General features: G+C 71.1%; 49 protein-coding genes and 2 pseudogenes (2 of these 51 running past the window's edge). 26 read left to right on the top strand and 25 right to left on the bottom strand.

The genetic code is table 11. The features are described from left to right. Positions 1-836: the 3' portion of an NAD(P)-binding protein gene (locus tag ABKA17_RS18200; RefSeq protein ID WP_353693126.1), read on the top strand. 805 nt of this gene lie to the left of the window's left edge; the window shows 836 of its 1,641 coding nt (coding positions 806-1,641); its start codon lies beyond the left edge, outside the window; the stop codon is at positions 834-836. An 83-nt stretch (positions 837-919) separates the two neighbouring features. Here the strand turns inward: ABKA17_RS18200 and ABKA17_RS18205 are convergent, their stop codons facing one another. Further along, complete coding sequence (locus ABKA17_RS18205) at positions 920-1,543, bottom strand: hypothetical protein (RefSeq protein ID WP_353693127.1); 624 nt, start codon at positions 1,541-1,543, stop codon at positions 920-922. Between the two features lie 139 nt (positions 1,544-1,682). Further along, a pseudogene (locus tag ABKA17_RS18210) lies at positions 1,683-1,973 on the bottom strand (phosphoketolase family protein); the annotation flags it as partial. Positions 1,974-2,375: 402 nt separating this feature from the next. Between ABKA17_RS18210 and ABKA17_RS18215 the strand changes: the two are divergent. From ABKA17_RS18215 to ABKA17_RS18230, 4 genes are all read left to right on the top strand, one after another. Beyond that, entirely contained in the window at positions 2,376-3,590 is a 1,215-nt protein-coding gene (locus ABKA17_RS18215; RefSeq protein WP_353693128.1) for a globin domain-containing protein, read from the top strand. 112 nt (positions 3,591-3,702) lie between these two features. Next, the gene (ppk2, locus tag ABKA17_RS18220) at positions 3,703-4,506 is read left to right on the top strand and encodes a polyphosphate kinase 2 (protein WP_353693129.1); all 804 of its coding nucleotides are present in this window, start codon (positions 3,703-3,705) and stop codon (positions 4,504-4,506) included. Between the two features lie 126 nt (positions 4,507-4,632). Then, a complete protein-coding gene (locus ABKA17_RS18225; RefSeq protein ID WP_353693130.1) occupies positions 4,633-5,097 on the top strand; it encodes a Crp/Fnr family transcriptional regulator in 465 nt (154 codons plus the stop codon). 167 nt (positions 5,098-5,264) lie between these two features. Continuing rightward, on the top strand, positions 5,265-7,151 hold the full coding sequence (locus ABKA17_RS18230) for a PAS domain S-box protein (protein ID WP_353693131.1): 1,887 nt from the start codon (positions 5,265-5,267) through the stop codon (positions 7,149-7,151). 33 nt (positions 7,152-7,184) lie between these two features. Here the strand turns inward: ABKA17_RS18230 and ABKA17_RS18235 are convergent, their stop codons facing one another. Further along, positions 7,185-8,915, bottom strand: a complete 1,731-nt coding sequence (locus ABKA17_RS18235) for a GAF domain-containing sensor histidine kinase (protein WP_353693132.1) — start codon at positions 8,913-8,915, stop codon at positions 7,185-7,187. A gap of 118 nt (positions 8,916-9,033) precedes the next feature. Further along, entirely contained in the window at positions 9,034-9,726 is a 693-nt protein-coding gene (locus tag ABKA17_RS18240) for a response regulator (protein WP_353693133.1), read from the bottom strand. 185 nt (positions 9,727-9,911) lie between these two features. Here ABKA17_RS18240 and ABKA17_RS18245 point away from each other — a divergent pair, with 185 nt between their 5' ends. Further along, the gene (locus ABKA17_RS18245; RefSeq protein ID WP_353693134.1) at positions 9,912-10,361 is read left to right on the top strand and encodes a pyridoxamine 5'-phosphate oxidase family protein; all 450 of its coding nucleotides are present in this window, start codon (positions 9,912-9,914) and stop codon (positions 10,359-10,361) included. Here ABKA17_RS18245 and ABKA17_RS18250 read toward each other — a convergent pair. The 9 genes from ABKA17_RS18250 to ABKA17_RS18290 form a co-directional block, all read right to left on the bottom strand. Continuing rightward, a complete protein-coding gene (locus ABKA17_RS18250; protein ID WP_353693135.1) occupies positions 10,339-10,839 on the bottom strand; it encodes a P-loop nucleotide/nucleoside kinase family protein in 501 nt (166 codons plus the stop codon). The two genes, ABKA17_RS18245 and ABKA17_RS18250, sit on opposite strands and share 23 nt — an antisense overlap. A 90-nt stretch (positions 10,840-10,929) precedes the next feature. After that, positions 10,930-12,138: a lactonase family protein gene (locus ABKA17_RS18255; protein ID WP_353693136.1), complete on the bottom strand. Its 1,209-nt coding sequence runs from the start codon at positions 12,136-12,138 to the stop codon at positions 10,930-10,932. Positions 12,139-12,336: 198 nt separating this feature from the next. Further along, entirely contained in the window at positions 12,337-13,125 is a 789-nt protein-coding gene (locus tag ABKA17_RS18260) for an enoyl-CoA hydratase/isomerase family protein (RefSeq protein WP_353693137.1), read from the bottom strand. Further along, positions 13,122-14,369: a cytochrome P450 gene (locus ABKA17_RS18265; protein WP_353693138.1), complete on the bottom strand. Its 1,248-nt coding sequence runs from the start codon at positions 14,367-14,369 to the stop codon at positions 13,122-13,124. Before ABKA17_RS18265 ends, ABKA17_RS18260 begins: the two co-directional genes overlap by 4 nt. A gap of 92 nt (positions 14,370-14,461) precedes the next feature. Beyond that, a complete protein-coding gene (locus ABKA17_RS18270) occupies positions 14,462-15,841 on the bottom strand; it encodes a cytochrome P450 family protein (protein WP_353693139.1) in 1,380 nt (459 codons plus the stop codon). A gap of 10 nt (positions 15,842-15,851) precedes the next feature. Then, complete coding sequence (locus tag ABKA17_RS18275) at positions 15,852-16,412, bottom strand: GTP-binding protein (protein ID WP_353693140.1); 561 nt, start codon at positions 16,410-16,412, stop codon at positions 15,852-15,854. A gap of 3 nt (positions 16,413-16,415) precedes the next feature. Further along, positions 16,416-16,799 carry a DUF742 domain-containing protein gene (locus tag ABKA17_RS18280; RefSeq protein ID WP_353693141.1) on the bottom strand — a complete coding sequence of 128 codons (384 nt, stop codon included), beginning with the start codon at positions 16,797-16,799 and terminating at the stop codon, positions 16,416-16,418. Then, the gene (locus tag ABKA17_RS18285) at positions 16,792-17,619 is read right to left on the bottom strand and encodes a roadblock/LC7 domain-containing protein (protein ID WP_353693613.1); all 828 of its coding nucleotides are present in this window, start codon (positions 17,617-17,619) and stop codon (positions 16,792-16,794) included. Before ABKA17_RS18285 ends, ABKA17_RS18280 begins: the two co-directional genes overlap by 8 nt. Positions 17,620-17,639: 20 nt before the next feature. After that, positions 17,640-18,746: an ATP-binding protein gene (locus tag ABKA17_RS18290; RefSeq protein WP_353693142.1), complete on the bottom strand. Its 1,107-nt coding sequence runs from the start codon at positions 18,744-18,746 to the stop codon at positions 17,640-17,642. A gap of 518 nt (positions 18,747-19,264) precedes the next feature. Between ABKA17_RS18290 and ABKA17_RS18295 the strand changes: the two genes are divergently transcribed. The 7 genes from ABKA17_RS18295 (at position 19,265) to ABKA17_RS18325 (ending at position 25,959) form a co-directional block, all read left to right on the top strand. Further along, on the top strand, positions 19,265-19,771 hold the full coding sequence (locus ABKA17_RS18295; protein ID WP_353693143.1) for a SigE family RNA polymerase sigma factor: 507 nt from the start codon (positions 19,265-19,267) through the stop codon (positions 19,769-19,771). A gap of 10 nt (positions 19,772-19,781) precedes the next feature. After that, positions 19,782-20,102, top strand: coding sequence for a hypothetical protein (locus ABKA17_RS18300; protein WP_353693144.1), 321 nt, complete (start codon positions 19,782-19,784; stop codon positions 20,100-20,102). 186 nt (positions 20,103-20,288) lie between these two features. Beyond that, complete coding sequence (locus ABKA17_RS18305; RefSeq protein ID WP_353693614.1) at positions 20,289-21,875, top strand: dolichyl-phosphate-mannose--protein mannosyltransferase; 1,587 nt, start codon at positions 20,289-20,291, stop codon at positions 21,873-21,875. Between the two features lie 42 nt (positions 21,876-21,917). Continuing rightward, on the top strand, positions 21,918-22,727 hold the full coding sequence (locus ABKA17_RS18310) for a leucine-rich repeat domain-containing protein (protein WP_353693145.1): 810 nt from the start codon (positions 21,918-21,920) through the stop codon (positions 22,725-22,727). Between the two features lie 106 nt (positions 22,728-22,833). After that, positions 22,834-23,103, top strand: a complete 270-nt coding sequence (locus ABKA17_RS18315; RefSeq protein WP_353693146.1) for a hypothetical protein — start codon at positions 22,834-22,836, stop codon at positions 23,101-23,103. A gap of 140 nt (positions 23,104-23,243) precedes the next feature. After that, positions 23,244-23,756: a MarR family winged helix-turn-helix transcriptional regulator gene (locus ABKA17_RS18320; RefSeq protein ID WP_353693147.1), complete on the top strand. Its 513-nt coding sequence runs from the start codon at positions 23,244-23,246 to the stop codon at positions 23,754-23,756. Positions 23,757-23,868: 112 nt separating this feature from the next. Beyond that, on the top strand, positions 23,869-25,959 hold the full coding sequence (locus tag ABKA17_RS18325; RefSeq protein WP_353693148.1) for an MMPL family transporter: 2,091 nt from the start codon (positions 23,869-23,871) through the stop codon (positions 25,957-25,959). Between the two features lie 18 nt (positions 25,960-25,977). On the opposite strand, the gene ABKA17_RS18330 is transcribed toward ABKA17_RS18325, so the two are convergent. Then, on the bottom strand, positions 25,978-26,934 hold the full coding sequence (locus ABKA17_RS18330; protein ID WP_353693149.1) for an NHL repeat-containing protein: 957 nt from the start codon (positions 26,932-26,934) through the stop codon (positions 25,978-25,980). A 359-nt stretch (positions 26,935-27,293) separates the two neighbouring features. Continuing rightward, positions 27,294-29,891: a rifamycin-inactivating phosphotransferase gene (gene rph, locus ABKA17_RS18335; RefSeq protein WP_353693150.1), complete on the bottom strand. Its 2,598-nt coding sequence runs from the start codon at positions 29,889-29,891 to the stop codon at positions 27,294-27,296. 454 nt (positions 29,892-30,345) lie between these two features. Here rph and ABKA17_RS18340 point away from each other — a divergent pair, with 454 nt between their 5' ends. Continuing rightward, the gene (locus tag ABKA17_RS18340; protein ID WP_353693615.1) at positions 30,346-32,130 is read left to right on the top strand and encodes an RNA-binding domain-containing protein; all 1,785 of its coding nucleotides are present in this window, start codon (positions 30,346-30,348) and stop codon (positions 32,128-32,130) included. Positions 32,131-32,235: 105 nt separating this feature from the next. Here the strand turns inward: ABKA17_RS18340 and ABKA17_RS18345 are convergent. Continuing rightward, a pseudogene (locus tag ABKA17_RS18345) lies at positions 32,236-32,740 on the bottom strand (response regulator); the annotation flags it as partial. Positions 32,741-32,928: 188 nt separating this feature from the next. Beyond that, positions 32,929-34,155, bottom strand: a complete 1,227-nt coding sequence (locus ABKA17_RS18350) for a sensor histidine kinase (RefSeq protein ID WP_353693151.1) — start codon at positions 34,153-34,155, stop codon at positions 32,929-32,931. A 284-nt stretch (positions 34,156-34,439) separates the two neighbouring features. Between ABKA17_RS18350 and ABKA17_RS18355 the strand changes: the two genes are divergently transcribed. The 5 genes from ABKA17_RS18355 to ABKA17_RS18375 all read left to right on the top strand — a co-directional run bounded on the left by ABKA17_RS18355 (position 34,440) and on the right by ABKA17_RS18375 (position 44,181). Beyond that, positions 34,440-37,634: a family 78 glycoside hydrolase catalytic domain gene (locus tag ABKA17_RS18355; protein ID WP_353693152.1), complete on the top strand. Its 3,195-nt coding sequence runs from the start codon at positions 34,440-34,442 to the stop codon at positions 37,632-37,634. A gap of 145 nt (positions 37,635-37,779) precedes the next feature. Then, the gene (locus tag ABKA17_RS18360; RefSeq protein ID WP_353693153.1) at positions 37,780-39,114 is read left to right on the top strand and encodes an immunoglobulin-like domain-containing protein; all 1,335 of its coding nucleotides are present in this window, start codon (positions 37,780-37,782) and stop codon (positions 39,112-39,114) included. Between the two features lie 172 nt (positions 39,115-39,286). After that, entirely contained in the window at positions 39,287-40,627 is a 1,341-nt protein-coding gene (locus ABKA17_RS18365; RefSeq protein WP_353693154.1) for a jacalin-like lectin, read from the top strand. A 159-nt stretch (positions 40,628-40,786) separates the two neighbouring features. Then, positions 40,787-42,163, top strand: coding sequence for a glycoside hydrolase family 43 protein (locus tag ABKA17_RS18370; protein ID WP_353693155.1), 1,377 nt, complete (start codon positions 40,787-40,789; stop codon positions 42,161-42,163). 17 nt (positions 42,164-42,180) lie between these two features. Continuing rightward, on the top strand, positions 42,181-44,181 hold the full coding sequence (locus tag ABKA17_RS18375) for a ricin-type beta-trefoil lectin domain protein (RefSeq protein ID WP_353693156.1): 2,001 nt from the start codon (positions 42,181-42,183) through the stop codon (positions 44,179-44,181). A gap of 3 nt (positions 44,182-44,184) precedes the next feature. On the opposite strand, the gene ABKA17_RS18380 is transcribed toward ABKA17_RS18375, so the two are convergent. From ABKA17_RS18380 to ABKA17_RS18395, 4 genes are all read right to left on the bottom strand, one after another. Beyond that, positions 44,185-44,907, bottom strand: coding sequence for a hypothetical protein (locus ABKA17_RS18380; protein ID WP_353693157.1), 723 nt, complete (start codon positions 44,905-44,907; stop codon positions 44,185-44,187). A gap of 15 nt (positions 44,908-44,922) precedes the next feature. Beyond that, a complete protein-coding gene (locus ABKA17_RS18385) occupies positions 44,923-45,564 on the bottom strand; it encodes a SigE family RNA polymerase sigma factor (RefSeq protein ID WP_353693158.1) in 642 nt (213 codons plus the stop codon). Between the two features lie 198 nt (positions 45,565-45,762). Further along, the gene (locus tag ABKA17_RS18390; RefSeq protein ID WP_353693159.1) at positions 45,763-46,818 is read right to left on the bottom strand and encodes a DUF6745 domain-containing protein; all 1,056 of its coding nucleotides are present in this window, start codon (positions 46,816-46,818) and stop codon (positions 45,763-45,765) included. A 22-nt stretch (positions 46,819-46,840) separates the two neighbouring features. After that, positions 46,841-47,167 (bottom strand): DUF8820 family protein, encoded by a 327-nt coding sequence (locus ABKA17_RS18395; protein ID WP_353693160.1) that lies wholly within the window; start codon positions 47,165-47,167, stop codon positions 46,841-46,843. Positions 47,168-47,332: 165 nt separating this feature from the next. On the opposite strand from ABKA17_RS18395, the gene ABKA17_RS18400 reads away from it, so the two are divergent. Genes ABKA17_RS18400 through ABKA17_RS18420 form a run of 5 tightly spaced genes read left to right on the top strand, consistent with a single transcriptional unit; the run spans position 47,333 to position 52,534 of the window. Further along, positions 47,333-48,292 carry an STM4015 family protein gene (locus tag ABKA17_RS18400; protein ID WP_353693161.1) on the top strand — a complete coding sequence of 320 codons (960 nt, stop codon included), beginning with the start codon at positions 47,333-47,335 and terminating at the stop codon, positions 48,290-48,292. An 11-nt stretch (positions 48,293-48,303) separates the two neighbouring features. Continuing rightward, positions 48,304-49,449: an STM4014 family protein gene (locus ABKA17_RS18405; RefSeq protein ID WP_353693162.1), complete on the top strand. Its 1,146-nt coding sequence runs from the start codon at positions 48,304-48,306 to the stop codon at positions 49,447-49,449. A 7-nt stretch (positions 49,450-49,456) separates the two neighbouring features. Next, a complete protein-coding gene (locus ABKA17_RS18410) occupies positions 49,457-50,272 on the top strand; it encodes an STM4013/SEN3800 family hydrolase (RefSeq protein ID WP_353693616.1) in 816 nt (271 codons plus the stop codon). Further along, positions 50,269-51,606: an STM4012 family radical SAM protein gene (locus ABKA17_RS18415; protein WP_353693163.1), complete on the top strand. Its 1,338-nt coding sequence runs from the start codon at positions 50,269-50,271 to the stop codon at positions 51,604-51,606. The genes ABKA17_RS18410 and ABKA17_RS18415 overlap by 4 nt, the downstream gene beginning before the upstream one ends. Before the next feature lie 10 nt (positions 51,607-51,616). After that, complete coding sequence (locus tag ABKA17_RS18420; protein WP_353693164.1) at positions 51,617-52,534, top strand: STM4011 family radical SAM protein; 918 nt, start codon at positions 51,617-51,619, stop codon at positions 52,532-52,534. Here the strand turns inward: ABKA17_RS18420 and ABKA17_RS18425 are convergent. Next, positions 52,497-53,054: a hypothetical protein gene (locus ABKA17_RS18425; RefSeq protein ID WP_353693165.1), complete on the bottom strand. Its 558-nt coding sequence runs from the start codon at positions 53,052-53,054 to the stop codon at positions 52,497-52,499. The genes ABKA17_RS18420 and ABKA17_RS18425 overlap by 38 nt on opposite strands. A 62-nt stretch (positions 53,055-53,116) precedes the next feature. Further along, positions 53,117-53,986: a GNAT family N-acetyltransferase gene (locus ABKA17_RS18430; protein ID WP_353693617.1), complete on the bottom strand. Its 870-nt coding sequence runs from the start codon at positions 53,984-53,986 to the stop codon at positions 53,117-53,119. A 204-nt stretch (positions 53,987-54,190) separates the two neighbouring features. On the opposite strand from ABKA17_RS18430, the gene ABKA17_RS18435 reads away from it, so the two are divergent. Continuing rightward, complete coding sequence (locus tag ABKA17_RS18435) at positions 54,191-54,973, top strand: DUF899 family protein (protein WP_353693166.1); 783 nt, start codon at positions 54,191-54,193, stop codon at positions 54,971-54,973. Between the two features lie 24 nt (positions 54,974-54,997). Here the strand turns inward: ABKA17_RS18435 and ABKA17_RS18440 are convergent, their stop codons facing one another. Further along, positions 54,998-55,837, bottom strand: coding sequence for an endonuclease/exonuclease/phosphatase family protein (locus ABKA17_RS18440; protein ID WP_353693167.1), 840 nt, complete (start codon positions 55,835-55,837; stop codon positions 54,998-55,000). Between the two features lie 313 nt (positions 55,838-56,150). Here ABKA17_RS18440 and ABKA17_RS18445 point away from each other — a divergent pair, with 313 nt between their 5' ends. Continuing rightward, on the top strand, positions 56,151-56,729 hold the full coding sequence (locus ABKA17_RS18445) for a hypothetical protein (RefSeq protein ID WP_353693168.1): 579 nt from the start codon (positions 56,151-56,153) through the stop codon (positions 56,727-56,729). A gap of 37 nt (positions 56,730-56,766) precedes the next feature. On the opposite strand, the gene ABKA17_RS18450 is transcribed toward ABKA17_RS18445, so the two are convergent. After that, positions 56,767-57,671, bottom strand: the 3' portion of a protein-coding gene (locus ABKA17_RS18450; protein WP_502994310.1) for a P1 family peptidase. The gene runs 154 nt beyond the window's last position; the window shows 905 of its 1,059 coding nt (coding positions 155-1,059); its start codon lies beyond the right edge, outside the window; its stop codon occupies positions 56,767-56,769.

A 57,671-nucleotide genomic window follows, 5' to 3' on the forward strand; every position in this document is an offset into this window, starting at 1 on the left:
ACACGGCGATGGACGCCGCCCGCACCGCCCGCAGGCTGGGCGCGACCGACGCCGTGGTCGTCTACCGGCGCACCCGGGACCGGATGCCCGCGCATGACGAGGAGGTCGAGGAGGCCCTGGAGGAGGGCGTCCGGATGAAGTGGCTCTCCACCGTCAAAGACGCCGACGGCGCCCGTCTCACCATCGAGCGGATGGAGCTCGACGACACCGGCTTCCCGCAGCCCACGGGCGAGTTCGAGGAGCTGGACACCGACGCGCTGGTGCTCGCGCTGGGCCAGGACTCCGATCTGTCGCTGCTCCGGGATGTGCCCGAACTGGCCGTGGAGCACGGCATGGTGCGGGTCGCGGAGGGCCTCATGACCGGTCACCGGGGCATCTTCGCCGGCGGCGACATGGTGCCCTCCGAGCGCACGGCCACCGTGGCCGTCGGGCACGGCAAGAAAGCGGCCCGGCACATCGACGCCTACCTGCGCGGGACGTCGTACACCCCGGATCCCAAACACGCGCCCGCGGACTTCGAACGGCTCAACCCCTGGTACTACGCCGACGCGCCCGCCTCGGTACGGCCCCGGCTCGAACTGGCCCGCCGCGTCTCCACGTTCGACGAGGTGGTGCTGGGGCTCGACGAGTCGACGGCCCTGTTCGAGGCCAGGCGCTGCATGTCCTGCGGCAACTGCTTCGAGTGCGACAACTGCTACGGCGTCTGCCCCGACAACGCCATCACCAAGCTCGGCCCCGGCAGGGGCTTCGCGATCGACCTGGACTACTGCAAGGGGTGCGGGCTGTGCGCGGCCGAGTGTCCGGCCGGGGCGATCCTGATGGTGCCGGAGGAGTGACCCGTCTTGCCGACAGCCCGGCACACCGACGGGGCGCCACCCCGGTCGTCGCGGTGGCGCCCCGGTCCGGGACGGTGTGGTGCTCACAGCATCCAGCGGTTCTTGCTGACGAACGGCAGCCTGGCCCAGGCCTTGCCCAGCCCCCAGACCGCGCCGGCACCCGCGACCGCCAGGGCGATCAGCACGACGGCGTAGACGACGTGGTACTCGGCGAACGGGTTGGTCGACATGCTCGGCGACCCGTCGGACAGGTGCTTGGCCGGCGGCCACTCCGCGACCCACATCAGCGCCATCATCAGCGTGCCGGCGACCGCGGCGAGCCGCAGCCCGATGCCGAGGATCAGCGCGACGCCGATGCCGAGCAGGCCCAGCATGAACAGCCAGTCCGCCCAGGCGTCCCCGGCCCAGTCGTGGAAAGTCGACTCCATCGGGCCGGCCGCCACACCGCTGAGGAAGCCCTTGGTGGGCGAACCGCCGTCGATCCAGCCGTTGCCGGACTGGGTCGCGTAGCCGAACCCGAACGTCTTGTCCAGGAACGCCCACAGGAACACGAAGCCGGTCAGCAGGCGCAGCCCGGCGAACACGTACGCGCGGGTCGCCACGCTCGCGGCGGCCGTCTCGACGGCCGTCGTGTCGACCGCTGCGGTCTTGCGCCGGGACGGGAGGTGGAATCCCAGGTGCCGGTGCGAGTGGTCTTGAACAGCCATGGTGCTCATCCCTTCCAGAGGATCACACGGGGGTCTTGCCGGATCTCGTTGCGTTCTCAATGTCCCGCGGCAGGCCCGGGGATCGCAGGGGCTGCGAGCCCCGGGCCGTGGGGCCGAACGGCCCTGCTTGCGGGCCCGTTCAGCCGTCCCAGGTCCAGTCGGCGACCTCGGGCAGGTCCGTGCCGTGGTCGCGGATCCAGGCATGGTGGCGCAGCCGGGCGTCCTGCATCTCCTGCCGTACGGCCGCCGCGTGCACCGCGAGGCCGGGGACGCGGTCGATGACGTCCATGACGAGGCGGTAGCGGTCGAGGTCGTTGCGGACGACCATGTCGAACGGCGTGGTCGTGGTGCCGAACTCCTTGTAGCCGCGGACGTGCAGGTGCTGGTGGCCCGTGCGGCGGTAGGCCAGGCGGTGGATCAGCCAGGGGTAGGGGGTCGAAGACGCTGGGCGTGGTGCGCCTTACCACCCTGCTCTCTCCTCCCGGGTGCCCGACAGGGCCGACCGGGCCACCTCCTGAGGCCGCTGTCGGTCAGCGGGTCGGTTCGATCGCCACGACGGCAGCCGACCGGTCGGTCCCGCCCCGCCACGCCGCGCCGCACCCCGCCCTCCATCGCCCCCCCGACAGGGTCGACAGCACCTCTCCCCCGTCCCGTTCGGCCCTGTTGCGAGTGGACCTCATGGGGCCGATGGTCCCCACTGGTCGGGCCGATGGTCCCTGATCCGCCCCGCACGGCGCCATGCGACCGGAACACGACCGGATGCCTGATACACAGAAACCCGCCGCCCTTCGCGACGCGGCCCCTTCCCTCTGACCCCTGCCCGGGAGGCCTCATGCTGTCCGCTGATTCCGCCGCCGTGGTGCGAGCCACGCTGCCCGCCGTGGCCGGTGCTCTCGACGAGATCACCACCCGCTTCTACGGCGCCATGTTCCGGGACCGCCCGGAGCTGCTGGACGGCATGTTCAACCGCGGCAACCAGGCCAGCGGCGCCCAACGGCAGGCCCTGGCCGGCTCGATCGCCGCCTTCGCGACCACGCTGCTGGAGCACCCGGACACCAGGCCCGACGCGCTGCTGAGCCGTATCGCGCACAAGCACACCGCGGTGGGCGTCACCGAGGACCAGTACACGATCGTGCACAAGTACCTGTTCGCCGCGATAGCCGAGGTCCTGGGCGACGCGGTCACCCCGGACGTGGCAGCCGCGTGGGACGAGGTGTACTGGCTGATGGCGGGCGCCCTCATCGCCCGCGAGGCCCGCCTCTACCAGGACGCGGACGTCCGGCCCGGCGAGGTCTGGCGGCCGTGGACCGTCGTCGAGCGCCGCGCCGAGACCCCGGACGTGGTGTCCTTCCTGCTCCGCCCGGCCGACGGCGAGCCGGCACCCCGCGCCCGGGCGGGCCAGTACGTCAGCGTGCGCGTCCGGATGTCCGACGGGGTGCACCAGCTGCGCCAGTACACCCTGTCCTCGGACCCGGGCGGCGAGCTGCGGCGCATCACCGTCAAACGCGTCGCCGCCACGGCCGACACGCCCGAGGGCGAGGTCTCCGGCCTGCTCCACGACCAGGTCCGCGAGGGCGACGAGCTGACCCTGTCCGCGCCGTTCGGCGACGTCGTCCTCGACGACCCGGCCGACGCCACGGCACCCGTCGTCCTGGTCTCGGCGGGCATCGGCTGCACCCCCATGACGGGCATGCTCGCCCACCTGGCCGCCCTGGACACGGCCCGCCCGGTACTGCTCCTGCACGCCGACCGCTCCCCCGCCGACCACGCCCTGCGCGCCGAGACCCGCTCCCTCGTCGAGCGGCTGCCGCACGCCCGCGCCCTGTTCTGGTACGAGCGGCCCGGCGCGGAGGAACCCGACGCCGGCGAAGGTCTGATGGACCTCGACGGGGTCGAACTCCCCCACGACGCCACGGTGTTCCTGTGCGGCCCGCTGCCCTTCATGCGGCACGCGCGCGGACAGCTGCTGCGCGCGGGCATCCCGGCACGCGCCATCCGCTACGAGGTCTTCGGCCCCGACCTGTGGCTGCCGGCCACTGACTCCTGATCGCCAGGGACCTACAGCCGGTGGAGTCCCTGGCGCGCCGAGCTCTCCCCGTGAGTGCGGCACGTACCGTTGGCCTCGGATTCCCCCGGTCCCGGCGAAGAAGCGAGGCGGCATGGCCGACACGGCGAAGGCGAAACTGTCCCGCAAGGTCTACGAGCGTGAACTGCTGCGCTTGCAGACGGAGTTGGTCAAGCTCCAGGAGTGGGTGCGAACGGAGGGCGCCCGGCTCGTCGTGGTCTTCGAGGGCCGGGACGCGGCCGGCAAGGGCGGCACCATCAAGCGGGTCGCCGAGCATCTCAACCCGCGCGTCGCCCGGATCGCCGCGCTGCCCAAGCCGACCGAACGCGAGCGCACCCAGTGGTACTTCCAGCGCTATGTCGAGCATCTGCCGGCCGCCGGGGAGATCGTGCTGTTCGACCGCTCCTGGTACAACCGGGCGGGCGTCGAGCACGTGATGGGCTTCTGCACCAAGGAGGAGTACCAGCTGTTCCTGCGCCAGTGCCCGGTCTTCGAGCGGATGCTGGTCGAGGACGGGATCCTGTTGCGCAAGTACTGGTTCTCGGTGAGCGACACCGAGCAGCAGGAGCGGTTCCGGCGCCGCCTGGAGGATCCGCTGCGGCGCTGGAAGCTGTCCCCGATGGACCTGGAGTCCATCAGCCGCTGGGAGGCGTACTCGCGCGCCAAGGACGAGATGCTGGTGCACACCGATGTCGTCGAGGCGCCCTGGTACGTCGTGGAGAGCGACGACAAGAAGCGCGCCCGGCTGAACACGATCGCCCATCTGCTGGACTCGGTGCCCTACCACGAGGTACCGCCGCCGGTCCTGGAGCTGCCGAAGCGGCCGGCGCCCACCGGCTACGAGCGCCTGCCACGGGACCTCCAGACCTACGTCCCGGATCACGCGGCGAGCCTCTGACCCATACCCGATCGGCCCCGGTGCCAGGGCCGGGTGGCCCATGGCCGGGCCGGGTGCCGGGCGCACACGCTGGAGGTGACAGTCGGCACGCCTTCTCGACGGCACGTGATGCACCGGAGGTACGTCATGAACGCTCCCGCAACGACCAGCATGCCGCGGGCGCTGCCCGCCGAGCACCGCAACCGCCTGCTGCGGGTCGCCCGAGAGGTGTCGTTCCCCGAGGGCGTCCGGCTCTTCGAGGAGGGCGGGCGCGCCGACCGGTTCTGGATCATCCGGACCGGCACGGTCGACCTCGACATGCGCGTCCCCGGCCGCCGGGCCGCCGTCATCGAGTCCCTCGGGCACAACGACCTCATCGGCTGGTCCTGGCTGTACGCCCCGTACGCCTGGCACCTGGGCGCCGGGACCGCCTCGCCGGTGCGAGCCTACGAGTTCGACGCGACCGCCGTACGCGCGCTGTGCCAGGCCGACCCCGAGTTCGGCCGCACCGTGGCCCGCTGGGTCGGCGAGGTCGTCGCCCACCGACTCCAGGCCGCCCGCACCCGGCTGCTCGACCTGTACGCCCCCTACGGCAGCGGAATCCGGGGCTGACCGACCTCACCCACCCGCACGCGCACAGGCCGACCACGACCCGGGCATCCGCGTCCTGGGCACGCACAGGTTCGGGCAGTGCGCGCTCAGTACGCGACATCCCGGTGTGGTCGTGACGCACGGGCGCTGGGATGGCCGCAAGCGTGTCGAGGGGTGGGGGTGGGCGCATGGCCGACTCGGTCAATCCGGGGCCGACAGCGGCCGAGGAACGGTTTCGGGGACTGCTGGAGGCGGCGCCGGACGCGATGGTCATCGTCGACGACTCCGGGACCATCAGGCTCGTCAACGCCCAGACGGAGGCCCTCTTCGGCTACGGCCGTGCCGAACTCCTCGGCCGTCCGGTCGAGTTGCTGATCCCGCACCGCTTCCACGCCCAGCACACCCGCAACCGCGGCGGCTACACCGCCAACCGCCAGGTCCGCCCCATGGGCGCCGGTCTCGACCTGCACGGGTTGCGCAAGGACGGCACGGAGTTCCCGGTGGAGATCAGCCTGAGCCCGCTGGAGACCTCGGACGGGCTGCTCGTGTCCGCCGCCGTCCGGGACGTCAGCGACCGCAAGGCCGCCGAGGCCCGTATCAACGAACTGGCGGCGCTCGTCGAGTCCTCCCAGGACGCGATCCTCGCCAAGACCCTCGACGGCTACATCACCTACTGGAACGCGGCGGCCCAGCGGCTCTACGGCTACGCCGCGGAGGAGGCCATCGGCCGGCACGTGTCGCTGCTCGCGCCGCCCGACCTCCAGGACGACATCAACGCCCTGATGAAGCGGCTGCGGCACGGCGAGAAGGTCGAGCACTTCGAGACGCTACGGGTCACCAGATCCGGCGCCCTGCTGGACGTCGACGTCACGCTGTGGCCGACCAGGGACACCCGCGGCACGGTCGTCGGCGCCTGCGCCATCGTGCGCGACATCAGCGACCGCAAGCGCGCGGAGGCCGAACTGACCGCGCTGTACGAACAGCAGCGGCACATCGCCCTCACCCTCCAGCGCAGTCTGATGGGCACCCCGCCCGCCATACCGGGCCTCGCCACCGCCAGCCGCTACCGTCCCGCGACCCAGGGCGCCGGGGTGGGCGGCGACTGGTTCGACCTCATTCCGCTGGGCGCCGACCGGGTCGGCGTGCTGATCGGTGACGTGATGGGCCGCGGGCTGGAGGCCGCCGCCGTCATGGGCCAGCTGCGTTCGGCGGCGCACGCGCTCGCCAAGACCGGTATGCAGCCGCGCCAGCTCATGCAGGCCCTGGACTCCTGCGTCGCCGACCTCGACGTCCCCGACCAGCTCGTGACCTGCTGCTATCTCGTGATCGCCCCGGACGCCGGCACCGTCACCGCCTGCTCGGCGGGTCATCTGCCGATCCTCGTCGCCCTGGCCGGCGAAGGAATCGACAGTCTCCCCTGCCCCGTCAACGCGCCTCTGGGTGTCGGCGACGTCTACTACGAACAGTCCTGTACGGCCATGCAGCCCGGCGCCACCCTGGTCCTCTACACCGACGGTCTGATCGAGACACCCGGCAGCGACATCGAGGAACGCATCGACGAACTGTCCGTCGTCCTGGAGGAGTTGTTCACCAGCACGCCGCAGCTGGAGAGCGCCGCCGACCGTGTCCTGAGCTGGCTCCTGCCGGACGCCGAGAGCCACAACGACGACGTCACCCTGCTGCTGGCCCGGCTGCCCGACGGACCGCTGGCGTCCCTGAGGATCGAGCTTCCGGCCCTGCCGTCCTCCGTGCCCGAGGGCCGCGCGTTCCTGCACAAGTCGCTGGCCTCCTGGGACTGCGACACCTGCGCGGACGAGGCGCTCCTGCTTCTGTCGGAGATCCTCACCAACGCCGTACTGCACGCCGACGGCCCCATCGGCCTGCATGTGCACCGCACCGCCACGGACCTCACCGTCGAGGTCGGCGACCGCAGTCCGCAACTCCCCCAGCCCCGTACAGCGGCCGAGGACGCCGAGTCCGGCCGCGGCCTGCTCCTGGTCCGCACCCTCGCCGGCGACTGGGGCGTTCGGCCCGCCGACGAGGGAAAGACCACCTGGTTCACCCTGCGCCTGTGAGGCTGCGAGAGGGTGCGTCGGCTGTCGTGGCGACTACCGTTCCCTCTCCGGCAGCGGCACCCGCCACACCAGGCTGCTGCCTCCGCCCTCGGGGGTGCGGATCTCGAAGGTCCCGCCCAGCTGCCGGGCCCGCTCGGCCATGTTGGCCAGTCCGCTGCGCCGCCCGTGGGACGGGATGCCCACGCCGTTGTCGGCCACCGTCAGCCGCACTTCGCGGCCGTCCGTCGCCAGCGCCACCTCGGCGCGCTCGGCGTGCGCGTGGCGGGCGATGTTGGTCAGGCCCTCGGAGAGCACCGCCACCACGTGGTCGGCGATCTCCCGCGGCACGTCGGTGTCGATCAGGCCCTCCATGCGGACGCTGGGCGCGAATCCCAGCACGGGTGCCGCCTCGCCCGCCAGGCGTACGACACGGGCGCGCAGCCCGGATCCGCTCGCGCCGTCGCGGGCCCGCAGGCCGAAGATGGTCGAGCGAATGATCTTGATGGTCTCGTCCAGGTCGTCCACCGCCCGGGCGACCCGCTCGGAGGCCTCCTGGTGGTCGATGAAACGGCCCGCGCTCTGGAGCGTCATGCCGGTCGCGAACAGCCGCTGGATGGCCAGATCGTGCAGGTCACGGGCGATCCGGTCGCGATCCTGGAGCACCGCGATCTCCTCGGCGTCCTGACGCCGCTCGGCCAGTTCCAAGGCGATCGCGGCCTGCGCGGCGAAGCCCTGGAGCGGCTCGGTCTCCTTCTCGGAGAACACCGGCCGCCCCGCCTCCCGCACCAGCAGCAGCACGCCTCGTACCCCCTCACCCGTCCCGAAGGGGACGGCCGCGGCGGCGCCCAGTCCGGTGAAGCGCGGTGCCGCGGACGACACCCGCTCGTCCCGCGAGATATCCGCGCTGGTGACCAGGGCGGCCCCGGCGAAGGCCCGGCCGATCAGGCTCTCCCGCACGGGCAGCACGAGCCCGCGGTGCGCCTCGGCGTCCACCCCGATGGCCAGTTCCACGCCCAGCGAGTCGGTGTCCTCCAGGGGCATCGCGATCACCGCGAGGGCGGCGCCGGTGATCTCGCGGGCCCGCTCGGCGATCAGTGCGAGAGCCGCGCCGCGCTCGCTGCCGGACATCAGTCCGTGGGTGATCTCCGCGGTGGCCCGCAGCCAGCGCTCCCGCAGCCGGGACTCCTCGTACAGCCGGGCGTTGTCGATGGCCACACCGGCCGCGACGGCGAGGGTCGACAGTACGGACTCGTCCTCCTCGTCGAACTGCGCCCCACCCCGCTTCTCGGTCAGGTACAGGTTGCCGAAGACCTGGTCGCGCACCCGGATCGGGACGCCGAGGAACGTGTTCATCGGCGGATGGTGGCGCGGGAAGCCGTACGAGGCCGGGTGGTCGGAGATCTTCGCCAGCCGCAGCGGCTCCGGGTTGCCGATGAGTTCGCCGAGGATGCCGTGGCCCTCGGGGAAGTGACCGATCCGCGCGATCTGCTCCTCGTCCACTCCGACGGTGTGGAAGGCCGACAGGCGCCTGCCGTCCGAGCCGATCACGCCCAGGGCCGCGTACTCCGCGTCGACCAGCACCGCGGCGGCCTCGACGATGCTGTGCAGCGCCTGTTCCAGTTCGAGTTCCCGGCCCACCGAGAGCACCGCCTCCAGGAGACTGTGCACCCGGTCGCGAGTGCCACGGGCCGCGTCCAGCCGGGCCTGAAGCTCCTCCAGCAGTTCGTCCAGCTTCAGCTGCGGCAGCCGTACACGGGCCTGACCGGCCTGCTCATGGCTTCCCACCCGGTACTCCTCCACGTCTCCTCGACACCGCCTTGACCTGTCCGGTCAGTGTCAAGGTAACGTCCGGCGCGCCGGGCCGACGTGTACGGCGAGAGCGGGCGGCAGCCGGCCGTCCGCGTCAGCGTCCCTGCCGCCGCAGCTTGTCCTGGGCCTGGGTGGCGATGACCGCGGCCTGGATCCGCCGCTCCACCCCGAGCTTGGCGAGCAGGCGGGAGATGTGGTTCTTGACCGTCTTCTCCGCGAGGAACAACCGCTGCCCGATCTGCCGGTTCGTCAGTCCCTCGCCGATCAGCGCCAGGATCTCCCGCTCCCGGTCCGTCAGCCCGGGCAGGGTCTGCGGCTCCTCCTCCTTGACCTGATCGTCGCGCAGCCGCGCCATCAGCCGGGTGGCGGCGCTGGGGTCGAGCAGGGACTGACCCGCCGCCACCGTCCGCACCGCCGTCACGAGATCCGATCCCCGGATCTGCTTCAGCACATACCCGGACGCCCCCGCCATGATCGAGTCCAGCAGGGCCTCCTCGTCGTCGAACGAGGTCAGCATCAGACAGGCCAGCTCCGGCATCCGGGAGCGCAGCTCACGGCAGACCGTCACGCCGTCGCCGTCCGGGAGGCGCACGTCCAGCACCGCCACGTCGGGACGCAGCGCGGGGACCCGTGCCAGGGCCTGCTCCGCGTTCGCCGCCTCGCCGACCACCGTGATGCCGGGCTCGTCGTTCAGCAGATCGTGCACACCCCGTCGTACGACCTCGTGGTCGTCCAGCAGGAAGACCCGGATCGGGCCACCGCCACCAGGCTGCTCACCAGCCGTCATGAAACGCTCCTCGTCATCCCCGCGAACGCGCTGTCCTTTTGATCCTTCACGCTTCAGGGCCTTTGGCCCAGGGCCGAACGGCCCTAGCGGCACCGGTTCACGCGGGCGTCCAATGATCCGATCGGACACGGCCGCGTGAGGGGCACCTCACCGTTCGTCCGCCACCAGCACACAGGAAGCCCGCCATGGCTCTCGACAACATACGACCGGCGGCCCCCGGGGCCCGCCGACGCGTCGACCTCGACACCGCCGAGGCACTGCGGCTGCTGGCCAGTGTGCCGTTCGGGCGGATCGTCTTCACCCGGCGGGCTCTGCCGACGATCCGCCCGGTCAACCACGTGCTGGACGCCGGTTCGGTCGTCATCCGCACCCACGACGGCGCGTCCCTGACCGCGCGGACCCGGCAGGCGGGCGATCCGGGCGTGGTCGTGGCGTACGAGGCGGACGCGATCGACCCGGACACCCGTCTCGGTTGGAGCGTGGTCGTCACCGGCTACGCGCATCTCGTGACCGACCCCCACGAACTGGCCCGCTACCGGGCACTCCTCGAGCCCTGGGTGGGACAGGCCATGGACTACACGGTCCGTATCCGCCCCGATCTGGTCACCGGGGTCAGGCTGGCACCTGCCGAGTAGCGGGCGGTTCGTCGAAGAGCCCGAGTTCGTCCTCGGTAGGTGCCTCGAAGATCTTCGCGTACTCATCGAGCATCTCGCGGGTGACCGGGGCTGTTCCCCTTCCACCCGCCGCGTGGCGGAACTCGAGACGACGGGCGAGTTCGTCGAGCGGCGCCGAGAGATGGTGCAGCTCCACGGGAACGCCGAGGGCACGCGCGCCCACGCGTTTCTCGTCCCGCTCGGCACGTGCCCAGAAGCCGAACTCCAGGACGACCGTCTGTCCGAGCCGCAACAGTTCCTGGGCGTGCTCCCAGAACCGTCTCTCGAGGCGGTCACGCATCACTTCGTCGAACAGGTCGACGCCGAGATCCGCCAGCCACTCGTCCGGACACAGACGCACCGCAGGCACGGCGCTCGCCAGACGTCTGGCCAGCGTCGTCTTCCCGGATCCGGGAAGACCGCACAGGAGGATCAGCCTCGGTTCGGTCCTCGCGTCCACCAACTGCCTCCACAGCGCCTCGCGATCATCACCAGCGTAGACGCCCCGGACGTCACGTCCGGGGCGTCGGGCCGCGGTGGCCGCTTTCCTTTACACCGCGGCGATGCCCTCCATCCCGGACTCGGCGAAGGAGGGCAGACCTGTGGCGGTGGTGACCTTGGTGAGGGCACCGTCGTGGCCGACGCGGAAGCCGTCGACCGTTCCGGAGAGGGCGTTCTGGACGTACAGGAACTTCGCGTCCGGTGTCACCGCGAGATCGATGACCCCCTGGGACATGGCCGACGGAGGCGTGGCGATGCCGAGGGAGTTCGTGAGGGCAAGGCTGCCGTGGGCGTCGGTGCGGTAGCCGGTGACGGTGGAGTTCGCGGTGTTGCCCCCGTAGAAGAAGTCACCGGCGCGCTCCAGCCAGCACAGGGTGTCCTGACCGTTGGGCAGCGGCGCTTGTACGGTCTTGAGGCGGCCGTCACGGCGTACCCGGTACGTGGTGACGGTGGAGTTCTTGGCCTCGGCCACCAGCATGCGGCCCCGCCGGTCGAAGGTGATCGCGAAGGGGACCTCGCCGGCGGAGCGGTTGAGCACGGCGTGGCGGGCCGGGCGTCCGTCGCGCCGTACGGGGAAGACCTCGACGGTGTTCGCGGACTTGGTGGTCACCGCGAGGGCCCGGCCGTCCGGGGTGAAGGCGACCTGGCCGGGTGAGCTGCTGAACAGCGGCACCCGGTCGTTGGCCAGTCCGAGCGAGCGGTGGGAGCCGTGCAGCGGCTTCAGTCCCCTGGCGGTGATCCGGAAGCCCTGGACACTGCCGGCGCCACCCGCGTTCATGACGTAGGCGAGGTTTCCGTGCACCGCGATGGAGGCGGGGAAGTCCCCGCCGGAGTCCACGACCTGACGCTGTATCAGCTTTCGGCCGCGGACCTGGAAGGAGGTCACGGTGCCGCTGCCCGCGTTCACGGCCAGCAGCAGGCTAGAGGCCTTGTCGTAGACGAGGGAGCCCTGGGAGGCCAGTGAATCGGTGGGCGCGTCGACCTGGTCGCCTCCCCTGCCGCCGGTGGCGTAGCGGCCGGCCGCGCTCAGGGTGCCGTCGTCGCCGCGCTCGAAGACGTGGATGGTGTTGCCGTCCAGTTCGTTGCCCTGTACGAAGACCGCGTGATCGGCTCCGGCCCGCTGCGCGGTCCGGCCGCCCGGCTCGTGCGCGGAGGCGACGGTCACCGTCGCGACGGCGGCTGCCACGGCGACGACCGCGGCACCGGCGCCGAGCAGTCTGACTTGTAACGACGACCTGCGCCTGGTGTGCCTGCTCATACGTTGCTCTCCTCGGACCTCGTACAGCCACCGGTCGGTGGCGGACGAGACCAGAGTTGGCCATGGGGCGGGCGAGGTGAACGGGTTTCGCGTCCGCGTCAGGGTCTCGTAAGAAGTGCGGTCGCCCCAGGCTGTGTTGACCCCCACCCCGCGGGGCGGTCTCCGCGAAGGTGAGGGCGTCGGGTACGGCCGGTGGGGTCAGTCGCGGCTGCGGTGCGCGGTGAGCTGGGCGGTCAGGAGGTGGGAGTCGAGCAGGGCGATGTCGGCCGTGCGGGCGGCTTTGGCGTAGCCGGTGAGCATGCGTTTGGTCAGGACGAGCGCCTCCGGGGAGCGGCGGGTGAGGGGTCTGGTCCAGGCGGCGATGGTGTCGTCCAACCGGTCGAGGGGGGCGACCTTGTGCAGGAGGCCCAGTCGGTGGGCGGTGTCCGCGTCGAAGACCTCGCAGGTGAGCATGAGTTCGCGGATCCTCGCGACGCCGACCTCCGAGATCAGCCTACCCATGCCGCCGCCCCAGGCGGGTGCGAGGCCGACGCCGACCTCGGGCATGCGGAAGCGGCAGGTGTCCGAGCCGGCGCGCAGATCGCAGTAGGCGGCGAGGGCGAGGCCGGCGCCGACGACCTTGCCGTGGAGGCGGGCGACGGTGACGGCGTGGGTGTTCTCCAGTGCCTGGCACAGACGGTGGGCCTTGTCCGCGATACGGCGCGTCGTGGCTCCGGTCGGGTCCGCGGCGAGGGCGTCCTGGTACTCCAGGCGGTCGGCGCCCAGACAGAAGTCGTCGCCCATGGAGGACAGGACCAGGATGCGGATGTCGGGGCGTTCGTGGAGGTCGTCGAGGAGGGCGATGAGTTCGTCCAGGACGGCGGCGCCCAGTGTGTCGTCGGGCAGTTCGACGTGGAGGACCGGGCCGTTCTGTGCGACGGCTATCGGTTTGTTGGGGGATATGGCGGGGACGGGCGGGGCGGCAGGGGCGGGGGCGGTGGGGTTCATGCGGGGGCGACATCCAGATTCAGCAGGCGCCGGAACGCCACCCGGGGCGCCCAGGAGGGGCGGCGGACCAGGGTGAGGCGCGGCAGGCGGGTGATCGTCTGACGGAGCAGGGTCTGGGCCTCCAGCCGGGCCAGGGGCGCCCCGAGGCAATAGTGGATGCCTCCGCTGAAGGAGAGGTGGGTGGGCTTGCGGTGCGGGTCGAACACCTCGGGGCTGCTGAAGCGGGCGGGGTCCCGGTGGGCGGCACCGATCATGAGGTGGACCATCTCGTCCGCGCGGACCTCGACGTCATCCAGGAGGCAGTCCTGGGCGGCGATCCTGCTGATCACATGGGTCGGAGGGTCGTAGCGCAGGGCCTCCTCCACGAACGCGGGCACCAGGTCGGGGTCTTCGGCGAGGAGAGTCCAGCGGTCGGGGTCCTCGACGAGCAGGAGGGTCATGGTCGACAGCAGGGTGGAGGTCGTCTCCAGGGCCGCGAGCAGGACGAACAGGGCGAGGAAGTAGACGGCCTCGTCGGCCTTGTCCTGATCCGGTTCCAGGGCGTCCCAGCTGCGTATCCACCGGGACACGGGGTCCTCGCCGGGGTGGGCGCGCCGGTCGCGCACCAGGGCGAGGAAGTAGGCCCGCAGTTCCGCCATGGCGGCGTCCGACCGGGCCAACTGGCTGGCCGAGGGCAGGAGTTCCTGGGTGAAGACCTGGTCGTGGGTCAGTTCGCGCAGCCGCGGCCAGTCCGCGCTCGGCAATCCGAGCCAGTCGCCGATGGTGGCGACGGGGAGTTCCTCGCCGACCAGGGCGGCGAAGTCCGCCTCCCCGGCGTGGAGTCGCTCTTCCAGCGTGTCGAGGAGCCGGTCGACCACCTGGCTCGCCCGCCGGCCGATCTGTTCGATGGTGCTGCGGTCGAAGTTGCCGGCCGACCGGCGCACCCGGGTGTGCTCCGGGGGGTTGAGCGCCGGCAGGGTGCGGCTGATCTCACGGGCGGAGGGGGCGCTCCAACGTGTGCGCGCCCCCTGACGTTCTCGCCAGCGCGTGTCCGGTTCGAGCCAGGCGCTGCTGCGCAGTATCTGGTCACAGGTGCCGTAGCCGGTGACGAGGAAGCCGCCCCAGGGGGCGGGGCTGACGGAGCCCCGCGCCTGGAGTTCGGTGTAGAGGGGGAAGGGATCGGCCTGTCCGTCAGGCTTACGCAGACGGGAGAACAGGGAGACGGTGGCGCGACGGTTGAATGACCGAGCCGTGGCAGTGCCCACGATGGCGGCCCCTTTCTAGGATCAGCCGCCATACGTACCCGTGGGGTGTTTGAACCATCCAATAACACTGTGTTCTCACAGCGTTACCTACGTCACTCGCCCCTCACCCACGCGCGGAAGCGGCTGAACAGACCGCCCTTGAGCTGCGATGCGTCCTGCGTCGTCCGCGGAGTCTGGAATGTCTGCGGGGTGGCGGCCGCGGACGGCAGCGTCGTGTCGGCGGTGCGCGGTGCCGCGGGCCGGGAAGCGGCGGCCGAGGGCACGGTGCGCGGGGTGAACCGGATCGGAACGGTCACCAGGGAGCGGCTCCAGGGCGTCGGCACCCAGGCGAGTTCCTTGAAGGGGACGCGCAGTTCGACGTCGGGCAGCCGGTTCAGCAGGGACTCGACGGCCGTGGCCGCGATCATGAAGGCCGGGTCCTTGGCGGGGCAGCCGTGCGGGCCGGCGCCGAAGGCCAGATGGGCCTTGGAGCTGAGCTGTTCGCGGTGCTCGGTCAGCTTGGGGTCGGTGTTGGCCGCCGCGAAGGAGATCAGGACCGGGTCGCCCGCCCGCAGCGTCCGGCCGGCCAGCTCGACGTCCTGAGTGGGGTAGTGGGCCGCGTAGTTGGCGATCGGCGCGTAGTTCCACAGGGTCTGCACGACCGCGTCCTCGATCGGCAGGCCGGAGGGCCAGTCCTCGCTGAGGTACAGCGCACTGCTGGTGCCGATCGCGGCGCCCAGCGGTGCGGTGCCGCCGGAGAGCAGGGTCACCAGCTGGTGCAGCACCTCCTCGTCGGTCAGCCGGGCGGAGTGCACCATCAGGCGGGTGGTGAGGTCCTCGCCGGGCTGGCGGCGCTTGAGGTCGATGAGTTCGGCGAGCGCGCCGCCGAGGATCTCGTCGGCGCCCGCGGTGCCCTGGAAGATGCCGCTGATCCCGGCGATGACCCGGTCACCGATCTCGGGCGGGCAGCCGAACAGGTCGCCGAAGACGAGCAGCGGCAGCGGCTGGGCATAGGCGGCCATCAGCTCGGCCTGGCCGAGGGGTTCGGAGCTGAAGCGGCTGATCAGGTAGTCGGCCGACTGCTGGGTCAGCCGCACGAGCCGGACCTGGTCGACGGTGGCGAGGCTGTCCGTGACCGCCTGGCGCAGCCGCGCGTGGGCGGCGCCGTCGCTGAAGAGCGCGTTGGGGCGGTAGCCCATCATGGGCAGGGCCGGGCTGTCCGCGGGGACGCGCCCTTCGTTCAGCGCGTTCCAGCGGCGCGAGTCGCGCACGAAGGAGGCGGGGTTCTGCAGGATGTACAGGCTCGCGTCGTAACTGGTCACCAGCTCGACCTCGACGTCCGGCGCGATGTCGACCGGCGCGCTGGGCCCCAGCGTGCGCAGGTGGGCGTAGTGGCGCTCGGGGTCGGAGCCGAATTCGGGTCCGTACAGCGGGATGTTGCCGTGGGCGTGGCTACCGGCCGGGATCCCGGTCGTGTCGGATTGCTGATGCATGCCGTGGCTCCTAGCCAAGTATGGACATGAGGTGCTTCACGAGGGTGATGAGTGCCTGGGCCGAGGAGTCCTCGTCGCGGACGTCGCAGTGGACGATGGGGGTCTCCGCGGTGAGGTTGAGCGCCTCACGCACCTCGTCGAGCGGGTAGTCGGGGGTGCCGTCGAAGCGGTTGACGCCGATGGCGTAGGTGAGGCCGAACTGCTCGACCAGGTCCAGGATGGGGAAGCTCTCGTGCAGCCGCTCGGGGTCCACCAGGACCAGTGCGCCCAGCGCGCCCCGGGACAGGCCCTCCCACATCTCCTTGAAGCGTTCCTGTCCGGGCGTGCCGAAGAGGTAGAGGACCAGGGTGTCGCTGAGGGTCAGACGCCCGAAGTCCATGGCCACGGTCGTGGTCGTCTTGTCCGGGGTTCCCGTGAGGTCGTCGAAGCCCTCGCTGGCCTCGGTGATCTCCTCCTCGGTCTGGAGCGGTTCGATCTCGGAGATACTTCCGATGCAGGTCGTCTTCCCTACCCCGAAGTGGCCCACGACGAGGATCTTCACGGAACGGGAGACGGCTGGATCCAGATACACGCGTTACGCTCCGAATCGGGAATTCAGGCCGTCGAGCACGGCGATGAGCAGTTCGCGGTCGACACGTTCGGCACGCGGCGCCGGATTCCTCACGAAGATCAGGTCGTCTTCCGCCATCTGCGCCAGCAGGATGCGCACGATGCCCAGCGGGAGCCGCGTGTAGCCGGACACCTCGGCCACCGACAGGAAGCCGTCGGCGATCAGGTCCATGACCGCGCGGGCTTCCGGGGTGAGGGTGCGGGCCGCGGCCGAGGCACCCTCCTGGGCGGTCACGAGCGTGGTGTGCTCGTACTCGTGGTCCGCGGGCAGCGCACGCCCTTTGGCGATGACGAAGAGCGGCACTAAGGCCGACGTCAGCTCCAGCTCACCGTCCGACTCGTCATGCATGGCCGACCCTCCCTCCCTGCGGCACCTGCCGCGCGACGAGCTTGGGCACCACGTCGCTCAGGCGCGTGGTGAACTCCTCGATGTCGCAGTCGTGTTCGGCGGAGGCCGCCAGGAAGGCGCCGTCGCCGGCCGCGATCAGAAAGATCCATCCGTGCTGGAACTCGATGGCCGTCTGCCGCCACTCGTCGTCCCGCAGTCCGCCCGCGAACGGCGCGGTGGCCCGGCTGTAGGCGTGGATGCCGGTCATGGCCGCGGAGATCGTGTCGGCCATGTCCCTGCCGATGCCGGCGCTGGCCCCGCGGGGCAGCCCCTCCGCGCCGAGCAGCAGGGCGTGCCGGGCGCCGCGCACCGTGCCGATCGCCTCGTCCAGTTCGGGGAGGGCGAATCCCGAACCGCCCTCACCGTCCCGCAGCGCCGCGGCGTCCTCCCCGTAGCGGGCGGCGTCACCGGCGTTCACCCGCGGCGGCGCCGTGAGGTTGTTGCCGAGCCGGGCCACCAGCCGGTGCATACGGAAGGAGATCTGCTGCATGTCGACATCGGGCTCCGCGGCGGCCGCCAGGTAGGCGCCCTGGCCGGCGCCGATCAGGAAGACCCAGCCGTGCGCGAACTCGATGATCGTCTGGTTCCACTGCCGGTCCTGGGAGGGCCCGGCGAAGTGGGCGGTGGCCCGGCTGAGCGACTGCATCCCGGCCATGGCGGCGGAGATGGTCCGCACGTCCTTGTCGGTGAGACCGTCCGTGGAGCCGCGCGGGATGCCGTCCGCGGACAGCACCACGGCGTGCCGGGCCCGGGGGACGTTGTCCACGATGTCCTGGACCATCCACGACATGTCTGAAGTCGTCATGCGTCATCGGACCCTTCGGGCGTCGAGGCGTCGAGGTCACGGCCCGTCAGCGTGCCGCGCTGGAAGGCCCCGAGACCGCCGCCGCGCCTCCTGGGCGTCTGCTCCCCGTCGGCGCCGGCGCCGGCGGAGGGAACGCTGGCGATGGGCGACTTGCGGGCGCCGCGCTTGGGCAGTCCGTGCATCGTGCGCGCGTCGGCGGGCTGGCCCTCCACGGGTCGGATGCTGCTCACCGGCGCCTCGGTGGCCGGCGGCGGGGTCTCCTCCATGGTCCACAGCTCCTCGGGCAGCAGGACGACGGCACGGACGCCGCCGTACCGGGAAACGCCGGTGACATCCACCTTGAAGCCGTACTGACGGGCGATCAGACCGATGACGGGGAAACCGAACTTCGGCTGGGCACCCAGCTGGGCCAGGCGCGGGACGGCGTCGCCGGAGAGCAGCTCGGTCGCCTTCTGCCGGTCCTCGTCGCTCATGCTGACGCCGGCGTCGTCGATGACGATGCACAGGTTCTTCTGCACCCGCTGGAACGTCACCTCGATCGGCGCTTCCGCCTGCGAGAAGCTGGCCGCGTTGTCGAGGAGTTCGGCGACCGCCAGGGCGACCGGTGCGACGGCGGACGCCTTCAGGGCGATACCGCTCGGCTGCATGATCTCGACCCGGTGGAAGTTGCGGATCTGGCTCTGGGCGCTGCGGACCACGTCGTAGACGCTGGCGGGCTGGTTGCGGCGGCCGAGCGGCGCGCCGCACATGACCGCGATGCCCTGGGCCTTGCGGGCCATCTGCGCGTTGGCGTGGTTGACGTCCATCAGGTCGGTGAGGACGCTGTGGCCGCCGTACTTGCGCTGGACCTCGTCCAGCAGTGCCGTCTGCTCGGCGGCGAGGCTCTGGAGGAAGCGGGCGGCGCCCTTGAGGACCGACTTGGTGCTCTCCTCCGCGGCCTGCTCGGCCTCGCGGATGACGGCGTCCTGGTCGCCCCGGACCTTCTCCAGTTCGCGCTGTACCCGGCCGAGTTCGGCGTCGGTGTAACTCAGCCGCTGCCCGAGCGCGGCTTCGGCTTCCTTCTTCCTGACCCCCAGGGCTCTGTTGCGGAGTACGAGTGCCACGACCGCGGCGATGGCTATCGCCGTTGTCGCAACCAAGCACCACAGAAACACGTCTTGAGTCATGGAAACCTTTCTCGGCGCATGGCATGCAGGCGTCGACGGATACGCCTCACGAGGATCCGCAACCCGTCACACGGGGACTGCATGAATGTTGGTGCCAAGAGCGGTCGGGTTTCACACCGGCGCCAGAGCAAAGTGGATCAAGGCCGCAGACGGCGGAATGCTACCACCGTCAACCCAACCGGAAGTGATCCCCCCTCACTTGGACACACCGTCAACAACTCAGCCCACCAAGGCCTGTTGGCGAACCCGCGAGCCCTGGAGCACGGCCTCGGCGGAACCAAGCGGAATGACCGGCGGCCGGACATGTCGTGGCCGCGCACCGCCAGGAAGAAACATGTGACCCACGACACATGACTTGAGTGCATAGCCGAGCGAGGGCCGACGTCTTTCCTAGAGGTGTGAGGTGGGGTCGCGGCACAGGCCGACGTGCTCGCCGGGGAGAGGGGGCATGACCGATGGGGCATTCGCGATCCGACGATTTCGATAGGTTCGTGGCGACTCGGTGGTCGGCGCTGCTCCACCTGGCGCGGTTGCTCACCGGCGGCGACCGGCATCGAGCCGAGGATCTCCTCCAGGAGTCGCTGGTCAAGCTCTGGTTCGCCTGGCCGAAGGTGGGCGGACAGGCGCCGGAGGCGTATGTGCGCAAGGTGCTGGCCCGGGCCGCGGCCCGCTCGGCACGCCGTCGCTGGTGGGGCGAGCGGCCCGTGGAGCAGCTGCCCGACCCGCCCGGGGTCGGCGACGAGATCGCCGCCGTGGACGAACGGACCCGTCTGGAGGCCATGTTGGCCTCGTTGCCGGCACGACAGCGGGCCGCGGTGGTGCTGCGTTACTACCAGGACCTGCCCGAGCAGCACGTCGCGGACGTGCTGAGCTGCCCGTTGGGCACCGCGCGCTCGCTCACGGCACGCGGCGTCGCACGGCTGCGGCGGCTCATGGCCGATGCCGTCGAGCCGGTCGAGTGAAGAAGGAGCCATGGATCACTTCGAGCAGGAGCTGGCCCGCATGCTGCGCGACAGCCACCAGGACACGCCGTACGAGAGCCGGCACCGCCGGCGTCTGCGAGCGGGCGTGCGCGCCCGGCAACGGGCCCGGACCGCCTGGATGGCCGTGGGCTCCGTACTGACCATCACCGGACTGGGAGTCGTACTGATGGTCCTGTCCGGCACGCTCGCCCAGGGCGGCCCGGCCGGTCCCCAGCCCCGCCCCGTCACCTCCGCCGAGTCGGTCTCCGAGCTGCCGACGGCCCGCCCCGCCTCCAGCGCCCACGGGGCGCCGGCACCGGCCAGGCCCTGACTTCCCGCACACGTCGTTCTCCACGCGCAGAAAGCCCACCACGTGATCCCTCAGCACGCGTCCGCCCGCGTCGATGTCGACGAGCCGCACGAGGTGACGCACCGCCGGTCGATCCCCTGGGAGCAGCGGCTGCGCCGCTTCGGATATGTCGGGGGCCCGCGTACGTCCGTACGCGACCGGCTGGTCATGCCGTTCCCCGAACCGGGTGTACGGCTCTGGCAGAAGCTCGGCGTGTCCCCGGCAGCGGCGTATCAACTGGCGCGCTGGTCGGGATGGGGCGGGCCCTTGCTGGTGGCGCTCCTCGCCGGCGTGACGCGCTTCTGGCGCCTGGGCAGCCCGCGGACGGTCGTGTTCGACGAGACGTACTACGCCAAGGACGCCTGGTCCCTGCTGCGACTCGGCTACGAGGGAACCTGGCCGGACCGCAAGATCGCCGACCCGCAGATCCTGGCCGACCCCCAGGTGATCCCGCTCTCCGACGGCGGAGCCTTCGTCGCGCACCCGCCGACGGGCAAGTGGGTGATAGCCCTCGGCGAGTGGATGTTCGGCCTCACGCCGTACGGCTGGCGCTTCATGACGGCGGTCCTCGGGACGCTGTCGGTCCTGATGCTGTGCCGCACAGGCCGCCGCCTGTTCCGCTCGACGGCGCTGGGCTGCCTGGCCGGAGCGCTGATGGCGGTCGACGGGCTGCACTACGTGATGAGCCGCACCGCCCTGCTGGACCTCGTCGTCATGTTCTTCGTGCTGGCGGCGTTCGGCTGTCTGCTCATCGACCGGGACCGGGCCAGGGCCCGGCTCGCGGCAGCCCTGCCGCTCGACGAGGACGGGCGGCCGCGCCCCGACGGCGCCACCGCCGACCACGCCGGTACGGGCATACGGCCGTGGCGGCTCGGGGCCGGCCTCTGCCTCGGGCTGGCGGCCTCGACCAAGTGGAACGGCCTGTACTTCCTCGTCTTCTTCGTGCTCCTCACCCTGCTGTGGGACGTCGGCGCCCGCCGTGTGGCCGGGGCGGACCACCCCTACCGCGCGGTGCTGCGCAAGGACCTCGGCTGGTCGGCCCTGTCCCTGATTCCGGTCGCGGTCGTGACCTATCTGGCGACCTGGACCGGCTGGTTCCTGTCCGACAACGGCTACGGACGCCACTGGGCGGACACCCGCGGCGGTACCTGGTCGTGGATCCCGGCCCCGCTGCGCAGTCTGTGGCACTACGAGCACGACGTCTACCGGTTCAACGTGGGCCTGCACACTCCGCACAAGTACGAGTCGAATCCATGGAGTTGGCTGGTCCAGGGCCGCCCGGTGCTCTTCCACTACGAGTCACCGAAACCCGGGTCGGACGGCTGCCGCACGACGGTCGACTGCTCCCAGGCGATCGTCGCCCTCGGCACCCCACTGCTGTGGTGGGCCGCCTGCTGCGCCCTCGGCTACCTGCTCTACCGCTGGGCACTGCGCCGCGACTGGCGCGCCGGCGCCATCCTGTGCGCGGTGGGCGCCGGCTATCTCCCCTGGTTCCTCTACCAGGACCGCACGATCTTCTCCTTCTACGCGGTCGTCTTCGTGCCGTACCTGTGCCTGGCCGTGACGATGATGATCGGCGCCCTGGCGGGTCCACCGGGAGCGACGGAGATCCGCCGTGTCCGCGGCTCGGTGGCCGCGGGTGTACTGGTCCTGCTGATCGCCTGGAACTTCATCTACTTCTTCCCTGTCTACAGCGGGCAGACGATCCCGTACGTCGACTGGCGCGCCAGGATGTGGCTGGACACCTGGGTCTGAGCCCGCCGGAGCCGGCCGCGACCGCTTCCGTATCGTGGCGCCATGACGGACGAGGCAGAGCCGAAGCTCTTCACCAACCGCTGGGGCGACACGTCGAGGTCGGACCCCGGCGAACCCCGGCCTGCCACGGACGTCTGCTCGTGCATCGACCAGTCCCGGCCGCGTCCACGGGCCAGGGTCGGTTTCCATCCCGAGCGGCAGGACACCACCGCGCCGGGCTGGCGGCGCCTGCTGGAACTCGTCGACGAGGCCGCGGAGGACGGCCGCGAGGAGTTCCGCCCCCTGACCCTGCTCAGCCCCGAGGAACGGCGGCAGGTCATCACCCTGCCGCCGAGCATCGCCAGGCTGACCGCCGTGAAGCACCTCGTCCTCTACGGCAGCAACCTGGTCCGGGTCCCGCCGGAGATCGGCGCCATGACGAGCCTGGAGCAGTTCACCCCGTACACCTCCTACCGCCTGCACTGGTTCCCGTACGAGATCACCCGCTGCCCCAAACTGAGACTCAGCACGGTGAGCACACGCGCGCTCTTCGGCAACTACAAGACCCGGCCGCCTTTTCCCAAGCTCCAGCCCGCCCAGGAGAAGCTGACGGACCTCGACCCGGGGGACCTGGACCCCCGCCGCTGGGGCTCCCCCGCCATCCACAGGTGCAGCGTCTGCGACCGCCCCGTCGAGCAGAGCGGACTCCACCAGGTCTGGCTGTCGCTGCGGGTCGCGACCGATGTCCTGCCCCTCCTGGTCAACGCCTGCTCCTCGGCCTGCGTGTCCGCCCTCCCCGAGGGCGCCGAGGACCACGTCCCCGCACCGCACAAGGGCGGCCGGGTCGAACAGCCGCCGTCCGACTGGGACTGACCGACTCCTTCGACCGGCTCGACCCGTCGCGCGCGGTCGCCTCCGCGTCTACCGTGACGAGGGGGCAGGCGCGTCGAGGCGCACAGCCGACGTAGGGGGACGAGGGATGAAACCGCGGTGGGGGCACGGCGTGGCGGTCGCGGCCGGAGCGGCGACGTTACTGCTCGTGGGATGCAGCAATCCGACGGACTACACCGAGATCGTCACGTTCACCGACGAGCACGGCCGCGTGTGCACCGCGGCGGTGGTCGTGGACCAGGAGCAGAGCGAGGGCGACGACTACGAGATCTCCAGCATCGACTGCGACTATCCGCCACAGGGCCGGTCGCCGGGGCCCACGCGCTACTCGCCGCTGCCGGAGAGGGACGAGGACTGACCGGCCGCGTCCGCCACACGACGGGCGCCGCGCGTGGGATCACCGGCGCGGACCGGGGTGTGGCGGCAGGCCGTACCCCTTGATCGTCACGTGCTCCGGCCGTGCCGTCTCGCGGGCGGCGACTTCTATAGGCTGCTCACGTGGCAGGAACAGAGGACCGGGAGCAGACGGCGGGCGAGACCGCGACCCAGCGGGTCACGCGGGGAGAGGGCCCGGCGGGAGCCGACCTCCAGGCCTTCGCCGTTCAGCTGCGCCGGATGAACGGCGAGATCAACCGCCTCGTGCACGGCTTCGCCGACAACCACGGTCTGCACGCCACCGACGTCCAGGCGCTCGCGGCGATCCTGGACGCCGAGGAGCCCATGACGCCGAGTCGGCTGCGGCAGCACCTCGGGCTGACGTCGGGCGCCGTGAGCGCGTGCGTCGACCGGCTGGAGCGAGCCGGGCACATCCGCCGCGTCCGGGAGAGCGCCGACCGCAGGGTGGTGCACCTGTACTACGCGGCCGACGCCCGGTCGGCGGCCGGGACGTACTTCCGCCCGCTGGCGCAGGCGACCCAGGCGGCCCGGACCCGTTTCACCGAGGACGAGCTGGCGACCGTGCTGCGTTTCCTGGCCGCGATGAACGAGGAGATGTCCGAGCTCAGGCCCTGAGGGGCAGGGCGACCACGGGCCAGTGGGGTCGGCAGGGTTAACTCAATCATTGAGATACTTTATTGTCGAGACAGTTTGGCCCCTCCCGCACGCCCTGCCCGACCGGAGAACCATGTCCCTCACCGCACGGCGAGCCCGCCGGCTCACCCCCGTCCTCCTGCTGATCGTCTGGCTCGGCATCGGCGGCGCCCTCGGGCCCTTCGCCGGCCGCCTCGGCGAGGTCGCCACCAACGACCAGGCCGCCTTCCTGCCCCGCAGCGCCGAGTCCACCGAGGTCATCGCGGCACAGCGGGCGTTCCGGCAGGAGGAGACCCTGCCCGCCGTCGTCATCTGGACCGCCGCGGACGGTACGGCGGTGACGGACCGCCAGGACGCGGCCACCCGCGCGCTGGCCTCCCTGGCTGACGACCCCGGCGTGGCGAACAAGATCTCGCCGGCCCTGCCCTCCGAGGACGGCGAGGCCCTCCAGGGCGTCATACCCCTGCGACCGGACCTCGGCGACACCCTTGCCGACACCCTGGACCGCGTCCGCACAGCCGCCGAGCGCGTCCCGGGCACCACGGTCCAACTGGCCGGCCCCGCCGCGAACCAGGCGGACCTGGCCGACGCCTTCGCCGGCATCGACGGACTGCTCCTCGCCGTCGCTCTGGTGACCGTCCTGGTGATCCTGCTGCTCGTCTACCGCAGTGTGCTGCTGCCCTTCCTGATCATCCTCGGATCGGTCTTCTCCCTGGGCCTGGCCTGCGCCGTCGTCTACGCGCTCGCCGACGCCGACGTGGTCCGCGTCGACGGCCAGGTGCAGGGCATCCTGCTGATCCTGGTGGTCGGCGCGGCCACCGACTACGCCCTGCTGCTCAGCGCCCGCTTCCGCGAGGAACTCGCCCGGCACGAGGACCGGTTCACCGCCGCCCGGGCCGCACTGCGCGAGTCCTGGGGCGCCATCGTGGCCAGCGGGGCGACGGTCGCCCTGGGGCTGCTCGCCCTGCTCCTCAGCGACCTCACCAACAACCGGGCCCTCGGTCCCGTGGGCGCCATCGGCATCGCCGCGGCCGTGATCGGTTCGCTCACCTTCCTGCCCGCCGCCCTGGTGCTGCTCGGCCCCGCCGCCTACTGGCCGGCCAAGTCGCCCTCGCCCGAGGCCCGTTCGGGCGGCAGCGGTGTGTGGCAGCGGGTCGCCGCCCTCGTCGACCGGGCCCCGCGCAAGGTCTGGGCGGTCTCGCTCGCCGCCCTGCTGGCCTGCGCCGCCTTCGCGCCCACCCTCACCTCCCAGGGCATTCCGCTGGAGGAGACCTTCGTGGGCGACGCACCCTCGGTGGCCGCCCAGAGCACCCTCGCCGAGCACTTCCCCGGCGGCTCCGGCAACCCCACCGTGGTCATCGCGAACGCCGACCGCCTGGACCGGGTCGTCACCGCGGCCCGTACGACCGACGGCGTCGCCTCGGCCACCGCGCTCAGCGGGTCCGCTCGCCCCGGAGCCGAGCCGCTGATCGTCGACGGCCGCGTCCAGGTCGGCGTCACCCTGCGCGCCGCCGCCGACAGCGAGGCGGCCCGGAACACCGTCGCCAGGCTGCGCACCGCCCTGCACGCGATACCGGGCGCCGACGCCCTCGTCGGGGGCACCACCGCCCAGCAGTACGACACCCTGCGCACCGCCGAACGGGACCGCACCCTCATCGTCCCGGTCATCCTCGCCGTCATCCTGCTGATCCTCACCGTGCTGCTGCGCTCACTGCTCCTGCCCGCCCTGCTGGTGGCCACCGTGGCACTCAACTTCCTCGCCACGCTGGGCATTTCGTCGCTGGTCTTCACCCACGTGTTCGGCTTCAGCGGCACGGACCCGTCCGTGCCGCTGTACGGCTTCGTGTTCCTGGTCGCCCTGGGCGTCGACTACAACATCTTCCTGATGTCCCGCGTACGGGAGGAGACCCTGCGGCACGGCTCCCGCCAGGGAGTGCTGCGCGGACTGGTCGCCACCGGCGGGGTGATCACCTCGGCCGGAGTGGTCCTCGCCGCCACCTTCGCGGCGCTCGGCGTCATTCCGCTCGCCTTCCTCCTCCAGGTCGCGTTCATCGTGGCCTTCGGCGTCCTGCTCGACACGCTGGTGGTGCGCTCCCTGCTGGTACCCGCGCTGGCCCTCGACCTCGGCCCGACCGCGTGGTGGCCGAGCCGGGTCGGCCGGGGCGGCGGGGCTCCGGTGAGGTAGCGGTCCGCCGCCGGTCGGCTAGGGGAGCGGGACGGCCACGCCGGTGAACGTCGTCTCCGGCGTCTGGGGTGACGTGAAGCGGGCGTTGACGAGGTACAGCCGGTCGCCGAAGCGGGCGGCCGTGGTGGGAACGTCGAAGCGCGGGTCGGTGATCGTGGTGCGCAGCGTGGCGGTGGTGGCCTTGGCGTCGAGGTCCCACACGCTGATGAGGTTCAGCCGGTTCTGTACGACGTACAGGGTGCGGCCGACACGGACCAGACCGTCGCCGTTGGTGACGTTCTCCCCGCCGACCAGCGTGATCCTCGTGGCGTACCCGGTCCTGACGCCGACGTTGTACAGCTGACCGGCATTGACGACGATCAGGCCGCGGCCGTCGGGGGTGGCGACCAGTCCGTTGGCGCTGTTGGTCCCGGCGGGCGCCTGGACCCACTCACCGGTCAGCGGCAGCGCGCGGACCTCGTCGCCGCGGCCCCGCGGGACGCCGTAGAGGACCGCGTCGCGGGAGTCGGTGAACCAGGCGCGGTCCTTGTGCAGGACGACGTCGTTGATGAACGGCGCGGTGTTCCGCGTCAGTTGGTAGGTGGTGAGGAGTTCACCGGTGCGGGAGTCCACGATTCGCGCGGAGCCGCCGGCGCCGCCGCAGACGTAGAGCAGGCCGTCGGAGTCCAGCTTCAGCCCGACGGCGGCGAGGCCGGTGGCGCCGGCGTAAAGGACCTTGCCCTCGCCGGTGCGCAGGTCGGTGCGGTAGATGCCGCCGTTGGCGCGCGAGCCCATGTAGGCGTACGGCGCCTTGCCGATGGTGATGCCTTCGGGGAGCCAGCCGTCGGGCAGCGGGAACTCGGTGGGCCAGGTGGCCTTCGCCGGGTGCGTGCCGGCGGAGGCGGTGCCGGCGCCGACCGTCACGAGGCCGAGGGTGGCCAGGGCGGTGCCGCCGAGGAAGGTGCGTCGGGAAGGCTGGGGGTGGTTCCGGGTCATGGGTTCCGGGCCTCCGTGAAGAGTGGGGATGAGTGCGAACCGGTCAACTCGGTTGATTCCAGCAGCAGTTGACAGTTGTGTTGACAGTTTCCGTTCGCTCACAACGCACTATCGCCCTGTCGCGTTCCCCTGAGCGCCCCGCGTTCGCTGTCGATCCCCTGTCACTTGTGGGCGGGGTGAGGAGCCCCCGCTGCCGCTCGCGGACCCGGTCCAGGTCGTCGGCGTAGGTGCGGTAGAGGACGCGGGGACGCTGAGCGCGGGGAGGGGACGGCACGTCATACCCGGGTGCCAACTCTGGTGTCACACCCGGGTATGAGGTGGGCGGGACCCTTATGGGCGGGCCTGCCCCGTACGGTCGGTCAGGGCAGGATCTCGATGTAGCCGTCTGTTCCGTGCACGCGGATCCGCTGCCCGTCCCGGATCAGTTGGGTGGCCCGTTCCACGCCCACGACGGCCGGCAGGCCGTACTCGCGGGCGATCACCGCGCCGTGGGTCATCAGACCGCCCACCTCCGTCACCAGGCCCGCGATCCCGACGAACAGCGGAGACCAACTGGGGTCCGTGAACGGCGTGATCAGGATGTCGCCCGCTTCGAGATCGGCGTCCGCCATGTCGAGGACGACGCGGGCCCGCCCCTCCACGGTCCCGGCGGAGACCGGTACGCCGACCAGGGCATCGTCCGGCACGTCGTCGCGCCGGTACGAGCCGCTGAGGGCCTCACCGTCCGAGGTGAGCACCCGGGGCGGGGTGAGCGCGTGGTACGACCGGAACTCCTCCTTGCGCTGCTGGACGAGCCGTTCGTCCACCTGGTGCGAGCGCACGACGTCGCCCAGTTCCTGGAACGTGAGGTAGTGGATGTCCTCCCGCTCGGCGAGCACGCCTTCCTGTACGAGGCGCTCGGCCTCGCCCAACAGGGCCTGTTTGTAGACGAAGTAGCGGCTGACGATGCCGTACTTCGGATACTCCCGGTAGCCGATGAAGGCCCTGACCTGGTCGATCATCCGCTTGGTCGCCTCGGCCCGCCCCTCACCGTCCGGCAGGGCCCGCAAGCGGGAGAGCACCTCCTGCTCCTTCTCCCACGCCTTCAGCCGCCCCTGCTCGAAGCGCCGCTCGGCGGCACCGGGCTCGAAGATCCTGACGTTGTCGAGGATCACGGGCACGAGCGTGGTGGGGCGCTCGCGCCAGCGCGGTCGAGTGATGTCGATCTCGCCGACGCAGCGCATGCCGTACCGGTCGAGATAGCCCTCGATGGCGGCGCGTGCCTCGGGACCGCCCTTGAGCTGCGCGAGCCCGTCCAGGAAGTCTTCGTCCTCGACGCCCTGGAGGAACTCCACCACCTCCGGATGCGGGCGGATCACGTCCGCGACGTCGAGCAGCGCCAGTCCCATCTCCGAGGTGATGTTGTCGGGGGCGGACAGGGTGAGCGTGTCAGCCGCGTTCTTCTCGCCCAGCCATTCCTGGAGCTTGTCGTTGAGCCACCACGTGGCCTCCATCCCCGCCATGATCGCCTGAATGTTCAGTGGATCACCGACGACTCGTTTGTGCTCCTCGAAGGCCTCCGCCAGGAAGTCGAACAGCGCCGGTCCGGTCTTCGTCCGGATGTCGCGCTCCAGGGCGGCGAGGGATGTCTCGCTGCGCTCGATCAGTTCGGTGACGATGGCCGGATCGGCCACGGTCGGGTCCGCCGCACCGCCTCCCGGCGGCCCGCCGGGACCCGCGTCCGGCAGCGACGGGACGAAACCGTCGCGGTCGAGGACGGTCTCCAGGGCGTCCCTGACCAGCGGATCGCCCCGCCCCATGATCTCCAGAAGGGCGGCGCGCGCAGCGGGCGGCCCCAGGCGCCGGGTGACGTCGACGAACAGCCTGCCGCCGGCCGCGTGCATCGGCACCATGGCGGTCAGCTGCCACATGGACAGCCCCAGCGGTTTCATGGGGTCGGTCATCATCTGCTGGTGGCCGACGGAGACGTAGACGTGATTGTCCTGGTCGCTGCTCTCCGGGACGGGGAACAGCGTGGTGATCGGCCGGCTCTGCACGATCTGGAACTCGTCGTCGGCCAGGCACCATTCGATGTCCTGGGGCCGGCCGAAGTGCGCCTCGATCCGCCGTCCCAGCTCCACGAGCCGTACGACCTGGGCATCCGTCAGCGCCGGCTGTTCCCGCACCCGCGCGTCGATCGCCACTTCCCGCGTGCCGCCGGCCGGCAAGGCCTCAACGGCACGCCGCTTGGCGGCGATCGCCCGCTCGACGACCTCGCCGTCGCGCACCTTGAACACGTCCGGGTTCACCAGACCCGAGACCAGGGCCTCGCCGAGGCCGAAGCCAGCGTCCACGGTGGCGACCTTCCGGTTGCCCGTGACGGGGTCGGCCGTGAACAGGATGCCGGCCGCGTGCGGGAGGACCATCCGCTGCACGACCACGGCCATGTGGACCGTACGGTGGTCGATGCCGTTGCGTCGGCGGTAGGTCACGGCCCGCTCGGTGAACAGCGAGGCCCAGCAGCGGCTGATGTGCTCCAGGACCGCCGTCGGCCCCACGATGTTGAGGTACGTGTCCTGCTGGCCCGCGAAGGAGGCCGTCGGCAGGTCCTCCGCCGTCGCGCTGGAACGGACGGCACAGGCGGTCTGCTCGCCGAGCCGGGCGAGCGCACCGGTGATCGCCGCCGCGAGATCGGCGGGCACGGGAACCCCTTCGACGATCCGGCGGATCTCCGCGCTGAGCGTGCGGATCGCCTCGCGGTCGTCCGGGTCCACGCGCGCCAACCGATCGAGTCGGTCGTCGATCGACGGCGCCTCCGCCATGACCCGCTGGAAGGCGTCCGTCGTCACACAGAAGCCACCCGGCACGCGGACGCCCTCGATCCGCGACAGCGCGCCCAGGTGGGCTCCCTTGCCGCCGACGGCCGCGACCCGCGTCTCGTCGACGTCCCGCAGATCCCACACGTACTGCTCGCTCACTGCGACACCCACTCTGTCGAACCTGTTGTCGAGCACATCCTCATCCCTGACTTGCCTTCCTTCGACGGGCCGGGCGGCGGGTATTCCCACGCCTGGACGGCCGGCCCGTTTCCGCAGGTTGTGGCCACGGCCGATGATTCTCCGCCGTCCCCCGGGCCTTGCGGCAAGCCCCCCGGCGCGCTATAAGTTGAGAGAGGCAAGGAGACACTTCTCCTTGCCTTCGTCTTTTCGGCCGACGCTCAAGCCGACGGCACTTCACCTCACCTTGCGAATACGCGTGCGAGCGGATCGTCCCAAGTGGCTTTCCCGGCGCGGCTTTCGGCGGTGAGCGGCGGGAAAGGCCAACGGTGGCACCGCCGAAGTCCGGGGCCCACCGGCGACGGACCGGGACATCTCGAAGAAATACCCGTGCGGCCTATGGCCCGTGTACCGCGACAATCTGGGAATGCCGACGATGGATCATCGGGCTGTCCGGAAAGCGCTGCAATCCCACAGTCCCGCCTCACTGCTTGAGCAGCCAGAAAGTCAACATCTGGAGGCCAAGAAGCGCCCTTACGCGCCGCGCAACCCCGTCGAGGTGGACGAACTCGCGAAAGACATCTGCGCCTTCGCCAACAGCGGCGGCGGTGTCCTGGTCATCGGGATCGCCACGCGAAAGCGTGGTGACGAGGATGTGTTCGACCGCTTCGTCCCGCTGGAGCGAACAGACGTCGACCGCGACCGGTACCGCAAGCTGATTCATGATCACATCTGCCCTGCACCCCAAGGGGTGAAAGTGGAGTGGTCCGAGGACCCCCAGGGTCGTCGCGTTCTGTTCATCGACGTCCCCGAACAGCCGCCGAACTGCACCTTCGTCGTGGCGGCTCCGACCAGGAACACCGGACCACGGCCTGACACCGTTGCGGTTCCGGTCCGGACGGGGGACTCGACCCGGTGGGTGAAGCGGGAGGAGCTGCAACGGCAGATCTCCGTAGGCCGGAGCAACGCCGACCGGCCCACCCCGGCGGCGGGAAGCGCACTCCTGCGACCCGGCTCCGGTGTGCCCGAGCTCGAGTCCAAGGTCTGTACGGCCTATGGCCTGTTGGCCTCCTGCGGCCTCGGTACTCCGGCGGGCGAGGCGTATCGGCACGGCGAGGCGGCTCTCCAGGACTTCAGGCACATCCGCGAGGGAAAGCCGGGCTGGACTCTCTGTCTGGTGCCCGACCGGCCGGCGGTGGCCGTCTCCGCTCCCGTCTGGGCGGCCGTCGTCGCCACCGGCAGCTCCGACATCGGCGGTGAGCCCTTGGCCGCGGTCGGTGTGCCCAAGCCGCCACGGGACCGCAAGAACAGACCGCTCGCCCCTTGGACGGTACCGGCCAACGCCAGGAAGGTGGACCTGAGCGGCGGCACCTGGGGGCCGGGCCGCCTCAAGCGCTCCTGGCGTGGCACCTGGCAGTGGGAACCCACGGTCCCGAATCCGACCTCCCTCGAGAGACGGTCCGCCGGGTCTTGGACGGTACAGACGTGGGCGCCGTACCTCCGACTCCGAGCCCTGGTCACCCTGCCGTGGGCCGACGCGCCGAGCCTGCGCATCAGCCGTGCCTGGCGTCAGATCGTGCAGCAGCGCCTGCGTTTCAGCAGGCTCAACGCGGCGCTGAACAGCCTGCTGCCGCGCCGGGGATCCCATCTGCCCACCACGCCGTGGACGGCAGATCTCGACACGCCTTCCGAGCACAGCGCGAGCTACACCAAGCGCATCTCCACGCCCGACGGCACACCCGCCCTGACGGCCACCGCCATGATCACTCTGCCGGACTGTCCCGGTGCGGCCGTCGTCTCCTGCGTCGACGTCCGGATCGAGGACGCCGTCGCCTGGACCCAGGTGGCCAACGGCCGGTCGGACCACCGGCTGGCCGTCCAGGAGGTCGCGAACGTCCTGCGCACGGCCTGGCACGCCGCCGGCGAACTCCTGCCGACCGCCGTCCGCGCCAACTCCGACCGGCGCTGGACGGCGCCACCCACCGCCGAACTGAGCCTGAGCACGGAACAGCCCGACCACAGCGGGCAGTTGACCACGCTCGCGTCGGCCATCGAACTCAGCGCCCTGACCAGCCCCGCCCGGCACCGGACGGAGATGGCGGTCAGGATGACCGTCCCTCCCTCGCTGAGCCGCACCCGCCGCACCGTTCTGGTCGATGAGGCTCTCGATCGCATGGCCCGCGAAGTCCACCCGTTCCAACGGGAGATGGAGCTGATCTGACAGAGGCGTCGTCCGCCTCCGTCCGTGCGGCCGGGTACGCGGATCAGGCGGACGCTCCGGGCACGTTCAGCCCGGACTCATAGGACAGAACGACGAGTTGGGCCCGGTCAGTCCCCGCGCGACCAGCAGCAGAACCTCCTGTTCCCGCGGTGTCAGGCCGTTCAGCCGCAGGCGGGCACGGTGGCTGAGGGCAGGGCGGCGCCGGGTGACGTCCTCGAGGAGGCGGCGGGTCACGGACGGGGCGAGCAGTGCCTCGCCGGCGGCGATCACCCGTACCGCCTGCACGAGTTCGGCCACGGGCGCCTGCTTGAGCAGGAAGCCGCTGACGCCGGCCCGCAGGGCCTCGTACACGTACTCGTCGATGTCGAAGGTGGTCAACATGAGCACCTTCGGCCGATGCACGACTCCGGGCGGCGGGTCGAGCAGCTGCCGGGCCGCCTCCAGGCCGTCCATCTCCGGCATGCGTACGTCCATCAGCACCACGTCGGCATGCGTGGCCCGGCTGACCTCGATGCCGAGCCGGCCGTTGGGCGCCTCGCCCACGACGTCGATCGCTCTGCGCCGACAGCAACGCCGCGAACGCAGAACGGACCCCGCCGCCTCGGTCCAACGGCCAGAGCCGACCGGCCCGGCCGCGCGGCACCTCGGCTGAACGACGAAGGCCGGATCACAGTGCCTCAGTGCCTCGGTACTTCGGTACTTCGGCGCTTCGGTACTTCGGCGCTTCGGCGCTTCGGCGCTTCGGCGCTTCGGCGCTTCGGCGCTTCGGTACTTCGGCGCTTCGGCCCGAGCCTCCGGTCACCGCGCCGTAGCAGCCCCCTCCGGCGCCGGCAGCAACGCGCTGACCTCCCAGCCCCGTTGGTCACGGCGCGGTCCCGTGCGTAGTTCGCCACCGAGCGCGGTTACTCGTTCCGTGAGGCCGACCAGGCCGAAGCCGCCGCCGCGCGCGGCCTGCGGCAGACGGGTACCGCCGCGGCCGTCGTCACGGACCGTCACCTCCAGCGTGCGACCGTCGTGATCGAGGTCGACCGTCACCTCGGTGGCGTCGGCCGCGTGTCGCCGTACGTTGGTGAGGGCCTCCTGGACGACCCGGTACGCGGCGGCCTGCACCTCGTGGGGCAGCCCGTCGGGCACCGAGGGGGCGCGGCGCAGCTCGACGTCGGGGCCGACCGGTCCGCCGAAGCCGGCCACCAGGTCGGGCAGTTCGGCCAGGTCGCCCCTCGGGCGGCGGTCCGCCGTCCCGCTCTCCGAGGCCTCGCGCAGGAGGCCGACCGTGCGGCGCATGGAGGCCAGGGCTTCGACGGCGGCGTGCTCGATGTCCTTGAGCGTCCCGGTCAGACGCTCGGGCTCCGTCGTGACGAGGAGCTGGGCCACCTGTGTCTGCACCAGGATCCCGGTGACATGGTGCGCCACGAAGTCGTGCAGGTCGGCGGCCATGGCGAGGCGTTCGGCGCGGCGGATCTCGAGGACCGAGGCGCGTCGGCGCTGGTCCTGGGTGCGCAGGTAGCCGCCGACTCCGACGGCCACGCCGGTCAGCACGAGCTCCAGGAACGGGTTGACCGAGGAGAGGTCGGAGCTTCCGGCCGCGTCCCGGTAAGGCAGTGCGACGACCGCGGCGCCGGCCAGGACGCCGCACGCCGAAGCCCACCGCGGCGGGCAGTCGCGCACGGCGATCACGAGCAGGCACAGCAGGACCGCCGCCTCGCCGAAGCCGTACGCCGTGTTCCGGTCGGCCGCCAGCAGGACCGCGCTCAGGGTGCCGGAGAGAACCGCGGGCACGGCGGTGCGTACGGCCGGGGTCAGCCACACCGGCCGCCGGGCGACGGGCCAGAGGACGGCCGCCAGACCGGCCGGCAGGACGACGAGCTGGGGCAGCAGGGTCGGGCCTGGATCCGCCGTCGCCGTGAGGTCCAGGACGGCCGCGAGCGACAGCAGCACCGCGCCGAGTGCCTTGATGAGGCGTGGGCGGCGGACGGTGCGCGCGTGCGGCCCGTCGGGGGTGTGCACGGTGTTCGGGAGATCCACGGGACGGGACCCTAGCCGCGGGCCCGCCCCGCCGGATCGGCCGAAAGGCCATGTCCGGCAGCCCACCGGGGCGCGTGCATCGGCTGATCGGCCGAGGCGCGGCGCGCGGGACGTGGGACGCGGGCCGTGGGACGCGGTGCGTTCGGCGGCAGGTCCAGACCTGGCTTAAATCGTTTCACAGTCGATGGCAGATCAAATTTTCGACACAGACATTGACCCTCGCGAGCCGGAACCCTAACCTCCGGGCAACCCCGTTGAAACCTTTCACGAGCCGAGGCCGCACCATGTCCTGGGACCTGTCACGTCGAAGACTTCTCCAACTCGGTGGTGTCACGGCCGCCTCGGTCGTCCTGACCGGCCCCCGCGCGCTCGCGGCCGACGGCCCGGGCGTCGCCGCGGCGCCCGGCAAGCCGCCCGCGCCGACCGGGACCTTGGCCGATCTGCTCCCCCAGGCACTCGTCACGACCGCCGGAGAGCGGCCCCGGTTCAGCTGGCAGGTGCCCGACTTCGGCGCCGGCACCGTCCAGACCGCCTACCAGCTGCAGGTGGCCGCGACCCCGGGCGGCTTCGAGGAGGACCGGCTCGTCTGGGACTCCGGGAAGCGCAGGTCCGCCGCCTCCGTCGCCGTGGCGTACGAAGGTCCGGCCCTCCAGCCCCGTACCGCCTACTGGTGGCGGGTGGCCGGCTGGGGCGAGAAGCGCTCCTCCTGGTCCGAGCCCGCCCTGCTCGCCACGTCGGTCGAGGACGAGTGGGAGGCCCAGCCGATCTGGGTGCCGTCCGGTCCTGTGATGACCGACGGCACCCTCGCCGTCCGCGTGAAGATCACCGCGGTGGCCGCCGGTGTGTGGTTCCGGGCCGCGAACACCTCCAACAACTACATGTGGCAGCTGCGCGCCGGCAGCCCCGGCGTGCTGCGCAAGCACGTCTGCGTGAACGGCACCTACACCGTCCTCGGCGAGGTCAAGCTGCCGTTCGCCGTCACCGCCGGGGAGTGGCTGGACCTCACGGTCACCATGACCGGCTCCACCTTCACCACCACGATCAACGGCACGACCGTCGACACCACCACCGACTCCCGCTACGGCTCCGGCAACATCGGCCTGCGCAACGGCCTCACCGAGTCCCAGGTATACGACCGGGTCACGTTCACGGCCGCCGACGGCAGCGTCCTGCTCGACGACGACTTCGCCTCCGACAAGGGCACCTTCGCCACGGGCACTGTCTCCGGCGGCACGCTCACCTTCCCGACCGGCGCCTCCTCGCTCTCCTCCTACGGAGCCGACGACACCTGGGCGCTGCTGCGACACGAGTACGCGACCGACGCCGGCAAGTCGGTGGCCGCCGCCGTCCTGTACGTCGCCGCCACCGCGCCGGACCCGGCCCGCCAGTACGTGGCCAAGGTGTGGAGCAACGGGACGGTGGTCGGGCACGCCTCCGTGCGGTCCGGCACCGGTACGGCGTACCAGGCGTTCGACGTCACCTCCACCCTGAAGGGCGACGGCGGCCAGAACGCGCTGGCCGCCCTGTGCTGGACCACCTCGCAGCAGAAGTTCCTCGCTCAGCTGGAGATCACGTACACCGACGGCAGCCGGACGACGGTCGCCTCGGGGGACCACTGGAAGGCGCGCCGTCAGGCCGGGTTGCTGCCGGCCAAGGGCAGTGCGGGCAGCAGCTACTACACGGTCCCGCAGGAGTACTGGGATCTGCGTCAGGAGCCCGTCGGCTGGACCCGGCCCGGCTTCGACGACGGCGACTGGCACACACCGGTGGTCCGGACCGCGATCGCTTCGCTGGTCCCGGCGCCGATCGAGCCCGTTCGGCTGCACGACGTCACCCCGGCCTCCGTCACGAAGGTGGCCGACGGGCGCTGGCTGGTGGACCTCGGCCGGGAGATCGTCGGCGGGCTGGCCCTGAAGGTCACGGGCAAGGCGGGTGACACCGTCGAGGTGCGCCTGGGTGAGGAGCTGAACTCCGACGGCACGGTCAAGTACCAGTTGCGCGCCACCAACACGTACCGCGAGGTGTGGACCCTGCGCGACGGCGAGCAGCGCTTCGAGCACTGGGGCTACCGCGGCTTCCGCTGGGCGGAGTTGCGTACGGCGCTGAATCTGTCCGGAGCCACCGTCACCGGACGCGCCTGGAAGCTCGACTGGGCCGACAGCGAGGTGTCCTTCCGCAGCTCCGACCCCGCGCTCGACCGGGTCTGGGAGCTGTGCCGCTACTCCATCGAGGCCACCCGCGGTGACCTCTATACCGACACCCCCACCCGGGAACGCGGCCCGTACGAGGGCGACGCGCTGATCAACCAGCTCTCCGAGTACGGCGTCCAGCGCTCCTACGCCCTGGCCCGCTGGTCCAACGACTACCTGGTCCGCAAGGGCACCTGGCCCACCGAGTACCGGCTGATGTGCGCGCTGTCCGCGTGGGAGGACTACCTCGCCACCGGCGACGACCGTCAACTCGCCAAGGACTACGACCTGTTGGCCGCCAAGAACCTCACCTCGTACCTGGATTCCCGGGGTCTGGTGAAGAAGGCGCCCGGCAGCAGCAGCCAGGATCTGGGCGACCTCGTCGACTGGCCGGTCGCCAGCCGCGACGGCTATGTCTTCACCGACGTCAACACGGTCGTCAACGCCTTCCAGTACGCGGCCTTCGACGCGCTGGCCAAGTGTGCGGCGGCGCTGGGCAAGGACGCCGACGCGAAGTCCCTGCGCTCCCGTGCCGACACCCTCGCCTCGGCGATGCGCGGCACGCTGCTGGACAGTACGGCCGGCTCTTTCCGCGACGGCGAGGGCACCACCCACAGCGCCCAGCACGCCACCGCCTTCCCCGTGGCACTCGGCGTCGCGGACACCCTCGACGCCACGGTACGGGCCCGGCTCGGGGACACCTTGGCGGCGGGCGGCATGCGGGTGAGCGTGTACGGGGCGCAGTTCCTCCTGGACGCGCTCTTCCGGCTCGGCCGGTCCGAGGCCGCGCTGGCGCTGCTCACCTCCACAGCGACCAACTCCTGGCTGCACATGCTGGATTCACTGAAGGCCACCATCGTCACCGAGGCGTGGGATCCCGCGCTGAAGTCCAACACGACGTTCTCCCACGCCTGGGCGTCCGCACCGGCCAACGCGATCCCCCGGTACGTGCTCGGCGTCCAGGTCAGCTCCCCCGGCGCGGCGGAGTTCCTGATCCGCCCCAGGACCGGCGCGCTGACCGAGGTGGCGGGGACGGTGCCGTCGGTGCGCGGTCCGGTGAAGGTCGACGTGCGCCGCTCGGACGAGGTCCACTCGACGCGGGTGACGGTGCCGCCCAACTCCCGTGCCGTGGTGGAGGTGGAGATCGGGGACGCCGATCAGGCGAGGTACCGGGTGACCGGGCCCGGCGGCCGGGTGCCGGTCAAGCCGTTCACGGACGGCACCGGCACCGTGCTGCGGATCAGTCCCGTGGGGTCGGGCACGACGACGGTCGAGCGGACGTCTTCCTGACGGCAACGGCCCGTAGGGGCACGGGTATTGACGGTCGTCTCCCGTGCCTCCTACGGTCCCTCCGACAACACGAACGCCGTTCGACATATCGGCCCTATGTGGTGAAGAACAGCTCCCTCCCCCACCTGCAAAGGACGAGCCGCCCGTGCCCTTCCTGCCCAGACACCTGCTGATCCCCTTCGCTCTCGCCGCACTCACCTGCGCCGCGCTGCCCGCCCAGGCCGCCGCGCCCCCATCGGCGAGTGACCCCGAACTCACCGCGGCCGCCGCCGCGTTGACCGTCTGGGACGCCGACGACGTACGCGGCTACCTCACCCTCCCCACCACGTCCCTGCACGGCGCCTCCGTGAAGTGGACGTCGAACAAGCCCCGCACCGTCACCCCCACCGGCCAGGTCAACCGCCCCGCCCACGGCCGGGCGCCCGCACAGGTCACCCTGACGGCCACCGTCCGGCTCGACCACCACCAGCTCAAGCGCCGCTTCGACGTCACCGTCCGCCCGCTTCCGGAGCGCGAGCCGATGGCGGGGTACTTCTTCCCCTACTTCGCCGGCGAGCGCTACGCCGACGGTGAGCAGGTGTACTTCGGCGCCTCCCGCGGCGACGATCCGCTGCACTGGGACGACCTGAACGGCAACAAGCCGGTGCTCACCTCCGTCCTCGGCGAGAGCGGCGTACGCGACCCGTTCGTCATCCGCTCCCCCGAGGGCGACAAGTTCTATCTCGTCGCCACCGATCTGAAGATCAACGGCGGCAAGGGCTGGGGCCACGAGATGCGCTTCGGCAGCAAATACCTGGAGGTCTGGGAGTCCACCGACCTGGTGCACTGGTCCGCACAGCGCCATGTGCAGGTCTCCGGCGAACAGGCCGGTATGACCTGGGCCCCGGAGGCCACCTGGGATCCGAAGCTGGGCGCCTATGTCGTCTACTGGGCCTCCAACCTCTACGCGGCCGACGACACCGAGCACACGGGCGACACCTATCCGCGGATGATGTACGCCACCACCCGCGACTTCCGCACCTTCAGCGAACCGAAGGTCTGGAACGACCCGGGCGGCGGCGTCATCGACTCCACGGTGGCCAAGGACGGCGACTGGTACTACCGCGTCACCACCGACGACAAGGTCGTCGGATCCTGTTCCCGCGACGTCGTCCTGGAACGCTCCCGCAGCCTGACCGCCGTCGACACCCCCGGCACGACGCCCCGCGTCTGGCAACTGGTCGACGACTGCGTCCGCACCGGCGTCGGCACCGACTGGGTGGAGGGACCCACGGTCTTCAAGGACAACTCCGGTGACGGCTGGTGGGTGTTCATGGACGAGGCCGGCGGGCGCGGTTACCTGCCCTTCCACACGGACAGCCTCGCCGATCCCGACTGGTCGCTGCCGAGCGACTACAGGCTCCCCTCACGACCACGGCACGGCACGGTGCTGCCCGTCACCGCCGAGGAACTGGCGCGGGTGCGTGCCGCGTATCCGTGAATCCCCTCTCCGCGCGTCCGTGAATGCGTCGAGTCGATCACCGGAACCCGGCATGTACGGCCGAGAACTCCTGTGAAAGAACGTCCAAACACTCGACAGGACCGGGGTAACCAGCGGTAACTTCCGTCACGCTCCCTTCACAAACGCTTTCTCTCCCCCAGGAGAACACCCCATGCGCAGACTTCTCGCCTGTCTGGTGGCGGCCACCGCCACCTTTGGTGGGCTCACCGCGGCCGCCCCTTCGGCGGCGGCCGCGGACTCGGGCACCTTCAACGTCCTCAGCTACAACGTGGCCGGACTGCCCGAGGCCATCTCCAGCGCGCCGACACCGCGTGAGTCCAGCACCACGACCATCGGCCAGCGCATAGCGTCGTACGACGTCGTCCACGCCCAGGAGGACTTCAACTACCACGCCGCCCTCTACGCGGCCGACACCAACCACGCCTACCGCACGGCCACCAGCGGCGGCGCGGGCATCGGCAGCGGCCTCAACACCCTGTCGAAGATCGCCTACGACGAGGACGACTTCGAGCGGGTGCGCTGGAACACCTGCACCTACGGATCGGGCGACTGTCTGACCCCCAAGGGCTTCACCTTCATGCGGGAGCGCCTGGCCGAGGGCGTCTACGTCGACTTCTACAACCTGCACACCAACGCGGGCACCAACGCCGACGACCTCGCCGCCCGCGCCGACAACCTCAGCCAGCTCACCCAGTTCATCTCCACCCACTCCGCCGGCAACGCGGTCGTGGTCATGGGCGACACCAACACCCGCTACACGCGCTCCGGCGACACCATCGCCGAGTTCGCCGCGGCCAACGGGCTGACCGACCCGTGGGTCCAGCTCGTCCGGGGCGGCAGCGCGCCCGCCAAGGGCAGCGACGCCCTCGTCTGCGACCAGACGGGGACCACCGTGCCCAACACCTGTGAGGTCGTCGACAAGGTCCTCTACCGCGGCAGCAAGCTCGTCTCGCTGAACGCCACGTCGTACAACAACGAGCACTCCAAGTTCCTCACCGACGCCGGGCTGATGCTCTCCGACCACGACCCGATCACCGTCGGCTTCACCTGGTCGCGCAACTCCGCCTTCCAGCTCAGTGACCAGTTCGGCGGCCCGCACGGCGACTACTTCAACGACATCGCCGGCGTCTCCGCCGGTGCCCGTGCCACCACCGTCGGGCTGCGGGCCGGTTCCCGCGTCGACCAGATGAGCCTGACCCTGGCCGGCGGCACGACGCTCACCCACGGCGGCACCGGCGGCACGGCGTCCTCGCTGACGCTGGGCAGCGGGGAGTACCTGACGTCGGCGTACCTGTGCCGGGGCGTGAAGGACAGCCGCACACGGATCTTCTACGCCAGGTTCTCCACCAACCTCGGCCGCACCCTGGCCGGCGGTACCACCACCTCGGACTGTGTCACCCGCACCGCCCCCTCCGGCTGGCAGATCGCCGGCTTCCACGGGCGTACCGGTGACGAGGTCGACAAGATCGGCGTGATCTACACCCAGCGCTGAGACGTCCGACGGGCGTGGCCCGTGTGCACAGACTTCACCAATGATGTCCCAGGTGATTGACGTGCACAGGGCCACGCCCTACCTTCTGATCGATTTACCGAACTCTGTTCGAAATCCCGCACTTTGAGGTGCTCCCCGCACACCACCTTGGAGATGAAGATGAGCGCGAATCCCCACCTCACCCGTCGCGGCCTGCTGGGCATGACCGCCGCCCTGCCGCTCGCCCTGACCCTCGGCTCCGGCACCGCGCACGCCGCCGACTCGGCGTACGCGATGGTCTACTTCACCGAGTCGACCAACCTCGGCGACGGCACCGACTACGGCCTGCACCTGGCCGTCAGCCCCGACGGGCTGAACTGGACGCCGCTCAACCAGAACAACCCGCTGGTCACCCCGACCGCCGGTGCGCTGGGCCTGCGCGACCCCTTCCTCATGCGCAAGCAGGACGGCACCTTCGTCGTCCTCGCCACCGACCTCAAGGGCACCGACTGGAGCTACAACAGCCAGTACATACACGTCTGGGACTCCGCCGACCTGCGCACCTTCACCGGCTACCGGCGCCTGAAGCTGCACGACATGACCACCCACAGCTGGGCGCCGGAGGCGTTCTGGGACGCGGGCCGGGGCCAGTACGCGGTCATCTACTCCTCGGTGAACTCCAGCGGCCACAACGTGATCATGGTCAACTACACCAGCGACTTCGTCACCGCCTCGGCCCCGCAGGTCTTCTTCGACCCCGGCTACGACGTCATCGACGGCAACATGGCCTTGGGTGTGAGCGGCTACAACTACCTCTTCTTCAAGAAGAACCAGACGCTGGTCAGCGCCCGGTCCACCACCCTCAACCCGGGCAGCTTCACCGAGTACAGCGCGGGCGTGGCCCACGGCGGCACCGAGGCCCCCACGGTGGTCAAGTCCCTCACGTCCAGCAACTGGTGGCTCTGGGGAGACACCTACACGCCCAACGGCGTCTTCTACGCCTGGCAGTCCAGCAGTCCCGCCACCGGCAGCTGGACCGCCCTCGACCAGAAGACCTACACCCAGCCGGTCAACTCCAAGCACTGCGGCATCGCGACGATCACCACCACGGAGTACAACAACCTGCTCACCAAGTGGGGCGCGCCGACCTGGAACCGGCTCAAGTCCTACAACTTCCCGGCTCGTTACGTCCGCCACTCCAACTACACGGGCCGTATCGACGAGTACCCGGTCGAGCCGTACAAGGACTCCCTGTGGACCCTGGTGCCCGGGCTCGCCGACAGCTCCGGGGTGTCCTTCCAGTCGGTGAACTACCCCACCCGCTACCTGCGGCACTACAACTACGCGCTCCAACTCGACGTCAACGACGGCACATCCACCTTCGCCGGCGACGCGACCTTCTACCGCACGGCGGGCCTCGCGGACGCGAGCTGGTCCTCCTTCCGCTCGTACAACAACCCGACCCGCTACATCCGCCACTCCAACTACGTGCTGCGCATCGACCCGATCTCCACGACCACCGCCCAGCAGGACGCGACCTTCCGCGTCGGCTACTGAGGACGGGAGACACTCTCGTGTCGTACGTCTTCACCCGAAGACGGGCAGGACGCGTCGTCGCGCGCGTCCTGGCCCTCGCCCTCGGCCTGGCCGGTGTGGCGGCGCTCGACGGCCGAGCGCCGTCGGCGCCGCTCGCGGCCGAGCCGGCGGCGGTCAGCACCACGCAGATCGACGTGCACCCGCCGTCGATGGGCTGGGCCTCGTGGAACAGCTTCGCCAGCAGCATCGACTCCGAGGTCATCGAGCAGCAGACCGACGCGCTGGTCTCCTCCGGCATGGCGGCCGCCGGATACGAGTACGTCAACCTCGACGACGGCTGGTGGCAGGGCGCCCGCAACTCCGACGGGTCCATAGCCGTCGACGCGGACCTGTGGCCCGGCGGCATGAAGGCCGTCGCCGACCGCATCCACAGCAAGGGCCTCAAGGCCGGCATCTACACCGACGCCGGCAAGAACGGCTGCGGCTACTACTACCCCACCACCCGCCCGGCCGCCCCGAACACCGGCATGGAGGGGCACTACCAGCAGGACCTGGAGACCTTCCAGAACTGGGGCTTCGACTACGTCAAGATCGACTGGTGCGGCGGCCGGGTGGAGGGCCTCGCCCCGGAGACCACGTACAAGGCCATCGCCGCCGCCAACGAGGCCGCGACCGCCGTCACCGGGCACCGACTCGTGCTGTCCTTCTGCGAGTGGGGCAGCGGACTGCCCTGGAACTGGGCGACCGGCCACGGCGATCTGTGGCGCACCAGCACCGACGTCATCCTGTGGGGCCAGACCGCCACGACGGCCATGATGCTGACCAACTTCGACCGGGGCCTGCACCCGGCCGCCCAGCACACCGGCTACTACAACGACCCCGACATGCTGATGACCGGGATGAGCGGCCTGAGCGCCGCCCAGAACCGGCTGCACATGGGCCTGTGGGCGATCTCCGGCGCCCCGCTCCTCGCGGGCAACAACCTGGCCACGATGAGCACCACGACCCGGGACATCCTCACCAACCGGGAAATGATCGCCGTCGACCAGGACCCGCGCGGACTCCAGGGCGTCAAGGTCGCCGAGGACACCAGAAACCTCCAGGTGTACGGCAAGGTCCTCGCCGGCACCGGCAAGCGGGCGGTGCTGCTGCTCAACCGCACCGGCGCGGCGGCCCCGATGACCGTGCGCTGGACCGACCTGGGCCTCACCGCCGCCACCGCGTCCGTCCGCAACGTCTGGACCGGCACCGACGCCGGGTCCTTCGGCACCGGGTACACCACGACCGTCCCCGCGGGCGACGCCGTCCTGCTGACCGTCTCCGGCGGCACCGAGGCGTCCGGCACGACCTACGAGGACACCACCACGGCCACCACCCCCACCTTCACGGGCGTGACCGCCGGGGCCGCCGGCACCAAGCTGGTGGACATCACCTACGCCAACGGCGGCACCACCGCCCGCAAGGCCACTATCCAGGTCAACGGCCAGTACACATCCGTGGTGTCCTTCCCGCCCACCGGCTCGGCGACCACCTACCGGACCGTCTCCGTGCTGGCCCACCTGGCCAAGGGCACCAACACCGTGCCCTTCGCCCCCGTCTCCGGCACCGCGCCCGACGTCGACGCCATCCGCGTCCAGGGCATCCCGGGAACCAACGGCACCGCCCTCGTCGGCGCCGCCTCGAGCCGCTGCGTCGACATCGAGAAGAACACCATCACCGACGCCACCCAGGCCCAACTGTGGGACTGCGGCGGCGGACAGAACGAGACCTTCACCCAGACCTCGCGCGGTGAGCTCGTCGTCTACGGCAACAAGTGTCTCGACGCCGACAACAACGGCACGGTCAACGGCACCAAGGTCATCATCTGGAGCTGCACCGGCGGCACCAACCAGAAGTGGACCCTCAACTCCGACGGCACCGTCACCAACAACCTCTCCGGCCTCTGCCTGGACGCCTCCAACGCGGCGACCGCCAACGGCACCAAGCTCGTGCTGTGGACCTGCAACGGCCAGAGCAACCAGAAGTGGACCGCCGCCTGACCTTCAGAGGGCGTGGTCGCCCAGCTTCGCCAGTTCCTTGCCATCGCTGTCGTACACACGGAAAAGGAGGTCGTCGAACAGTGCACCGCTGTGGTTCGCACTCCTCGGCGAACTGACGGCATACGTGCTGACGAAGGCGGGCCGGCCGGCCAGCCGCACGATGGGCAGTTCCGTGGTCCGGCCGTCCTCCGTCATCGTGATCCGGGCGGCGGGCGTCTCGCCCGTGTACGCGAGGATGTGCACCAACCCCCCTTTACGGTTGTGCTGGTTGAAGGTCAGCGGCACGGTCCCCGGCTGGTCCACGTCCAGCGGCCCCACGCACACCGGATCCTCCTCGTCCGGGTCGGCGGTGCAGTACTCCCGCTTCTTCAGCGTGTACCAGACGCCGAGTCCGGCCTCGACCCGGTCACCCGGCCGCACGACCCGTACCGGCGAGCGGTCGTCCACCGTCTTGCGGAAGACGGAAGGGAGGGCGGGCGGCGGGGTGGGGCGGGTGGCGGCGGGCGCGTCCGTGGCATGGGTCTTGAAGGCCAGCTCGCCGGCCAGCGGGGTCAGCAGCGCGACGGCCAGGACAATGACGGCCAGCCTGCGGCGCCGCCTGATGATCCGGGCCCGGCTGACGATCCGCTCACGTGGGAACACCGTGGGGGCGCATTCCCGGGAAGCCTCGTCCAGCACCTGCCACAGCTCGGGCACCGGCGGCTGCGGCGATATGTCGGTCTTCATCTCTGCCACGTCCTTCTAGTGCCCGTGCGCCATGGTGGGGGCGTAGTCGGACAGTGTCGCGCTGGAGCGCAGCTTCTTCAGTGCGCGGCTGGCCTGGCTCTTCACCGTGCCGACCGAGCAGTCGAGGATCCGTGCCGTCTCCTCCTCGCTGAGGCACTCCCAGTACCGCAGCACGACCACCGCCCGCTGACGGGGCGGCAGGGTGGCGAGCGCGGCGAAGAGCTCCGACCTGGTGTCGTAGCTGTCGGGTCCGCCGGCGTTCCCGGGCTGGAGCCGGTGCTCAGGCAGATGGGGGGTGAGGAGTTGCACGACCTTTCGTTTGCGCTGCCGTGTGGTGTTGTTGTTGATCAGGGCGCGCCGGACGTACTGGTCGGGTGAGTCCAGCGTGCGTATGTGATGCCAGCGCAGATAGACCTTCGCCAGGGTGACCTGGACGAGGTCCTCGGCCTCGTGATGGTCGCCGTTGGTCAGCAGATACGCGGTGCGCAGCAGCCGTGTCCACCGGACGGCGGCGTAGGTGTCGAAGTCCTGGAGGTCGTGATCGACCTCGTAGCGGGCAAGTTCCCCCTCGTTGTCCCCTCCCGGGCGGGCTTCCGGTTCCCGGTCCGGGTCCGGTACCGCCGCTCTCCGAGAGGCGGTGGGCGTAGGGCTGGTCATCGCGTACACCCCGTTTTTTCCCGTTTCCTACCGCTGTTCGCGCGCTGGTCAGGCGCGCGAGGTTCTTTCAGTAACACCGCTCCCGAACGACTCGGGTTGCACACGTGACGGAATCGGTGCGTTCAATTCGGGGCGTGGCGGCCCGCGTACGGCGCGTAGGCGCCGTACGGCCGGGACCGGGCCGTGGGAGCGGGTGCGTCAGGTCTCCCGCAGCGGCGCGTACACGTCGGGCCGCAGTCCGAAGGTCCAGGCCACGCCCTCCTTCGCGGTCCTGGTCGACGGCGGCACCCTCAGCCAGTAGGTGCGCGAGGTGCCGTCCGGTTCGGGGGTGGAGTTGAGAACCTCCACCATCAACACCGGCTCGTCGCCGAGCAGTTCGATACGCCACAGGGTGCCGGTCTCGTCCTGGTGGACGGGCCGGGCATCGGAGTCGGCGAGATAGCGGTCGTAGCCGTAGTACTCGAGCATCACCCGCCGCAGCTCGGCGTTGTCCTCGGCGCGGATCCGCTCCGGTGTGAGCGAGGGCAGTTCCGTGAGGAAGGCGGCCGGCACCGGCATGCCGCGCCAGGCGTGCAGGGCGAATCCGTCGGGGTAGGCGAGCGCCGGGCCGTCCCCGTGGTCGAGCCGGCCCGCCTCGTCGCGGTGCAGGGCGACAGGGCGTTCCGACACCACCGCGACACGGGCGAACGGCCACCACCAGCCCGCGGTGCGGCACACCGTGGCGAGCGCGTCGAGCGGTCCGTCCTCCGCGGGGAAGGCGGCGAGCCAGGGTGCGTCGTGCTGTCCGAGGACGGCGTCCACCAACAGCAGCCGCACGCGCGCCGCTTCGCGGCCCGTGTCCCGGCCCGCCACTTCCTGGACCACTGCGGCCCTGATCCGGTCCACGAGCGCCTGCGTCGACTCCCACAGCCTGCCGCCGGTCGCCGACCAGTGCGCCGACCAGCCGGCGGCGCCGAGTTCGGCGTGCAGCCGGCTCCGCTCACGCGCCCACGGAGCGCTGCGCACCGCGTCCCGCACGCTGGGGCCGGGGTCCGGCAACTGCCGTATCAGCGTCACCGCCTCGCGCGGGGATCCGGCCCACACCACGCGCTCCGGCTCCGCCAGTCCCGCCAGCCGGTAGGCGCGCCGGACACCCTCCTCGGCGGCCGCGCGGTCGGCGGGAGCGGTGGAAGAGGCCCACGCGCGCCACGGGCCCAGGCTGTCGCCGGAGGACCGCTCGACGGTCGCCGTCACTTCGATGTCTGTGCTGGTCATCTGTCTCTCCACCCCACGCTGTTCAGTCGGCCACGACGCGGACGGAGCCGGGCACGTACTCCCGCTGTCTGATCACCCGGTACCAGCCCTTGGGCAGCGCGATGGCCGCGTGCTCCTCGTGCACGACCCGGCCGCCCTGCGGAAGGTGCAGCAGCAGCGGACCGAACGGCCCCGGCTCACGCACCAACTCCCCCGGCCCGACGACGGCGTGGGCGTGTCCGGTGACCTCGCCGAGTGCCAGCACGAGCCGGCCCTTCGCGTCCCGCCGCTCTCGGGGCGCGCGAGCCACGTGCTCCGGCACCGCCCCTTCCGTCACGGGCACGATGAGTACGTCTCCCTGCCGGTACATGGCTGTCCCCTCACCGCCGGGTGCACCGCGCACCGGCCTCATGACCAAGACCGTAGGGGCGACCACTGACAACGCCCCGATGCCCGCCCCGCCGACCGGTGTTGTCAGTGCCTGTTGGTAGAACTGCCGCATCACGAACCGCACACTCTCCTCGGGAGCAGCCGCATGACCATCGGTGACCACCTCGACGCGTTGCACGGGCTGCCCGCCTACGACTTCCCCGGTCCCGACGCGAGCACCGCCGGCCTCCCCGAGCCCGACTCCCGCGCCTGGCGTGTCGCCGCCGACGTCTACGACAGCGAGGAGAGCTGGACGGCGGCCTTCGCGCGGTTCTGCGACACCGTCGACACCATCCGGGTCCGGGCTCTGATCGTCGGCGCCTGGGAGGAGGCCTACGACACCGATCCCTCCGACGTCGTCAAGGCCCTGCTCGCCGCCCGCGACCGCTTCCCGGCGCTGCGCGCGCTGTTCCTGGGCGACATGGTGATGGAGGAGTGCGAGATCTCCTGGATCAACCAGACCGACGTCACCCCGCTGCTCGCCGGCTTCCCCGCGCTGGAGGAGTTCGGGGTGCGGGGCGGATCGGATCTGGGCTGCACCGCGCTGAGCCACAAGGCCCTGCGCAGGCTCGTCGTGGAGACGGGCGGGCTGCCGGCGGCGGTGGTGCGGGGCATCGGTGCGAGCGATCTGCCCGCCCTGGAGCACCTGGACCTGTGGCTGGGCACCCCGGACTACGGCGGTGACAGCGAGGCCGCCGATCTCGAGCCGATCCTCTCCGGCGCCCGGCTGCCGCGCCTGCGGCATCTCGCCCTGCGCAACAGCGAGATACAGGACGCCGTGGCCGCGGCCGTCGCCTCGGCCCCGGTCGTGGCCCGTCTGGAGGTACTGGACCTGTCGATGGGCGTGCTGACCGACGAGGGCGCGGCCGCGCTCCTGGCCGGGCAGCCCCTCACCCATCTCGCCAAGCTCGACCTGCACCACCACTACATGAGCGAGCCGTTCGTGGAGCGCTTCCGGCAGTCTCTGCAGACCGCGGGCGTCGAGGTCGACCTCGACCGCGACGACGCGGAGGAGGACACCGAGGACGACGGCACGGTCTGGCGCTACGTCGCCGTGGGCGAGTGAGCACACCTTCCATGGCTCCACCGTCGTCCCCGACCCCCGTGCGTTTCGCGGTCGTCGGCAACCCCGGCAACCGCCGGGTGTCGCTCTTCGTCGACGCGGTGCGCGCGGCCGGTCTGCCCGGCCCGCGTGTCGTGCCCTGGCTGGACGTCCTGCGCGCGCGGGGGGCGGACTTCGCCGACGACGAGTTCGTCCGGATCGACTCCCCCGGTGAGCATCCCGAGGTCGACCGGCTGCTCCGGGGCACCCTCGATCCCACCCGGGTCGAAGGCTCGGGCCGCTGGTACGCCGGGTTCACCACCGCGCTGCGCGGGCTGCGCGGCGGTGTCCGGCTGACCGACACCGACGATCTCGCCGTGCTGTTCGACAAGCGCGCGTGCCATGGCGTCCTCGCAACGGCGGGAGTGCCTGTTCCCGCCTCGCCCACGTCCGGCCCGAACGGCGCGACCGTGGGCGGCTGGGACGACGTACGGGCGCTGATGCGCGAGCACCGCATGCCGCGCGTGTTCGTCAAACCCGCCCACGGGTCGTCCGCTTCGGGGGTTCTCGCCGTGGAGACCGGTGGCGGCGGCCGGATCAGGGCCACCACCTCCGTGGAACTCGCCCCGAACGGGCGTCTGCACAACTCGCTCAAGGTGCGCCGCTACGACCGGGAACAGGACATCGCCGTCATCGTCGACGCCCTCGCGCCGGACGGGCTGCACCTGGAGCGCTGGCTCCCGAAGGCCTCCCAGCAGGGCCGGGCCGCCGATCTGAGGGTGGTCGTCGTGGCTGGACGGGCCACCCACGCGGTGGTGCGCACCAGCCGCTCGCCCCTGACCAACCTCCATCTCGGCGGCAGCCGGGGCGACCTCGACACCGCCCGGCGGGCCGTCGAGGCGGCGGGCGCCCGCTGGTCGGACGTCCTGGGGGTGTGCGAGCGGGCGGCGGCCTGTTTTCCGCGCACCCTGTGCGTCGGCGTGGATCTGCTGCCCGCGGTCGGCTGGCGCAGAGCCTTCGTCGGCGAGGTCAACGCCTTCGGCGATCTGCTCCCCCGGCTGACCGGACTGCCCGGCAGCGGCTCCGAGGGCCTGGACACCTACGGCGCCCAGGTGGCCGCCGCCCTGCGCGCACCCGCTCGACCGGCTTCACCCGCAAGAACAGGAACACCCCATGCCTGAGCCCGACATGAAGGACGTCGTCGGTCACGACGACATCCTCCTCGTCACCCTCGACACCCTGCGCTACGACGTCGCCGTCGAGCTGGCGGCCGAGGGCCGCATCCCGAACCTGGCCGGCCGGCTGCCCGGCGGCCGCTGGGAGAAGCGCCACGCGCCGGGCAGCTTCACCTACGCCTCCCACCAGGCGATCTTCGCGGGTTTCCTGCCGACGCCGGCCTCCCCCGGACCGCATCCCAGGCTGTTCGCGGCGAGTTTCGCCGGCAGTGAGACCACCGCCGACAAAACCTTCGTCTACGACACCCCGGAACTCGTCTCGGGCCTGGCCAAGGCCGGCTATCACACCGTGTGCGTAGGCGGCGTGGGCTTCTTCAACCAGCAGGGTCCGCTCGGGTCGGTGCTGCCGGGCCTCTTCCACGAGGCGCACTGGGAGCCGGAGTTCGGCGTCACCTCACCCCACTCCTTCGAGAACCAGATCGCCCGCGCCGAACAGGTCATCGGTCAACTCCCCGACGGGCAGCGGCTGTTCCTCTTCCTGAACGTCTCGGCCCTGCACCAGCCGAACTGGTTCCACCTGCCCGGGGCGACCCGCGAGGCCGGTGACACCCGCGAGACGCACGCCGCCGCGCTGGAGTACGTCGACCGGCACATCGGCCGGCTCTTCGACGCCATGAGCGCGCGGCGCCGCTGTTTCGCCATCGTGTGCTCCGACCACGGCACCGCCTACGGCGACGACGGTTACACCGGTCACCGCCTCGGCCACGAGTCCGTGTGGACCGTGCCCTACGCCCACTTCTTCCTCGACCCCGCCGAGGCCGTCCGATGACCACCGCCCAGGCCACCTCGCCGTACCAGCACTACGTGTACGCCTATCCGCACAAGACGGCCTACCGCCCCCTGCCCGAACGCCCCACACTCGCCTCGCTCTGGGCGGCGCAGGACAAGCGCGCGCTCTCCCTCTACCTGCACATACCGTTCTGCGAGGTGCGCTGCGGCTTCTGCAACCTCTTCACCCGCATCGGCGCCCCCGAGGGCCTGACGGGCGCCTACCTCGACGCGCTGGAGCGGCAGGCCACCGCCGTACGCGCCGCCCTCGGCGACAGCGACGAACCGCGGTTCGCCACCGCCGCCTTCGGTGGGGGCACCCCCACCTTCCTCACCGCGCCCGAACTGGAACGCCTCTTCGACATCGCCGAGCACCGCATGGGCGCCGACCTGAGCGCGATCCCGCTCTCCGTCGAGGCCTCGCCGGCGACGGCCACCGCCGACCGGCTCGCCGTCCTGGACGCGCGGGGCACCACCCGCCTCAGCCTGGGCGTCCAGAGCTTCGTCGACTCCGAGGCGCGGGCCGCCGTACGCCCGCAGCGACGCGCGGACGTCGAGTCCGCCCTCGCCCGCGTCCGGGACACCGGCATCCCGGTCCTCAACATCGACCTCATCTACGGCATCGACGGCCAGACCGACGAGACATGGCGGCGCTCCCTGGACGCGGCCCTCGCCTGGCGGCCCGAGGAGCTCTACCTCTACCCGCTCTACGTCCGCCCGTTGACCGGCCTCGACCGCCACCGTGCCGACGCCGGACCCGATCCGGCCTGGGACGAACAGCGGCTGCGGCTGTACCGCGTGGGCCGCGACCACCTCCTCGCCCATGGATACACCCAGCAGTCCATGCGCATGTTCCGCCGGGCCGACGCACCGCCGCAGGGCACCGACGACTACGCCTGCCAGACCGACGGCATGATCGGTCTGGGCTGCGGTGCCCGCTCGTACACCGCGGACCTGCACTACTCCTTCGACTACGCGGTCGGTATGCACGAGATCCGTGGCATCATCGACGACTACGTCGCCACCACCGACTTCGGCCACGCGGAGATCGGCTACCCGATGGATGCCCACGAGGCCCGCCGCCGGCATCTCCTTCAGTCCCTCCTCCAGGCGGAGGGCCTGGCCGTCGACGACTACCGCGCCCGCTTCGGGAGCACCCCGGCCGACGACTTCGGCACGGAACTCGAGCGCCTCGCCGACCGCCGCTGGCTGGCCGACGACACCGCCTCCCGCCTCCGGCTCACCCCGGAGGGCCTCGCCCACTCCGACGCCATCGGCCCCGAGCTCTTCTCCCCTGCCGTGCGCGCCGCCATGGCCGCGTACGAGCGGAAGTGACCGGCGAGCCATGGACCTGACCCTCCTCTACCGGGGCCCGCTCGCCTCCTGCGACTACGACTGCCCCTACTGCCCGTTCGCCAAGCGACGCGACTCGACCGCCCAACTCCGCGCCGACCGCGCCGCGCTGGAGCGCGTCACGACCTGGGCGGCCGCCCAGAGCGACGACCGGCTCTCGATCCTCTTCACCCCGTGGGGCGAGGGCCTGGTCCGCTCCTGGTACCGGCGCGCCCTGACCGAGCTGTCCCACCTGCCGCACATCCGCCGGGTCGCCATCCAGACCAACCTCAGCTGCCGCACCGACTGGCTCGCCGACGCCGACCTCGACACCCTCGCCCTGTGGTGCACCTACCACCCGGGCCAGACCCCCTACGACCGCTTCCTCACCAAGTGCCGCGACCTGGCGGGCCGCGGGGTCCGCTTCAGCGTCGGTGTCGTCGGCCTGCCCGAACACCTGGACACGGCCCGCCGACTACGGGCCGACCTGCCGGCGCACGTCTATCTGTGGATCAACGCGGCCGAGGGACACACGTACCAGGACGCCGAGGCCGCCGAGTGGACCGAGCTCGACCCGCTCTTCCCCTACAGCCGCACCCCGCACACCAGCGCCGGACTGCCCTGTCGTACCGGGGAGTCCGTCGTCTCGGTCGACGGTGAGGGCACCGTCCGCCGCTGCCACTTCGTCCGCGCCGAACTGGGCAATCTCTACGACGGCTCCTACCGGGCCGCCCTCGGCCCGCGCCCCTGCCCGCTGGCCGTCTGCGACTGCCACATCGGCTATGTCCACCTGGAGACCCTGCCGTTGTACGACGTCTTCGCGGGCGGCGTGCTGGAGCGCGTCCCGGCGACCGCGCCACCGGGGGCAGGGCTGCGGCAGATGCTGCCCGTGGCTAGCTCAGCGGCCGACCGCCGAGGCCCGTCCTGCTGACGGCACGGGGCGAGAACGTCATCGGGCCTATCCAGCCGTGGCGGACGAGGGCGATCTGCGAGGGGAGCGGCTGCACAGGATCGAGGGCCCGCCCACGGGACCAGTTCGCCAGGAGCCCCTCGGTCGTCTCGACGGCGGACACCACCATGGTCACCTTCAACTCCCCGTCGCCCCAGGTGTTCCACAGCGCCCAGCCCTCGGGCCTGGGCTCGACGCCGATGCGCGCGCAGACCTCCTCGTACCCCTCCTCCACACCGGCCGGCATGGCCCCGGGCTTCAGCAGACAGGCTCCGACGAGCCGTACCAGTGGCCGGTCCTCCTCCAGACAGCCGTCGCCCTCGAAGTGGTAGTGGCGCAGCGCCCGCGCCAGCGCGTTCACACTGCGCTGGAGCGCGGTCGCGTCCCCCGGGTCCTCGTCGTACGAGAGCCATCCCTCGCTCGAAGCCGCCGCCCGCACCTGGTTGGCGAGGCGTTCGATCTCCCGGAGGTAGTCCAGACTGCTGAGTCGCGCTGAGGTCATGGCCCGAAGTCTCACACCGGGCCGGTCGGCACCGACACGGATTATCGAGCGGTCGGCTTCCGTCAGCGGGCCTTGCGGCACAGGTCCCGCTTCTCGGGGAACGGATCGAGGCCGGCCGAGCGGTAGGTGGCGACGGCGCCCGCGTTGGAACTCGGTGTGCACACGACCACGTCGGACGCGCCCAGTTCCTGGAGTGCGCGTGCCGCGGCGACGGTGATCGCCCTGCCGTAGCCGTGACCGCGGTGGGCCGGGTGCACGCCCATCGGTTCGATCAGCCCGGTCCTGCCCTCGCCCGCCGACCACACCGTCACGACGGCCACGGCCTCGCCCCGCTCGTCGCGGGCGAGCAGGCACCGCGCGTCGGCGTACGGCGCACCGGCCGCCATCGCATGCCAGCTCTCGTCGGTGAAGGTGGACCGGTCGAACGCCGCCCGCTGGACCGCGGTCCGCTCGTGCACGGCGTCCGGCCCGACCACCTCGATGTGCACGCCGGGATCGGGCACCGGCTCACCGAGGTCACGCCGAAGCGGTGTCCACGGCTCGTCGCTCTCCCAGCCGTCCTCGGACAGCAGGTCCTGGACGAGCGCCCCCGGCGGCGCCTCCACATACACCGGGCCCTCGCCGAGCACGCCCCGCTCGGGCACCGACACGTCCTCGACGATCCGTCGCGCCAGCTCCTCGTCCCGCAGGGCGTCCGGCGCGATCGCCAGCCGCAGCAACCCGGGACCGTCGAGCAGTCCGGCCGCCAGTACCGCCCCGGCACGGCTCCAGGTCCGTACGGCCTCGGCGGTCCGCCGCGCACCGAACCGCCAGAACCATCCCACGTCCCCCGGGTGCAGTTGTACGGGCGCCGGGTCGCTCTGCCATTCCGCCAACACCCGGGCCACGTGGCCGAGTTCGTCGACCCCCGGCCGACCCGTCTCCATCGCCATCGCCATCCCCCGATCACACACCACCCCGCCGCTCCTTCGCATCCGGCTTTCCCGTCGGCGACCGCCGACTCGTCGCGGTTCGAGGTGCGAATCCGGACAGTCGGTGCGGGCTCCCCGATGAGTTCCGGTCGGGGCGCGAGTCTGTTCTTCCGACCGCCATGGCCGGGTAGGACGCTGCCCGGCACGAGACATCACGGAGGACACATGACGAGCACACCGGACGACCCGACCACCGCGCGGTCCGGCCGCCCGCCGATCGTCGACCTGGCCACCTGGCAGGCCGCGCGCGACGAGCTCCTGGTCCGCGAGAAGGCCCACACCCGGGAGGGCGACGCCCTCGCCGCGGCCCGGCGGCGACTGCCGATGGTGGAGTTCGACGGCACGGTCGAGGTCGTCGGGGCCGACGGCCCGGTCCCGTTCCTGGACCTGTTCCAGGGCCGCGACGAACTCGTCGTCTACAAGCACATGTGGTACGACGAAGCACCGCACCAGGGGCAGTGCGAGGGCTGCACCACCACGGCATGGCATCTCCAGGACGCCGTCTACCTCAACGCCCGCGGCGTCTCCTTCGCGATCGTGACCACGGGCCGTTGGCAGGAGGTGGCCCCCTACCTGGACTTCATGGGCTACCGGCAGCCCTGGTACTCGGTGCGCGGCGTGGACGGGCCCGCCGGTGGCGAGATGGGCTACCTCACCTCCTACCTGCGCGACGGCGACCGCGTGTTCCTCACCTACTCCACGACCGGGCGTGGCAACGAGCGGGTCAACGGATCCATGGGCCTGCTCGACATGACGCCCTACGGTCGCGGCGAGGCCTGGGAGGACAACCCCGAGGGCCGGCCCAAGGGCGGCAGCGCGTGCTGGTCCTGGCGCACGGACGCGGAGGGTAACCCCACCTGGGGTCCGACCGGCCGCCCCGTACCGCAGTGGACGCGCCCCGGCGCGACGCCGGTGCAGACCCTCGGCCGGCACGGCCACCACCACTGATCCGCCTCGAAGCGGGCGGGGCCCTCAGGACAGGTTCAGGTCGGCGTACACCAGGTGATGGTCCGAGTACTCGCTGGGCTGCACCCGGTGCTTCAGCGGGGTGATGCCGCGCAGGAAGACGTAGTCGAACTTGCTCTGCCAGTCGGTGGTCGTCTGGCAGGCGCCGGCCGACGAGGGATCGCACTGGGGGTCCGTGTCGGCGGCCAGTGCCCACATCGGGCTGAGTTCGGGGGCGTACGGCACGGCGTTGAAGTCGCCGAGAACGATGGCGCGGTCGTGCCGTGCGACCTCCTTGGCGAGTACACGGGCCTGCTTCTCGCGGATCGGTTCCTGTCGCCGTTCGGCGAGGTGCGTGTTGAACACCCGGACGGTCTCACCGCCCAGCTTCGTGGTCACCGCCATGTACCCGCGATCCTCGGAACCACCGTCGGGGTACTCCACGACGACGGGATCGGTCATCGGGGCCGCCGAAAGCAGCGCCTGGCCGTAGCCTGCCGGGCTCCACGGCGCCCCGCCACAGCGGCCCCAGTTCCGCAGGACCGCCCCGTACTCGACGTGGTAGACCAGCCCGTAGAAGCGCTCCAGATCGTCCCGGATCTTCTCGACGTCGTTCATGCACGATTCCTGCACAGCGACGACCTGCGGCGCGTACGTGGCGATCTCCGAGGCCTGGTCGATGTTGCTCGCCTCGCAGGGGTTGCAGAGGTTCCAGGTCATCACCCGGTTCGACACGACTTCCTTCACCGCGTCGTCGGGCAGCGACCTGCCGAACAGGGCACCGCCCGGCGCACTGCGGCCGACGAGCGCGATACAGGCCACGATCACCGCACCCGCGAGCAACCGCGTGCCCTTCCCGAACACCAACGCCTTCCCCTCACCGCGTATACGCGCATGCACACAGCATCCGACGCCACTACGCACGAGATTACGGGACGGGGGTGTCGACACCGCATGACTACCGCGGGACTGCCAGCCAATCGACAGGTAACCGAACAGACCCTCGCCGGCCCGGGCAAGGCCGCCGGTCACCCTTCCGTCCGGTCCCCGCCGCGGCCTTCAGGATGCGAACACGCCGCGAACCCCTCGAACATTCGTGGCATCGGACGGATATCCTGCCTCGCGACCCAGGGCAGCCGAGGCGTGCCCCGAGCGTCGTCGTTCTACGCGGGGAGAGTGCATGCGAACAGTTCGGATCGTGCCCGGTCTGACCGTCGACGAGGAGCTTTTCGACGCCGCCGTCGACGGGCTCGCCCGGTTCGCGCCGGACGAGTCGCTCACCTGGGAGGAGTTCACCTCCGAGGACCGCTGGCTGCTCGTACCGGACTCCGGCGGCATGGGCTACAAGGCCGAGTCGGTGCTGCGCCGGGAGGCGGGCCGCACCGTCAAGGTGAACCTGTGGATGGCGCCGGACCTGCGCGACGGCGAGCGGCCGCGGCCCCACAACCACCCCTGGGAGTTCACCGCCCACGTTCTCGCGGGCGGATACACCGAGCAGCGCTACGAGTTGGTTGACGGCCGGGTCGTCACCGAGACCCGAACCCATGAGGCGGGCGGGACGAACACCGTGCCGCTCAGCTCCTATCACGAGGTGACCCACATCCAGGCGCCGGGCAGGACGCTGACGCTGATGGTGTGCGGGGCGGGCCGCAAGGGCGAGTGGGGCTACCTCGACCCGGCCACCGGCGAGCTGGAGCCCAACCAGCCCGAGCCCGGCTTCCGGGAACGCCTGGCCGCCCTCAACCCGCGGCTGCGCTGAGCGGTCCCGGACAGCCCGGGCGCGGGCGGCCGGCTGATCAGCGAAGCAGGGCGAGCAGCCGGCCCGCGGGCAGCGGATGCCGTGTGTGGCCCTCCGGTCCCGTGGTCGTGGTGGCGGTCAGCAGGGAGTTGAGGACGGACTCCTCCACCGTGTCGAGGACGGCGGTGAAGAGGGGGTCGAGGCTGTCGTCGGACACGACGGCGGGGCCGGCGGGGGTGCCGAGAGGGCGGGTGCCGAACGCCAGGCCGTAGTCGCCGCTGCCGTGGCCGTAGGCGGCGCCGACCCTGGCCAGGGCGTAGACGGCGCGTCGGGCGAGGCGGGTCAGCTGGCGGGCGTCCAGGGGAGCGTCGGTCGCGACCACGAGCATGCAGGAACCGCTGTCGGGGACGGGGTCCGGGGCGGGCAGGCCGACGTCGGCGGGGGTGACGGTGCGGCCCAGGACCCGGAGCGTGCCGCCGAAATTGGCCTGCACCAGGACGCCGAGGGTCACCTCGCGGCCCGCGAGAGCGACGCGGCGCGATGAGGTGCCGATGCCCGCCTTGAACCCGAGCGCGGTCAGCCCCGTGCCGCCGCCGACGCAGCCCTCGGCCACCGGTCCGGTGTGCGCCGTCTCCAGGGCGGAGCGGACGTGTTCCTCGCGGACCGGGCGCGAGCGGATGTCGGACAGGAGCCCGTCGTTGCACTCCCCCACCACCGGATTCAGGCTCCGCGCACCGGCCGTCTCGGGCCGCTGGAGCAGCCAGCCCACCAGGGCGTCCGCGGCCCGGAACGCGGACAGCGTGGAGGTCAGCAGTACGGGAGTCTCCAGCGCACCGAGTTCGGCGACCTGCGTGGCGCCCAGCAGCTTGCCGTAGCCGTTGCCCGCGAAGACCCCGGCGGGCAGCGGACTCGCGGGGCCGATCCCGTCGGGCACGATCGCGGTGACCCCGCTGTGCACGCGCG

The organism is Streptomyces sp. RG80, assembly GCF_040446465.1.
In the GTDB taxonomy this organism is placed as follows: Bacteria; Actinomycetota; Actinomycetes; order Streptomycetales; family Streptomycetaceae; genus Streptomyces.

Excerpts from the sequence above, each read along its gene's own strand:
- ABKA17_RS18205 (WP_353693127.1), bottom strand. The coding sequence starts at position 1,543 with ATGGCTGTTCAAGACCACTCGCACCGGCACCTGGGATTCCACCTCCCG.
- ABKA17_RS18215 (WP_353693128.1), top strand. The coding sequence starts at position 2,376 with ATGCTGTCCGCTGATTCCGCCGCCGTGGTGCGAGCCACGCTGCCCGCC.
- ppk2 (WP_353693129.1), top strand. The coding sequence starts at position 3,703 with ATGGCCGACACGGCGAAGGCGAAACTGTCCCGCAAGGTCTACGAGCGT.
- ABKA17_RS18225 (WP_353693130.1), top strand. The coding sequence starts at position 4,633 with ATGAACGCTCCCGCAACGACCAGCATGCCGCGGGCGCTGCCCGCCGAG.
- ABKA17_RS18230 (WP_353693131.1), top strand. The coding sequence starts at position 5,265 with ATGGCCGACTCGGTCAATCCGGGGCCGACAGCGGCCGAGGAACGGTTT.
- ABKA17_RS18240 (WP_353693133.1), bottom strand. The coding sequence starts at position 9,726 with ATGACGGCTGGTGAGCAGCCTGGTGGCGGTGGCCCGATCCGGGTCTTC.
- ABKA17_RS18245 (WP_353693134.1), top strand. The coding sequence starts at position 9,912 with ATGGCTCTCGACAACATACGACCGGCGGCCCCCGGGGCCCGCCGACGC.
- ABKA17_RS18255 (WP_353693136.1), bottom strand. The coding sequence starts at position 12,138 with ATGAGCAGGCACACCAGGCGCAGGTCGTCGTTACAAGTCAGACTGCTC.
- ABKA17_RS18260 (WP_353693137.1), bottom strand. The coding sequence starts at position 13,125 with ATGAACCCCACCGCCCCCGCCCCTGCCGCCCCGCCCGTCCCCGCCATA.
- ABKA17_RS18270 (WP_353693139.1), bottom strand. The coding sequence starts at position 15,841 with ATGCATCAGCAATCCGACACGACCGGGATCCCGGCCGGTAGCCACGCC.
- ABKA17_RS18280 (WP_353693141.1), bottom strand. The coding sequence starts at position 16,799 with ATGCATGACGAGTCGGACGGTGAGCTGGAGCTGACGTCGGCCTTAGTG.
- ABKA17_RS18285 (WP_353693613.1), bottom strand. The coding sequence starts at position 17,619 with ATGGTCCAGGACATCGTGGACAACGTCCCCCGGGCCCGGCACGCCGTG.
- ABKA17_RS18295 (WP_353693143.1), top strand. The coding sequence starts at position 19,265 with ATGGGGCATTCGCGATCCGACGATTTCGATAGGTTCGTGGCGACTCGG.
- ABKA17_RS18300 (WP_353693144.1), top strand. The coding sequence starts at position 19,782 with ATGGATCACTTCGAGCAGGAGCTGGCCCGCATGCTGCGCGACAGCCAC.
- ABKA17_RS18305 (WP_353693614.1), top strand. The coding sequence starts at position 20,289 with ATGCCGTTCCCCGAACCGGGTGTACGGCTCTGGCAGAAGCTCGGCGTG.
- ABKA17_RS18310 (WP_353693145.1), top strand. The coding sequence starts at position 21,918 with ATGACGGACGAGGCAGAGCCGAAGCTCTTCACCAACCGCTGGGGCGAC.
- ABKA17_RS18315 (WP_353693146.1), top strand. The coding sequence starts at position 22,834 with ATGAAACCGCGGTGGGGGCACGGCGTGGCGGTCGCGGCCGGAGCGGCG.
- ABKA17_RS18325 (WP_353693148.1), top strand. The coding sequence starts at position 23,869 with ATGTCCCTCACCGCACGGCGAGCCCGCCGGCTCACCCCCGTCCTCCTG.
- ABKA17_RS18330 (WP_353693149.1), bottom strand. The coding sequence starts at position 26,934 with ATGACCCGGAACCACCCCCAGCCTTCCCGACGCACCTTCCTCGGCGGC.
- ABKA17_RS18340 (WP_353693615.1), top strand. The coding sequence starts at position 30,346 with ATGGATCATCGGGCTGTCCGGAAAGCGCTGCAATCCCACAGTCCCGCC.
- ABKA17_RS18355 (WP_353693152.1), top strand. The coding sequence starts at position 34,440 with ATGTCCTGGGACCTGTCACGTCGAAGACTTCTCCAACTCGGTGGTGTC.
- ABKA17_RS18365 (WP_353693154.1), top strand. The coding sequence starts at position 39,287 with ATGCGCAGACTTCTCGCCTGTCTGGTGGCGGCCACCGCCACCTTTGGT.
- ABKA17_RS18370 (WP_353693155.1), top strand. The coding sequence starts at position 40,787 with ATGAGCGCGAATCCCCACCTCACCCGTCGCGGCCTGCTGGGCATGACC.
- ABKA17_RS18380 (WP_353693157.1), bottom strand. The coding sequence starts at position 44,907 with ATGAAGACCGACATATCGCCGCAGCCGCCGGTGCCCGAGCTGTGGCAG.
- ABKA17_RS18385 (WP_353693158.1), bottom strand. The coding sequence starts at position 45,564 with ATGACCAGCCCTACGCCCACCGCCTCTCGGAGAGCGGCGGTACCGGAC.
- ABKA17_RS18390 (WP_353693159.1), bottom strand. The coding sequence starts at position 46,818 with ATGACCAGCACAGACATCGAAGTGACGGCGACCGTCGAGCGGTCCTCC.
- ABKA17_RS18395 (WP_353693160.1), bottom strand. The coding sequence starts at position 47,167 with ATGTACCGGCAGGGAGACGTACTCATCGTGCCCGTGACGGAAGGGGCG.
- ABKA17_RS18400 (WP_353693161.1), top strand. The coding sequence starts at position 47,333 with ATGACCATCGGTGACCACCTCGACGCGTTGCACGGGCTGCCCGCCTAC.
- ABKA17_RS18405 (WP_353693162.1), top strand. The coding sequence starts at position 48,304 with ATGGCTCCACCGTCGTCCCCGACCCCCGTGCGTTTCGCGGTCGTCGGC.
- ABKA17_RS18410 (WP_353693616.1), top strand. The coding sequence starts at position 49,457 with ATGAAGGACGTCGTCGGTCACGACGACATCCTCCTCGTCACCCTCGAC.
- ABKA17_RS18415 (WP_353693163.1), top strand. The coding sequence starts at position 50,269 with ATGACCACCGCCCAGGCCACCTCGCCGTACCAGCACTACGTGTACGCC.
- ABKA17_RS18420 (WP_353693164.1), top strand. The coding sequence starts at position 51,617 with ATGGACCTGACCCTCCTCTACCGGGGCCCGCTCGCCTCCTGCGACTAC.
- ABKA17_RS18425 (WP_353693165.1), bottom strand. The coding sequence starts at position 53,054 with ATGACCTCAGCGCGACTCAGCAGTCTGGACTACCTCCGGGAGATCGAA.
- ABKA17_RS18430 (WP_353693617.1), bottom strand. The coding sequence starts at position 53,986 with ATGGCGATGGAGACGGGTCGGCCGGGGGTCGACGAACTCGGCCACGTG.
- ABKA17_RS18435 (WP_353693166.1), top strand. The coding sequence starts at position 54,191 with ATGACGAGCACACCGGACGACCCGACCACCGCGCGGTCCGGCCGCCCG.
- ABKA17_RS18445 (WP_353693168.1), top strand. The coding sequence starts at position 56,151 with ATGCGAACAGTTCGGATCGTGCCCGGTCTGACCGTCGACGAGGAGCTT.